This is a genomic window from Anaerobacillus sp. ABD4_527 (assembly GCF_056160805.1).
Window position 1 is genome coordinate 55,933 of the sequence record NZ_JBSWXZ010000002.1, and the last position, 57,671, is coordinate 113,603.

General features: G+C 40.9%; 58 protein-coding genes (2 of these 58 only partly in view). 49 read left to right on the forward strand and 9 right to left on the reverse strand.

The annotated features are described in order from the left end of the window. Window positions 1-39, reverse strand: partial view of a FixH family protein gene (locus ACXAHI_RS12480; protein WP_474848279.1) — the 5' portion only. Its footprint begins 717 nt before the window's first position; the window shows 39 of its 756 coding nt (coding positions 1-39); its start codon is at window positions 37-39; its stop codon lies beyond the left edge, outside the window. Window positions 40-293: 254 nt separating this feature from the next. Here ACXAHI_RS12480 and ACXAHI_RS12485 point away from each other — a divergent pair, with 254 nt between their 5' ends. Beyond that, entirely contained in the window at window positions 294-887 is a 594-nt protein-coding gene (locus ACXAHI_RS12485; protein ID WP_474849867.1) for a YczE/YyaS/YitT family protein, read from the forward strand. A gap of 339 nt (window positions 888-1,226) precedes the next feature. On the opposite strand, the gene ACXAHI_RS12490 is transcribed toward ACXAHI_RS12485, so the two are convergent. Continuing rightward, window positions 1,227-2,036, reverse strand: coding sequence for a GNAT family N-acetyltransferase (locus tag ACXAHI_RS12490; RefSeq protein WP_474848281.1), 810 nt, complete (start codon window positions 2,034-2,036; stop codon window positions 1,227-1,229). 140 nt (window positions 2,037-2,176) lie between these two features. Between ACXAHI_RS12490 and ACXAHI_RS12495 the strand changes: the two genes are divergently transcribed. The 4 genes from ACXAHI_RS12495 to ACXAHI_RS12510 all read left to right on the forward strand — a co-directional run bounded on the left by ACXAHI_RS12495 (window position 2,177) and on the right by ACXAHI_RS12510 (window position 5,595). Then, window positions 2,177-2,596, forward strand: a complete 420-nt coding sequence (locus ACXAHI_RS12495; protein WP_474848283.1) for an organic hydroperoxide resistance protein — start codon at window positions 2,177-2,179, stop codon at window positions 2,594-2,596. 180 nt (window positions 2,597-2,776) lie between these two features. Further along, window positions 2,777-3,010: a hypothetical protein gene (locus ACXAHI_RS12500; protein ID WP_474848284.1), complete on the forward strand. Its 234-nt coding sequence runs from the start codon at window positions 2,777-2,779 to the stop codon at window positions 3,008-3,010. Between the two features lie 149 nt (window positions 3,011-3,159). Further along, window positions 3,160-3,870 (forward strand): class I SAM-dependent methyltransferase, encoded by a 711-nt coding sequence (locus tag ACXAHI_RS12505; RefSeq protein WP_474848286.1) that lies wholly within the window; start codon window positions 3,160-3,162, stop codon window positions 3,868-3,870. 117 nt (window positions 3,871-3,987) lie between these two features. Beyond that, entirely contained in the window at window positions 3,988-5,595 is a 1,608-nt protein-coding gene (locus tag ACXAHI_RS12510; RefSeq protein WP_474848288.1) for a BCCT family transporter, read from the forward strand. Window positions 5,596-5,638: 43 nt separating this feature from the next. On the opposite strand, the gene ACXAHI_RS12515 is transcribed toward ACXAHI_RS12510, so the two are convergent. After that, window positions 5,639-6,448 (reverse strand): ZIP family metal transporter, encoded by an 810-nt coding sequence (locus ACXAHI_RS12515; RefSeq protein WP_474848290.1) that lies wholly within the window; start codon window positions 6,446-6,448, stop codon window positions 5,639-5,641. A gap of 238 nt (window positions 6,449-6,686) precedes the next feature. Here ACXAHI_RS12515 and nei point away from each other — a divergent pair, with 238 nt between their 5' ends. The 4 genes from nei (at window position 6,687) to ACXAHI_RS12535 (ending at window position 9,839) form a co-directional block, all read left to right on the forward strand. Next, the gene (gene nei, locus ACXAHI_RS12520; RefSeq protein WP_474848292.1) at window positions 6,687-7,523 is read left to right on the forward strand and encodes an endonuclease VIII; all 837 of its coding nucleotides are present in this window, start codon (window positions 6,687-6,689) and stop codon (window positions 7,521-7,523) included. 81 nt (window positions 7,524-7,604) lie between these two features. Next, window positions 7,605-8,621, forward strand: a complete 1,017-nt coding sequence (locus tag ACXAHI_RS12525) for a phosphotransferase enzyme family protein (RefSeq protein ID WP_474848293.1) — start codon at window positions 7,605-7,607, stop codon at window positions 8,619-8,621. Between the two features lie 165 nt (window positions 8,622-8,786). Further along, window positions 8,787-9,482, forward strand: a complete 696-nt coding sequence (locus ACXAHI_RS12530; protein WP_474848295.1) for a Na-translocating system protein MpsC family protein — start codon at window positions 8,787-8,789, stop codon at window positions 9,480-9,482. Window positions 9,483-9,647: 165 nt separating this feature from the next. After that, window positions 9,648-9,839 (forward strand): hypothetical protein, encoded by a 192-nt coding sequence (locus tag ACXAHI_RS12535; RefSeq protein ID WP_474848297.1) that lies wholly within the window; start codon window positions 9,648-9,650, stop codon window positions 9,837-9,839. Between the two features lie 228 nt (window positions 9,840-10,067). Here ACXAHI_RS12535 and ACXAHI_RS12540 read toward each other — a convergent pair whose 3' ends face one another. Continuing rightward, complete coding sequence (locus ACXAHI_RS12540; protein WP_098442444.1) at window positions 10,068-10,268, reverse strand: cold-shock protein; 201 nt, start codon at window positions 10,266-10,268, stop codon at window positions 10,068-10,070. Between the two features lie 329 nt (window positions 10,269-10,597). Here ACXAHI_RS12540 and ACXAHI_RS12545 point away from each other — a divergent pair, with 329 nt between their 5' ends. The 5 genes from ACXAHI_RS12545 to ACXAHI_RS12565 all read left to right on the forward strand — a co-directional run bounded on the left by ACXAHI_RS12545 (window position 10,598) and on the right by ACXAHI_RS12565 (window position 15,287). Continuing rightward, on the forward strand, window positions 10,598-11,410 hold the full coding sequence (locus ACXAHI_RS12545; RefSeq protein ID WP_474848299.1) for an STAS domain-containing protein: 813 nt from the start codon (window positions 10,598-10,600) through the stop codon (window positions 11,408-11,410). A gap of 169 nt (window positions 11,411-11,579) precedes the next feature. Next, on the forward strand, window positions 11,580-12,215 hold the full coding sequence (locus tag ACXAHI_RS12550; RefSeq protein WP_474848301.1) for a YczE/YyaS/YitT family protein: 636 nt from the start codon (window positions 11,580-11,582) through the stop codon (window positions 12,213-12,215). Between the two features lie 80 nt (window positions 12,216-12,295). Next, complete coding sequence (locus ACXAHI_RS12555) at window positions 12,296-12,853, forward strand: class I SAM-dependent methyltransferase (RefSeq protein ID WP_474848303.1); 558 nt, start codon at window positions 12,296-12,298, stop codon at window positions 12,851-12,853. Between the two features lie 226 nt (window positions 12,854-13,079). Then, window positions 13,080-14,411, forward strand: coding sequence for a S8 family serine peptidase (locus ACXAHI_RS12560; protein WP_474848305.1), 1,332 nt, complete (start codon window positions 13,080-13,082; stop codon window positions 14,409-14,411). Window positions 14,412-14,543: 132 nt separating this feature from the next. After that, window positions 14,544-15,287 carry an SDR family NAD(P)-dependent oxidoreductase gene (locus ACXAHI_RS12565; protein WP_474848307.1) on the forward strand — a complete coding sequence of 248 codons (744 nt, stop codon included), beginning with the start codon at window positions 14,544-14,546 and terminating at the stop codon, window positions 15,285-15,287. 39 nt (window positions 15,288-15,326) lie between these two features. Here the strand turns inward: ACXAHI_RS12565 and ACXAHI_RS12570 are convergent, their stop codons facing one another. Continuing rightward, window positions 15,327-16,427: a M24 family metallopeptidase gene (locus ACXAHI_RS12570; RefSeq protein WP_474848309.1), complete on the reverse strand. Its 1,101-nt coding sequence runs from the start codon at window positions 16,425-16,427 to the stop codon at window positions 15,327-15,329. Window positions 16,428-16,451: 24 nt separating this feature from the next. Then, window positions 16,452-17,840 (reverse strand): sodium:solute symporter family protein, encoded by a 1,389-nt coding sequence (locus ACXAHI_RS12575; protein WP_474848311.1) that lies wholly within the window; start codon window positions 17,838-17,840, stop codon window positions 16,452-16,454. 549 nt (window positions 17,841-18,389) lie between these two features. On the opposite strand from ACXAHI_RS12575, the gene ACXAHI_RS12580 reads away from it, so the two are divergent. From ACXAHI_RS12580 to ACXAHI_RS12610, 7 genes are all read left to right on the forward strand, one after another. Beyond that, window positions 18,390-19,799: a rhodanese-like domain-containing protein gene (locus ACXAHI_RS12580; protein ID WP_474848313.1), complete on the forward strand. Its 1,410-nt coding sequence runs from the start codon at window positions 18,390-18,392 to the stop codon at window positions 19,797-19,799. Window positions 19,800-20,096: 297 nt separating this feature from the next. Next, complete coding sequence (gene glaH / locus ACXAHI_RS12585; RefSeq protein ID WP_474848315.1) at window positions 20,097-21,020, forward strand: glutarate dioxygenase GlaH; 924 nt, start codon at window positions 20,097-20,099, stop codon at window positions 21,018-21,020. Between the two features lie 17 nt (window positions 21,021-21,037). Further along, on the forward strand, window positions 21,038-22,246 hold the full coding sequence (gene lhgO / locus ACXAHI_RS12590) for an L-2-hydroxyglutarate oxidase (RefSeq protein WP_474848317.1): 1,209 nt from the start codon (window positions 21,038-21,040) through the stop codon (window positions 22,244-22,246). Between the two features lie 114 nt (window positions 22,247-22,360). Continuing rightward, window positions 22,361-23,113 carry an alpha/beta hydrolase gene (locus ACXAHI_RS12595; RefSeq protein WP_474848319.1) on the forward strand — a complete coding sequence of 251 codons (753 nt, stop codon included), beginning with the start codon at window positions 22,361-22,363 and terminating at the stop codon, window positions 23,111-23,113. A gap of 20 nt (window positions 23,114-23,133) precedes the next feature. Continuing rightward, on the forward strand, window positions 23,134-23,688 hold the full coding sequence (locus ACXAHI_RS12600) for a cysteine hydrolase family protein (protein WP_474848321.1): 555 nt from the start codon (window positions 23,134-23,136) through the stop codon (window positions 23,686-23,688). Window positions 23,689-23,781: 93 nt separating this feature from the next. Then, the gene (locus ACXAHI_RS12605) at window positions 23,782-24,354 is read left to right on the forward strand and encodes a M15 family metallopeptidase (RefSeq protein ID WP_474848322.1); all 573 of its coding nucleotides are present in this window, start codon (window positions 23,782-23,784) and stop codon (window positions 24,352-24,354) included. A gap of 15 nt (window positions 24,355-24,369) precedes the next feature. Next, entirely contained in the window at window positions 24,370-24,780 is a 411-nt protein-coding gene (locus ACXAHI_RS12610; protein WP_474848324.1) for an NUDIX hydrolase, read from the forward strand. A 21-nt stretch (window positions 24,781-24,801) separates the two neighbouring features. Here ACXAHI_RS12610 and ACXAHI_RS12615 read toward each other — a convergent pair whose 3' ends face one another. Next, on the reverse strand, window positions 24,802-25,122 hold the full coding sequence (locus ACXAHI_RS12615; protein ID WP_474848326.1) for a DUF3870 domain-containing protein: 321 nt from the start codon (window positions 25,120-25,122) through the stop codon (window positions 24,802-24,804). Between the two features lie 12 nt (window positions 25,123-25,134). Next, complete coding sequence (locus tag ACXAHI_RS12620) at window positions 25,135-26,196, reverse strand: DctP family TRAP transporter solute-binding subunit (RefSeq protein ID WP_474848327.1); 1,062 nt, start codon at window positions 26,194-26,196, stop codon at window positions 25,135-25,137. Between the two features lie 106 nt (window positions 26,197-26,302). Between ACXAHI_RS12620 and ACXAHI_RS12625 the strand changes: the two genes are divergently transcribed. The 24 genes from ACXAHI_RS12625 (at window position 26,303) to ACXAHI_RS12740 (ending at window position 49,627) form a co-directional block, all read left to right on the forward strand. Continuing rightward, complete coding sequence (locus ACXAHI_RS12625; RefSeq protein WP_474848329.1) at window positions 26,303-27,907, forward strand: ATP-binding protein; 1,605 nt, start codon at window positions 26,303-26,305, stop codon at window positions 27,905-27,907. Continuing rightward, window positions 27,897-28,592, forward strand: a complete 696-nt coding sequence (locus ACXAHI_RS12630; RefSeq protein WP_474848331.1) for a response regulator — start codon at window positions 27,897-27,899, stop codon at window positions 28,590-28,592. Before ACXAHI_RS12625 ends, ACXAHI_RS12630 begins: the two co-directional genes overlap by 11 nt. A 183-nt stretch (window positions 28,593-28,775) precedes the next feature. Further along, window positions 28,776-30,137: an ethanolamine ammonia-lyase subunit EutB gene (locus tag ACXAHI_RS12635; RefSeq protein WP_474848333.1), complete on the forward strand. Its 1,362-nt coding sequence runs from the start codon at window positions 28,776-28,778 to the stop codon at window positions 30,135-30,137. 50 nt (window positions 30,138-30,187) lie between these two features. Next, a complete protein-coding gene (gene eutC, locus ACXAHI_RS12640) occupies window positions 30,188-31,033 on the forward strand; it encodes an ethanolamine ammonia-lyase subunit EutC (protein ID WP_474848335.1) in 846 nt (281 codons plus the stop codon). Window positions 31,034-31,146: 113 nt separating this feature from the next. After that, on the forward strand, window positions 31,147-32,571 hold the full coding sequence (locus tag ACXAHI_RS12645; RefSeq protein ID WP_474848337.1) for a histidine kinase N-terminal domain-containing protein: 1,425 nt from the start codon (window positions 31,147-31,149) through the stop codon (window positions 32,569-32,571). Continuing rightward, window positions 32,572-33,171 carry an ANTAR domain-containing response regulator gene (locus ACXAHI_RS12650; protein WP_474848339.1) on the forward strand — a complete coding sequence of 200 codons (600 nt, stop codon included), beginning with the start codon at window positions 32,572-32,574 and terminating at the stop codon, window positions 33,169-33,171. A gap of 101 nt (window positions 33,172-33,272) precedes the next feature. Then, on the forward strand, window positions 33,273-34,547 hold the full coding sequence (eutH, locus tag ACXAHI_RS12655; protein ID WP_474848341.1) for an ethanolamine utilization protein EutH: 1,275 nt from the start codon (window positions 33,273-33,275) through the stop codon (window positions 34,545-34,547). Between the two features lies 1 nt (window position 34,548). After that, complete coding sequence (gene eutS / locus ACXAHI_RS12660) at window positions 34,549-34,890, forward strand: ethanolamine utilization microcompartment protein EutS (RefSeq protein WP_474848343.1); 342 nt, start codon at window positions 34,549-34,551, stop codon at window positions 34,888-34,890. 26 nt (window positions 34,891-34,916) lie between these two features. Further along, window positions 34,917-35,432, forward strand: a complete 516-nt coding sequence (locus ACXAHI_RS12665) for a EutP/PduV family microcompartment system protein (protein WP_474848345.1) — start codon at window positions 34,917-34,919, stop codon at window positions 35,430-35,432. A gap of 132 nt (window positions 35,433-35,564) precedes the next feature. Next, window positions 35,565-36,995 carry an ethanolamine ammonia-lyase reactivating factor EutA gene (locus ACXAHI_RS12670; protein WP_474848347.1) on the forward strand — a complete coding sequence of 477 codons (1,431 nt, stop codon included), beginning with the start codon at window positions 35,565-35,567 and terminating at the stop codon, window positions 36,993-36,995. 12 nt (window positions 36,996-37,007) lie between these two features. After that, window positions 37,008-38,375: an ethanolamine ammonia-lyase subunit EutB gene (locus tag ACXAHI_RS12675; RefSeq protein WP_474848349.1), complete on the forward strand. Its 1,368-nt coding sequence runs from the start codon at window positions 37,008-37,010 to the stop codon at window positions 38,373-38,375. Window positions 38,376-38,385: 10 nt separating this feature from the next. Next, a complete protein-coding gene (gene eutC, locus ACXAHI_RS12680) occupies window positions 38,386-39,465 on the forward strand; it encodes an ethanolamine ammonia-lyase subunit EutC (protein WP_474848351.1) in 1,080 nt (359 codons plus the stop codon). A 9-nt stretch (window positions 39,466-39,474) separates the two neighbouring features. After that, window positions 39,475-40,128: an ethanolamine utilization microcompartment protein EutL gene (eutL, locus tag ACXAHI_RS12685; protein WP_474849869.1), complete on the forward strand. Its 654-nt coding sequence runs from the start codon at window positions 39,475-39,477 to the stop codon at window positions 40,126-40,128. Between the two features lie 26 nt (window positions 40,129-40,154). Further along, window positions 40,155-41,681 (forward strand): aldehyde dehydrogenase family protein, encoded by a 1,527-nt coding sequence (locus ACXAHI_RS12690; RefSeq protein WP_474848353.1) that lies wholly within the window; start codon window positions 40,155-40,157, stop codon window positions 41,679-41,681. Window positions 41,682-41,700: 19 nt separating this feature from the next. After that, complete coding sequence (locus ACXAHI_RS12695; RefSeq protein ID WP_224883658.1) at window positions 41,701-41,994, forward strand: BMC domain-containing protein; 294 nt, start codon at window positions 41,701-41,703, stop codon at window positions 41,992-41,994. Window positions 41,995-42,054: 60 nt separating this feature from the next. After that, complete coding sequence (locus tag ACXAHI_RS12700) at window positions 42,055-42,693, forward strand: phosphate propanoyltransferase (RefSeq protein ID WP_474848355.1); 639 nt, start codon at window positions 42,055-42,057, stop codon at window positions 42,691-42,693. Beyond that, complete coding sequence (locus ACXAHI_RS12705) at window positions 42,686-43,348, forward strand: hypothetical protein (RefSeq protein WP_474848357.1); 663 nt, start codon at window positions 42,686-42,688, stop codon at window positions 43,346-43,348. Before ACXAHI_RS12700 ends, ACXAHI_RS12705 begins: the two co-directional genes overlap by 8 nt. Next, the gene (locus ACXAHI_RS12710) at window positions 43,348-43,632 is read left to right on the forward strand and encodes a EutN/CcmL family microcompartment protein (RefSeq protein WP_474813859.1); all 285 of its coding nucleotides are present in this window, start codon (window positions 43,348-43,350) and stop codon (window positions 43,630-43,632) included. The genes ACXAHI_RS12705 and ACXAHI_RS12710 overlap by 1 nt, the downstream gene beginning before the upstream one ends. Further along, entirely contained in the window at window positions 43,625-44,029 is a 405-nt protein-coding gene (locus ACXAHI_RS12715) for a BMC domain-containing protein (protein WP_474848359.1), read from the forward strand. Before ACXAHI_RS12710 ends, ACXAHI_RS12715 begins: the two co-directional genes overlap by 8 nt. A gap of 30 nt (window positions 44,030-44,059) precedes the next feature. Then, the gene (mdh, locus tag ACXAHI_RS12720; protein WP_474848361.1) at window positions 44,060-44,995 is read left to right on the forward strand and encodes a malate dehydrogenase; all 936 of its coding nucleotides are present in this window, start codon (window positions 44,060-44,062) and stop codon (window positions 44,993-44,995) included. A 176-nt stretch (window positions 44,996-45,171) separates the two neighbouring features. Then, window positions 45,172-46,170, forward strand: coding sequence for a TAXI family TRAP transporter solute-binding subunit (locus ACXAHI_RS12725; RefSeq protein WP_474848363.1), 999 nt, complete (start codon window positions 45,172-45,174; stop codon window positions 46,168-46,170). Continuing rightward, on the forward strand, window positions 46,163-46,660 hold the full coding sequence (locus ACXAHI_RS12730; RefSeq protein WP_474848365.1) for a DUF1850 domain-containing protein: 498 nt from the start codon (window positions 46,163-46,165) through the stop codon (window positions 46,658-46,660). The genes ACXAHI_RS12725 and ACXAHI_RS12730 overlap by 8 nt, the downstream gene beginning before the upstream one ends. 15 nt (window positions 46,661-46,675) lie before the next feature. Beyond that, the gene (locus ACXAHI_RS12735) at window positions 46,676-48,820 is read left to right on the forward strand and encodes a TRAP transporter permease (protein ID WP_474848367.1); all 2,145 of its coding nucleotides are present in this window, start codon (window positions 46,676-46,678) and stop codon (window positions 48,818-48,820) included. Window positions 48,821-48,835: 15 nt separating this feature from the next. Then, a complete protein-coding gene (locus ACXAHI_RS12740) occupies window positions 48,836-49,627 on the forward strand; it encodes an SDR family oxidoreductase (RefSeq protein ID WP_474848369.1) in 792 nt (263 codons plus the stop codon). 13 nt (window positions 49,628-49,640) lie between these two features. Here the strand turns inward: ACXAHI_RS12740 and ACXAHI_RS12745 are convergent, their stop codons facing one another. Then, window positions 49,641-51,239: an ATP-binding protein gene (locus tag ACXAHI_RS12745; protein ID WP_474848371.1), complete on the reverse strand. Its 1,599-nt coding sequence runs from the start codon at window positions 51,237-51,239 to the stop codon at window positions 49,641-49,643. 347 nt (window positions 51,240-51,586) lie between these two features. Here ACXAHI_RS12745 and ACXAHI_RS12750 point away from each other — a divergent pair, with 347 nt between their 5' ends. The 4 genes from ACXAHI_RS12750 to ACXAHI_RS12765 all read left to right on the forward strand — a co-directional run. Further along, window positions 51,587-53,434 (forward strand): GAF domain-containing sensor histidine kinase, encoded by a 1,848-nt coding sequence (locus tag ACXAHI_RS12750; protein ID WP_474848373.1) that lies wholly within the window; start codon window positions 51,587-51,589, stop codon window positions 53,432-53,434. Beyond that, a complete protein-coding gene (locus tag ACXAHI_RS12755; protein ID WP_474813842.1) occupies window positions 53,409-54,047 on the forward strand; it encodes a response regulator in 639 nt (212 codons plus the stop codon). The genes ACXAHI_RS12750 and ACXAHI_RS12755 overlap by 26 nt, the downstream gene beginning before the upstream one ends. A gap of 177 nt (window positions 54,048-54,224) precedes the next feature. Continuing rightward, window positions 54,225-56,684, forward strand: a complete 2,460-nt coding sequence (locus tag ACXAHI_RS12760; protein ID WP_474848375.1) for a S8 family serine peptidase — start codon at window positions 54,225-54,227, stop codon at window positions 56,682-56,684. A 148-nt stretch (window positions 56,685-56,832) separates the two neighbouring features. After that, window positions 56,833-57,671: the 5' portion of a DUF2254 domain-containing protein gene (locus ACXAHI_RS12765; protein WP_474848377.1), read on the forward strand. It continues 577 nt past the right edge of the window; 839 of the gene's 1,416 nt are visible here — the first part of the coding sequence; its start codon is at window positions 56,833-56,835; its stop codon lies beyond the right edge, outside the window.

Consider the following 57,671-nt stretch of genomic DNA (forward strand, 5'->3'; position numbering starts at 1 on the left):
GAGAATGAGTAACAGCATGAGCATACTTACTTTTTTCATATGAGACATCCTTTCATTAAAAACCTATGTAAAGCTTCATTATTGCCAAACAGGGGGTTAGGCAAACGAGCTTCTCACTATTAATAGTAGAAAAGATGGTAGAGGTTCTCAAGTGTTTGTGAGTTTGAGTTGTGTCGACTTGATGACAAAAAGTGATAAGGTATGAATAAGTTGAAAGTAGAAATAGAGGTTGATAGGATATAAGGAATTAAAATACACGAAGTGGAGGGGCTAGTATGTGAAAACGTTTTGCTATTTATGTGACAGGATTAGGGTTACTTACTTTAGGGATCTCGCTCTCAGTCATCTCAAAGCTTGGAACATCCCCATTCGATGCACTTCTTGTCGGGTTATATAAAACGGTAGGCTTATCGATTGGAAGCTGGGAAGTAATCATCGGTGGATGCATGGTACTCTTTAATGCCATTGCAGAGCGAAGAAAGCCAGAGCTTCTTGCGTTATTGACCTCCTTAGTCACTGGGATAGGGATCGACGTATGGATGCATCTATTAGGAGATAACGTGATGCCGACAAGTATCGTGGAACAAAGTCTCCTTCTACTTTTAGGTTTGCTGCTGAGTGGTCTCGGTATCGCGGTTTATCTACAATCGAATTTTGCTCCGATCCCCATCGATCGGATGATGTTTGTTGTGAAAGATTTAACTGGAGTTACCTTACCGTATTCAAGAGCATTGATCAGTATCTTGCTCGTTATCCTAGCGTTCTTTTTCAATGGACCTATTGGGGTGGGCACAATGTTGAATGCCCTTTTCATGGGTGTTTTGATACACCTCTTTACTCCAGTAAGTGCAAAAGCCATTCGCAAATTGAGGTTCACTCCATCATAAAAGCGGTCTCTAGGGACCGCTTTAGCTTGTTGAAAAACCTATGTCGTTATACGGTGCTCCCGATGCCGTAGTCGATGACGATCGCACGCTTTCCGCGGACGAACGGCCGAGCCCGAGGTGAAACCCACACCCCGGTCTCGGCCGCCCGTTCAACCGCAGGAGTCCGCGATCGTCTCTCCTACTGTTATGAGAATAAGTCCAAACGAACATTCCGTCCAAATGGTTTAACAGACGAATATGGACCTGAGGCCGTTTATCCATCATCGACCACTCAAACTCAAATCTATCACTGAACTTCTTTCTCTACATTCTAAAAGCGGTCTCTAAGGACCGCTTTATTTATAGTTTCATTGCAAAGTTTGTTTCAAAGGTAGACATCGTCCACTTTTCAATCTCACGAAATCCGATTCGTTTGTAGATGTTACCAGCTTCAGGATTATCATAAAAGAGGCAGAGGTCTTTGCCTTCTGTTAAAACGTCATAGCACAGCTTCATCATGCATTTCGTAGCATACCCTTTACGTTTAAAGCCAGGGCGCGTACATACTCCTACGATCATGGCAGATTGAGAGTTTTCTGCAGCAGTGGAGGCAGCTGTAACGACTTGTCCATCAATCGTCATATAATAGGTTCTAGAAATTCCTTTGTCTAGATTTCTCTGTTTTTCTTCTACCGTTTCAGAAGAATTAAACTCATCGATCGCGTTATGAAGGTCGTGAATGCTAGGGATATCTTCTGTAGTAGCGATTCTTACATCTTCTAAGTTTGTAAGTGAGAGCTTTTCAACATTATCACATTTAGCATAATACATTTTTCTTTTTGATTTAGCAGGATGCGTAATGTGTGCCTCCACCTGTTCTGTAACCCGCTCTAAACCAGATACCATAAGAAAGTCTTGATCTTCTGAAATGATGGATGCGAAACCGGCAGCATCAAACTCGTTCGAAGCAAAAGGAATGTAGTTTTTCTCATACTTTAAGAGAACAGCCCGCAATTCTCCTTCACTAGAAAAATCGCCCCATAATTTTTGAAAGGGTTGGTCGTAACCGAATGCTTCGATATCTCCAAGAATAAATAAGTTTTCAGCGGCATACGGCGTTAACAATGAAATACACGCTGCATGATCCGCTTCTGTTAGTCTTCTAATCATCACTGCGGCCTCCTTTTCCTTCTTTAAGGAACTATTTTACAGAAGATTTGAAAAATGTAAATCTTTTTCTCATGATAGTTTAAGAGTTCCTTCAGAGAGGTAAATAGGGGATGTATACTTATATAAGGAGATGATGTTCGATGAGTAAAGTAATATTCACTTCAAAGGCAACTGCTGAAGGCGGCCGAAAAGGAACTGTAAAATCTTCTGATGGTTTAATCGATATGAATCTTGTGATGCCGACAGAGAACTCTGATGAAAAGGGTACGAATCCAGAGCAGCTGTTTGCAGCAACATACTCTGCTTGCTATGATGGCGCGTTGAATCTTGTTGCATCGAATAATAAGAAAGAAATCGAATCGAAAACAACAGCTGAAGTTAGTTTCTTAAAAGATGAATCAGATGGCGGTTTCAAAATTGGGGTTACACTGAACGTAGAAGTGAAAGGTGTTAGCCAGGAAGATGCTGATATGCTTACGAAGGAAGCCCACAAAGTTTGCCCTTATTCAAAAGCGACTCGTGGAAACATCGATGTAGAAATTAACGCAAAAGCGGTCTAACCATCTGATAGCAGGCTATCGAGTGTACTCGGTAGCCTTTCTTCTTTTGGTTAAGGCATTAGCTAAAAACGAGAAACAGACATAATTACCCAGTTTAGTTTGTATTCTAAAGGGTAAGCAAACGGTAAGCCCTGCTCCCTCCAGGGGTACAGGTTATTTTAGTTGAAAGGGGAAAGAGCCGTGAAGCAATCCGTGGGTACGTTTAACCACAGGTATTCAGTGGTGCTTTATCAAACCGAAACAGCTGTGAAGAAGTCTAAAAGCTTGGCACAGAAGAATGTCGATATTCGGAAGCTTTCACAAATGACAGGATTCTCAGAAGAGCAAATCCTAGAAGCAATGGAGTTCGGAGACCCTTCATTCAAACTAAACCGGCCATCTCTTCCAAAGCAAAATATCCATTTGCAAGTTTGAAAGACAAACTTTTGGAGGGACAGGTCATAAGAAGAATATAGGTGTTTATAAAAATCGGCCACTGGTCGATTTTTTTATTCTCCAAAAAGGGGTAGTGCGGAAGTTTGTCGAAGGAGGTTTACCAAGGAAATGTAAATGGAGGCGTGTTTATGAAGGTTACGAATACGACAAGAGATATCTACACGAATGAGGATCTTATGAATCTACTGGATTCTTTGTTAAGGGAACCAACATCATTTTGGGACAAGTTTTATGAAGATAGAGATAAACCGATTCCTTTCTTTAAACAAGTTCCTGATGAGAATCTTGTTTCATGGCATATTCCGAAAGGGCGTGCGCTTGAAATTGGTAGCGGTCCAGGACGCAATGCGATTTATCTTGCTAAGCATGGCTTTGAAGTAGATGCGGTCGATTTATCACAAACAGCGATTCAGTGGGGTAAGGAGAGGGCGAAAGAAGAAAATGTGGATGTAAACTTCATACATAGTAGTTTATTTGAACTTAAGGTAGAACCTGAAAGCTATGACTTCATCTATGATTCTGGGTGTTTTCATCATCTTCCACCTCATCGTCGGATAAGTTACGTAACGTTCATTAAGAAAGCTCTGAAAGTTAATGGATTATTCGGTTTAACATGTTTCACGCCTGACGGGCCACTAGGTGGATCGACTATGAGTGATCGGGAGGTTTATGAAGAGCGGTCGTTACGAGGTGGACTCGGTTATTCAAAGGAAAGGCTTCAATCTATTTTCGAAGTCTTTAGTGAGGTTGAAATCAGAGAGATGAAGGAATCATGTGATCCGACTCTATTTGGTGTGAATGGTTTGATGGTTGCACTGTTTAAAAAACAGAATAAGTAGAAGTATTCTAAAACAGTGGTTAAGAAACTGTAGTAAAAGGGTACTAATATTTAGGAGATAGATGCTACATAATTTGGAAATGAACTGAAAGGTTACCTTTCAGTTGGAAAGGACGGGATGATGAAAAGAGAAAAAGCACAGCGAAAAGGGCCAGTCTTCTGGGTTTCAGCAGTTGTCATCTTACTACTCGTAATATGGGGTGCGGTCGTTCCTGAGTCGTTCGCGTCTGTTGCAAACAGCGTCTATTCATTCACAACAGATGCGTTCGGATGGTTTTATTTACTTTCTGTCGTGTTTTTTGTTTTGTTCTGTGTATATCTAGCAATTAGTAAGTATGGTAAGATCCGTCTAGGAAAAGATGGAGAGCGTCCGGAATATCCATTCTTTACATGGATCGGGATGTTGTTCAGTGCAGGTTTCGGTGTTGGACTCGTATTCTGGGGTGTCGCAGAACCGATGACGCATTTTGCGAATCCTCCCGCAGGCTTTGGCGTTGAAGGAGAGACTGAGCAAGCTGCTAAGCTAGCGATGAGGTACTCCTTTTTTCATTGGGGAGTTCATCAATGGTCTGTCTTTACAGTAGTCGGCCTCGTTATGGCATACTTTCAATATCGCAAAGATCGAAAAAGCTTAATAAGTGAAACGATCTCAACAGGGACACCTGCTAAAAGGAAGAAATCCTGGAGAGGCGTCATCAACATCCTCGCTGTTATCGCAACGGTGATGGGTGTCGCAACGTCACTCGGGTTCGGAATTCTTCAAATTAATGGTGGATTAAACTATATGTATGATCTACCGCAAAATGCGACAGTTCAGATCACCATCACTGCTTTACTGCTCGTTTTGTATATGACTTCGTCTACAACAGGCTTGAACAAAGGAATCAAGTACTTGAGTAATCTGAACTTAGCCCTTGCATTAGGTTTGATGCTATTTGTTTTATTCTTAGGACCGACAGTATTTATTCTTGAAAGCTTTACAGTTGCAGCTGGTGGTTACATTCAGAAGTTTATCGAGATGAGTTTTTATATGACCCCATATGAAGGCGGCACCTGGGTAAAGGATTGGACAGTGTTTTATTGGGCTTGGGTGATCGCTTGGTCTCCATTTATCGGATCATTCGTAGCAAGAGTGTCGAGGGGTCGCTCCATTCGAGAAATGATCTTTGGTGTGTTGATCGTTCCACCGTTCATTGCGATGGTGTGGATCGCTGTATTTGGTGGAGCAGCGTTTCACCTTGACCTGTTTCAAGGAACAGCAATTGCAGATGCGGTAAATGAGGATGTGACGAGTGCATTGTTCGTTACACTAGAAGAATTCCCATTAACGACAATTCTTTCAGCGCTCTCGATCTTCTTAATCTGTATTTTCCTAGTAACATCAGCTGACTCAGCTACTTTCGTTCTTGGTATGATGACGTCAGACGGTAATTTAAATCCTTCTCTTTTCTCAAAACTTGTTTGGGGAACACTCATCGCAGCGATTTCAGCGGTATTGATCATCAGCAGTGGCTTACAAGGGTTACAGACAGCATCACTTGTGTCCGCTCTCCCGTTTACTGTTATTCTGATCATCATGTGTATCAACCTCTTTAAAGCAGTGAGGCGAGATTTGAAGTCTTATGAGGTACAAAAAGAAAGAAACTTATTAAACAAACTCAATTCGACATCGAATAAGCAAAAGACAAAAATAAGCAGGCAGAACGATGATACTCATCATATGTGATGAACAATAACGAACCCCCGCGTGAAATTACGCGGGGGTTTTATTATCCTAGTGCAACGTCGAGGACCATCATGACAGAAAAGCCAACTAACAGTGACATTGCAGCTAGTTGAACATGCCCTCTTTCTTGAGAACCAGGGATCACTTCTTTTGCTACTACGAAGATCATTGCTCCAGCCGCAAAGCTTAGTGCATAAGGAAGGAGCGGGTGAATGATCATGACAGCAAGAGCACCGATTACAGCAGAGATTGGCTCGACCATTCCTGAAAATTGACCGTAGAAAAAGCTTTTCCCCTTCGACATGCCGTCACGTCTTAAAGGTAAGGAGACGGCAGTACCTTCAGGAATGTTTTGGATGCCGATACCGATGGCAAGGGCGATAGCACCGGAAAGTGATGCTGTTGAGAAATCTGCAGCAAGAGCACCGAACGCGACACCGATCGCAAGTCCTTCAGGAATATTGTGCAAGGTTAATGAGAATACGAGCATAGCGGTACGGTGCTTCGCCTTTTTGTCTTTAATGTCTTTAAAGTATAAATTCTCATCGATCATCGGTAGGAGTCGATCAACTAATAGTAGAAATGCGCCTCCGAGTAAAAATCCAACTACAGCGGGAATATAACCAGGAACTCCTTGTTCTTCTGCCATTTCAATTCCTGGACTTAGAAGTGACCAGAAACTAGCTGCAATCATGACGCCGCCTGCAAAAGCAAGCATTGAATCGAACAGCTTCTGGTTCACTGATTTTGTTAAAAAGACTACAGAAGCACCGAGAGCTGTCGATCCCCAAGTAAATAACGTGAAAATTAACGCTTGGAAAACTGGGCTTAAATCCATAAACCAGTTAATCATCGTTAAGCCCTCCTTCAATAGGTTTATTTTCATATCCACATATTTTTTGCGTATAGGAAAAATCTATACATCACAGTGTAAAGGGCTCATTTCGGCGTTGTCAATTTAAAGGGTTCGTACTTCGCATATCGAGTCAAAGAGCGTTAGTTTCTTTACTATTGCTTAACCGCTGCCGTTTTATAAGCAGTGATTTAGGGAAGATTTTACAACATGATCGTAGAAAGAAGGGAACGACGTTATGCCAGAAGGGCCTGAGATTAGACGAGCGGCTGATGAAGTTGAAAAAGCGCTGAAGAATAGAACAATAATGGAAGTGAAGTTTGCATTTGAGCACCTTAAAGGATACGAATCTTTGCTAGAAGGAGCAGAAGTGTTGAGGGTAGACACGAAAGGCAAGGCAATGCTCATCCGTTTCAACAATGACTTTACGATTTACTCACATAATCAGCTATATGGAAAATGGTATATACGAAATGTATATAACTATCCTAAAACAAATCGGCAGTTACGGCTTGCAATCCATAATGAAAAAAAGTCTGCGTTGTTATACAGTGCGTCAGATATTGAAGTATTGCGTAATGAAGAAGTGCCTCATCACCCATTCATATCGAAAGTTGGACCAGATCTATTAAGTGAAGAAGTGACGGTAGAAGAACTGAAAGAACGATTTAGCTCAAAGCGGTTTTATCGGAAGAAGTGGTCTTCTTTATTACTAGATCAATCTTTCGTTGCTGGTATAGGAAACTACTTAAGAAGCGAAATCATGTATGTGGCTGGAATCCACCCTGATTTAAGACCAGTGGATTGCACGGAAGATATGATTACAAAAGCAGCAGAAGCAACGGTAACATTAGTTGAACGCTCTTATGTGCATAAAGGGATTACGAATGATATTGAGCTTGCTAAAAAGCTTAAGGAAAGTGGCGAAAAACGTCGGCAATATAGACACTGGGTATTTAATCGCGAAGGTGCGCCGTGCAGGATTGATGGTACCGAAATTAAGAAAGTGATCGCAGGGTCTAGAAGGCTCTACTATTGCCCTACATGTCAGTCAAAGAGTCATGCTCATCTCTAATGCAGAAAACAACTTAGAGGGAGGAATAAAGTTGTTTTTTGGTGAATGTACAAGAGGGAACGAGATAAATGAGGTGAGCAAATGGAAGCACGTGTGGAAAAATGTTTTAATGAAGCGGTTCTAGAGAAAGCTCTAAATAAATTTGGAGCGGACCGTCATCGGTATAAGAAGTTGGGTGATTTTGAGAACTATGTATTCGAAGTAGATGTTAATGGTCCATCAATCTTAAGGTTAACGCATAGTTCACATCGTTCTATGGAAGATGTTAAAGCTGAGTTGCACTGGGTGAACTTTTTACATGACCATGAAATAAATGTATCGAAAGCACTTCCTTCTAATGATGGTCATTTTGTTGAAGAGATCGAAGTTGAAGATGGTTCTTTCTTTGTATCCTTATTTGAAAAAGCACCAGGTCGACAATTGAAGAAGAACGATGAGGTATATGGACAAGAATTATATGAAGTGTGGGGGAGAACGATTGGGAAGATGCATCACGCGACAAAAGATTATCATCCTGCAGGTGCTCATCGAGAGCATTGGGATGAAGAAGACTTGTTGCAGTTCGAGAAATACCTTTCTGAAGAAGATAGGGATATCATCTCTCAAGGGAAAGCTTTAGTAAGGGAGATACAAGCGCTTCCGAAAGAGAGAGATACGTATGGACTCCTCCATTCTGACATACATGCAGGAAATTTCTTTTATTATCAAGGAGATATTCATGTATTTGACTTTGATGATAGCTCATATCACTACTTTGTTAGTGATATTGCTATCCCGCTCTATTATACGGTATGGGGAGGCTTGCAGGGTGAAGATCGAGAAACAAGAGCCCAATTTGCTGAAACGTTTCTTTACTCATTCTTGAAAGGCTATTTAAAAGAAAATACGGTGGAAGCTGAATGGATTAAGAAGATCCCTTTATTCTTAAAATTAAGAGACTACATTTTATACTCAGTGCTACATAAGAAATTTGATGTGATGAATATGAGTGAAGGTGACAAACTAATGCTGAAGCAAGTCAAAGATAGGCTGGATGAAGGCGAACCAATCGCTCAGCCATCTTATGAACGACTTCTCGAACGATTGTCTAAAAAATAACGATAGGATTAATTTTATCGTTAAAGGGAAATGAGACAGAAGTACTGCTTTTTCAAGCAGAGTCTATAGATTTGAGCATACCCTTTCATTCTTACGGAAAGAATACTATAATGAAAATTGGACTAGGAATATAATGTTCTGGTCTCAAAAAAGAGGATGAACGTAATGGAACCCAAATCAAAAGAAGCTGAGATTTCAAGCTATGTAGGTAAACTTTTGCGGGATAATTTCGGAAAAGGACCCTCATCTGTTTATGTATCGATTGAAAAACCGTACATTACTATTTACTTTAGAGATTTTTTAGCACCGATGGAGCGGGTTCTCGTCGATCAAAAAGAAGAAAAAAGAGTCGAGGAAACGAGAGATCTATTGATGATCAAATTGTTTCCTGAAATAAAAGCCGCGCTAAGTGTTATGGCTGATTTCACCATTGAATCTTTCTATCATGACTGGTCCCTTCCTAACCGAACCGGTTTGTTCCTTGGAATTATGGATCAAAGCGAATGTGAAGAAAACCATGTACCAGGTGGGTTTGAGCAGAAACAAGAACTGCATGATGAAATAGCACGGATCAGTAAGCAAGCAGAAAAGGTTCCAGAACTAATCGATTCTTGCTACTTAAATGATCGAACGATCGTTGTAATACGTGAAGGAATATTGGTGCGTATTGAAAAAGAACTTATTCGTGATGGGCATGAAGAAAGCCTTAAATTAACGAAACGTCGACTTGAAAAGAGTCTGATGCATAATAATAATTTTGAATCGATCTTATCAACTGAGATTCAGGACATCTTCGTTGACTGGGATTTCAAGCTAGATAAGAGTTATATTGTGTTTATTGTAAAACCAAATAAATCGTAGGTGGAAATGAACTGGGCGATAGAACCAGACATAAGCTGAAAGGACCCTTGTGGGATCTTTCGGCTTTTTTTTGTTTTACAGTGAGGCTTTTTCTAATCCTTGAGCACAAACAGCCAACAGACGTAGCCATAGACGAAAAACAGTTATCAAAGGAGGAGAAAAATAGTGAAATATTTAATAGACCATTCAAAAAAGGTGATTCATCGAACGACATTTGCTGGTGATCGTTGCGAATTTCATACAACTCCTATCGATCGACGCGAAGGAACGATGGATGCTCCTTATCTGGATAAGCTTGTAAAAGAAAGCTCTTATGTTATTTGTGAGATGTGTAGCGGTAGTATGAAAGAAGAGTAAAAATACGCCTTGATACAAGGCGTTACCATTCCGTAATGCTACCCGTCTAAGTAAAACAAACCATGGGGAAGTTTACGAAATAGATAAAAGGTCGAATAGGACGGCAGCTAATGAAAAATCATTGGCTGCTAGGATTCAATTCCTGTTTCAAATCATAGGGTGCCGTAAAGAATTTAAGATAAATAAAAAAAGCTTTCCCAAATGGGAAAGCTTTCTTGTGACTACTAGTTACGCTTTAACAACGTTAGTAGCTTGAGGTCCGCGGTTACCTTGCTCTGTGTCGAAAGTAACTGTTTGACCTTCTTCTAGAGTTTTGAAACCTTCACCTTGAATTGCAGAGAAGTGTACGAATACGTCGTCTCCACCTTCAACTTCGATGAAACCGAAGCCTTTTTCTGCGTTAAACCATTTAACTGTACCTTTGTTCATGTGTAATTCCTCCAGTGCTGTTCGCACAAATATTACTATTACTGCTCTACATAATGATTCAAGATGTAAGGTCGCTTAAGGAGCTTATTCTAAACTAATCATACGTTCCGAACAACAATAATTAACCCTAGTATAACATGTGAAAATAATAATGCAAGTCACAAAGAGATGATAACGTGAATGCAAAACCTCATGTGGTACGTACACCCCTATTCGAGGTTCGCCCTCGAATAGATTTATAGTGCTATCTTTTCATAAACCTGGTAATGTAAACTTATGTCATCTATTCGTTTATTTATTTATTAATTAATATCCGGAGGTATCATCACATGCCTATAAACGAAACGATTTTAAAAGAAGAAATAGTTTTGATAGGGAAAAAGATAGAAGCTTCAAAACAAGAGTTGGCGAAGAAACTTTCTTTAAACGAAGGTGAAGCAGAAGAGGCCTTACAGGTTCGGATGGAGTTGTTTCAATTAATTGCGGACGCTTTTTTAAATGGTTATGATGAAACAATTTCTCGTATTGAGAAGTGGGGCAAGGAAATTGGAGAACTAGCAGTTCATATGGAAGTGGAGCTAGATGAATCATTAAAAAATACATCTGATTTCCGAAATACGATTTGGAATAAAATCGAAGAAATCAGTACGGATGAAGGAATTTCGTTGAAAACGATTTTTGAAGTAGCTCGTATTATCGATCCCTTGTTAGACCGAGTGGTGTATGCATATAGTACAGCGTACGTCGAGGCTTATAAAAGTAACATCGATAAGGCTCGAGAATCATTTCTTGAGTTATCGACTCCAATCGTACCTATATTAGAGGGCGTTGCGATTCTACCGATCATCGGAGATATAGATACGTATCGTGCGAGTCTACTGTTAGAAAAGTCTCTTGAGGGAGCAACATCCATGAACTTGACTCACCTGTTTATCGACCTATCGGGAGTAAACATCGTTGATACGATGGTTGCAAACAACATTTTTAAGATCATCGATTCGCTAAAAATGATCGGAGTAAAAGGCATTCTAGCAGGCATAAGGCCTGAAGTTGCGATGACGATGGTATCACTAGGAATCGAATTTAAAGGCGTTCAAACTCATAGCACGCTTAAACAGGCTTTAGCAAAACATATTTTATAATTTAGTCTAGAGAAGCTACCTCAACGGGTAGCTTCTTTTTATTACCATATTTTATTTTGGTTAAATTGATTGACGTGTAACTCAATCGCTAATAAAATGGGTTTCGAAAAATTTGAAGAACAGCCTCTGTTATCAAGTTTTTAAACTTAGAGGAAGGGAGGGGATCGTAATGGCTTATCGTATTACGGTTTACCTTCTAGGTATGTTCATAAACTTCTTTGGTGTAGCGTTAATCATTCACGCTTCCATCGGAGCAGGGTTCTGGACATCCTTTTTTATTGGTGTCTCAGACCTTTTTGGTTTAACAGTCGGTTTTTGGTATGGAGTTTTCCAATTTTTAATTATCTTTTTAAACGGTTGGTTAATGAAGCAAAACCCTGAATTTAAGGCGCTTTTGCCGGTTTTTCTAGAAAGCTTCATTCTTGATTTTTGGTTAGAAATCGTATTTGCATCTGTTGATCTGTCAGCAGCACCAGTTGTAGTAAAAGCTTTAACACTTGGAGCTGGGATGTTCACAATTGGACTTGGTGTAGCAATTTACATCTTGCCACAGTTTCCAAGAGCACCAGTCGATCAACTATTCTTAGCAGTCAGTGCACGGTTTAATGTGAGTCTGCGCATGGGACAAACATTAGTTGCTGTCGCTGTCGCATCTTTAGCTGTATTGATTGGCGGTCCAGTAGGAATTGGGACAGCGGTACTCGTTTTATTCCTTGGACCAGTTATCCAACTATGGTATACGAGAGCTTATCCAATGTATTACATGCTTAAACCAGAAAATGCTCCGCAAGAAGAGTATTTATAAATCGAAATTCAACAAGCGTTCCTGCCTCGTAGCAGTGAGCGCTTTTATTAATGTATACTAATTCTGAGGAGGTTGATGTTATGGTTGGAAAACGATTTAAACCTGGTAAGGCAGATAAGCTTCTTGACCCAAAACGAAATGAAATCATATCTCCAGAGCAAGTTATCTCGCTTCTGAAAGTGAAGGAAACAGACCATGTAGCCGATTTAGGAGCGGGTAATGGGTACTTTACGTTACCGCTAGCTCAAGTAGCTGATACAGTATATGCCGTGGATATTGAGAAGCAGATGCTAGAGCTTCTAAAAGATCGTGGCTCACATATGAACAACATTCAATACATTGTAAGTGATTTAGAGGAAATTAAGCTGCGGGATCGAGTAGTGGATCATGCCCTAGTCGCTTTTGTTCTTCACGAAGTTCCTGATTTAACGAAAGCATTTACGGAATTAAAGCGCATCTTAAAGCAGGGGCAAAGATTGCTCGTTCTAGAGTGGGAAAAAATAGAGATGGATATGGGTCCTCCTATTCACGAACGAATGTCTTCTGAGCAAATGAAAGAAGTTTTCATCGATAACGGTCTGGAACCAGAAGTTCATTCCTTCCATGAAGCGGTGTACGGAATATCAGCAGTGGTGTAGTTAAATTATAGTGCGCCATCTATGAGTGAATACCCCTAGGTAGAAAAGGGGTATTTTTCATGTGTAAAAGGAAAAGTTTAGGTTGTTGGGAAATAAAAGCTTTATATGAACGATAATTAGAGGGTAAAAGTCTGAACTTTCCCAATACAAAGAATGGCTGGACTCCTTTATCATATTAGGTAGGCACTCAAGGGGAGTGCAAAAAACTTTTTGATGGAGGTATTCAATGAAATTCTTGAACAAGATAGCACTCGTTGTGTTATTGGTTGCAGCAACATTAATACCCGGACAGATGAAGCAAGCGGAAGCTAGCTCGTTAAAAGTGGATCAAGCATTAACAAATTTATTAGCTAATATTACGAACTTTAGTGAAGTCGAAGCGATCATTACATATGACAGCATGCCGACTGTTGAGCAGTTGGATAAATTGAAGTCATTTGGACTATCGGTTAAAACGTTTAGTGAAATACCTGTAGTTGGTGTTTCTGGTACAGCTCTAGAAATTAACTCTCTGTTAGACAATGGTTTGAATGCGCTTGGAATCTATAAAAACAAAGAACTAGATTATCTCATGAAAGATAGCCGCAAACTTATCGGTGCTGAAAAAGTTTGGAATGACCTTGGTTATACAGGAAAAGGTACGACCGTGGCAGTCATCGATAGCGGAATCGATGCAACGCATCCTGATCTTCCGATGGGAGATAAGGTTGTCCAGAACGTGAAGATGTTAGTTGGAGGAAGCATTTTCGGTGGAGAATCTCTCTATCTTGAAAATGTACCGAATACAGATACGACTTCTGGTCATGGGACGCACGTAGCAGGAACGATTGCTGGTAATGGCACAGCTAGTGACGGTCTGTACAGTGGCGTTGCTCCTGATGCGAAACTTGTAGGAATCGGTGCTGGTGAAGCAATCAGTATTCTATGGGCTCTTGAAAGCTTTAACTATGTAATCGAGCATCAAGAAGAGTATGGCATCGATGTTGTAAGTAATAGCTGGGGTACGACAGGTGAGTATGACCCGAATGCTCCGATCAACGTAGCAAGTAAAACGGCTCATGATAATGGGATCACAGTCACTTTTGCAGCAGGAAATGAAGGGCCAGAAAATGATACGCTAAATCCTTACTCAGCAGCACCTTGGGTGATTTCAGTAGCCGCTGGTACGAAAGACAAACAGCTGGCTGATTTCTCTTCAAGAGGGGTACCTGGTGACAACCTTTTACACCCTGATATTACTGCCCCAGGCGTTGATATCGTAGCTACGAAATCTTCTACAGGTGTTGTGATCAACGCACTTGGTACTACGAAAGACGTTAATTATATCGATCCTGAATACATTCCGTTCTACACGACGTCTAGTGGTACGAGCATGGCAACACCACACATTTCTGGAATTATTGCGCTTATGGAAGAAGCTGCAACAGATCTATCACCAGATGAAGCACTTAGTCTTCTCGAACAAACGGCAGAGCCAATGTCTGGTTATGAATACCATGAAGTTGGTGCCGGTTATGTGGATGCATACAAAGCAGTACAGCAGGCTGCAACAAAATAATTAATAATGATGAAGGCACGACTCGTTGATGAGTCGTGCCCTTTCTAGTTTTTAGCACATCGAAAAACGCTTTAAACTAGTAACCCTTCACTTCACTCTCTATGATTGATGTAAAGTGAAAGGGATGATCATATGAATAAAGTCGTTATCGTAACTGGAGCTACATCTGGCATTGGGAGAGCAACCGCACTCCACTTTGCAGAAAAAGGAGCTAGAGTAGTAGGGATAGGCCGTTCAGATGAACGCGGAAATTCGTTAGAACAAGAAGCAGAATCACTTTCAGGCTCCATCGATTACTATCAAGTTGATGTTGGTGCCGAGTCGGAGGTTAAAGCGTTTTTTGATGACTTTAAATCGACGTATGAGAAGGTAGATGTGTTAGTAAACAATGCTGGTGTAGCGGACGTTGCTATCGGTCCACTCAGTCGTGTGTCAGCTGAAGACTGGGATCGTCTTTTTCACATTAATTTAAAATCGATTTACTATATGGTGAACAATGCTGAACGGTTGTTTGAAAAAGAATCGAGCATAATCAACAACGCTGCAATCGTAGGAAGTGTGAAATACCCTTCAGCTCTACCAGCTTATAGTGCAGCTAAAGCAGGGGTTGTCGCGTTAACAAAATCAATGGCTAGCAGGTATGCCAGACGGAAAATAAGAGTAAATGCGATCTCACCAGGTCCAATCGATACACCACTTGCGAGAAAGCTTTATGGATCAGAAGAGGCGTTTCAAAAGGCTTATAAGCAGCACCCAAGAGGAGCTTTCGGAACACCGAAAGAGATTGCAGAAGCAATCTACTTTCTTTCAAGTGATGCGTCAAGCTATATTAACGGTCACAACTTAGTGATCGATGGTGGATATACACTTTCATAAGAAAATCCCGTGCTATTTTTAGCACGGGATTTAGTGTAATCAACCTACGATCTGAAGTTCTTTCGGGAATTTCGTTAATGTTTCATAACCATTCGGTGTAACGAGAACATCATCCTCGATCCGTACTCCGCCGATTTCTGGTACATAGATACCTGGTTCGATCGTGTACGTCATGCCTTCTTGTAGAACATTATCGTTGTTCTCACTCATTGAAGGATACTCGTGTACTTCAATCCCGATTCCATGTCCAATTCGGTGAGGGAAGTGATCGCCATATCCACCGTTCGTGATAATTTCGCGAGCCTTTTTATCAAGGTCACCAAGGCGAGTGCCTGGTTTTGAAATGTTTAGCGTTTCAAGCTGAGCATTAAGCACGATATCATAGATTTCTTTTTGCTTTTCATTCACTTCCTGGAAAGCGACTGTTCGAGTGATGTCAGAGCAATAGCCGTTATGAACAACACCAAGATCAAATAAAACGAGGTCGCCTTTTTTAAGCTTCCGATCTCCAGGGTTACCATGTGGTTGTCCAGCTTTTTCACCGAATAGAACCATTGTGGAGAATGACATTTCGCGAATGCCTTTCTTCTTTAATTCATATTCGATCGTAGCGAGGACTTCCATCTCCGTCACGCCTTCACGAAGTGCTTTAATCCCGGTTTCAACACCAAAGTCAGCAAGTTCTGCAGCTTCACGGAGCACTTTAAGCTCTTGATCGTCTTTAATGAGACGAAGCTCATTTAGCTTCTCTTCAGCACTTGTGAACGTTACGCCAGAGTAGCGCTGCATGATTTGCTCAGCACGCTCATACGCAAGCGTCACTTTTTCAATCGCGACCTGATCAGCTTCTTCTATTCCGCGCTCTTTAAGTGCAGTATGGATGAGCTCCCAAGGGTTGTCAGCATCTCCATGTCCAATAATGTCATGTTTCCAACCTGCATCTCGTGCTTGGGAAACTTCCATACCTGGTGTAACAAGGAACGGATCTTGATCTGGGAACACAAACAGACCTAATAGGCGTTCATGTGGGTCTGTATGGAAACCAGATAGATAGAAGACGTTTGATGGCGTATGAACAAATGCGAAAGTTTGTCCTGTTTCTTTCAGCCAGTTCGAGAAATTTTCTAGACGTTGATTCATTCGGACCACAACCTTTTCTAATTCTTACTTAGTCTTTTTCGTAGTCGCAAGTGTAACGACGATGAGTACGATTACTGCGACCGGTACGGCGAAAAGAACGCTGTTCAGATCAAATGGTTTTGCTAATGGGATCTCCCATACAAGCGTTGTCACAACACCAGCGATCATGGAAGAAATACCACCGTAATAATTTACTCGTTTCCAGAAGAACACCGCTAGTACAGCAGGCGTGATTCCGGCTCCGTATACTGTGTAAGCGTACATTTGAACGGAAAGCACTGTTGGGAAAAAGCTGATGATAACATAAGCAAGAGCACCCAGAATAACGATGAACCACTTCGTCATGTTTAACAGCTGACGATCTGTTGCGTCCTTTTTCACGTACTTCCCAACAATATCATAAGTCACGTTTGTTGCAGCTGACAATAGATACGAGTTCCCAGTTGTAATGATAAAGGCTGTAGCTGCAGTTAGAAGAATTCCCCCTACTACAGTAGGCATGGCAACCGTTGTGGCCATAAGTGCCATTCCCGGATCGATATCAGGGAAGATCGATCGAGAAGCGAATGCAATTAATGCAATTGTAGGTGAAATGAGTAACATCGCAACAAGCCAACCGATTTGTGCTCGTTTAGACGATTTATCTCCACTTGAAGAAGCCAGACGCTGATACATGTTCTGGTCTGCAAGCAATAAGAATAGGGACGGAAGCAAATATCCAAGCAGTTGAATATTCGATAGTTGTCCACTAAACGTTAGGTGGTCACTCGGTACATTTGCAATAATTTCATCCCAACCACCAGCGATAACAAAGATGGTCGGTAACGTAACACCAAGACCGACTACCATTAAGATTGCGCTGATTGCGTCTGTTGGAGCGACGGAACGAAGTCCACCGATCGTAGCAAGAAATATGATAAGTGCAGCTCCGATGATTGTTCCAAGTTCAACTGAAATACCAGTCGTTAAATTAAGGATAAATCCAAAGCCTTTCATTTGATAAGAAACGATACCTACATAGGCAAGAATAATTATGATACCTGCAAGCATACGAGCGAATTGGCCGTATTTTTCTTCAAGAATAGAAGAAACCGTATATTTACCAAATTCTCGAATACGTGGTGCAATTAGATAAAGCGTTCCGATACCGATAAGGGTTGGGACCGCCATCAAGAAGGCTGGAATGATTCCATAGCTATACGCCATAGACGTTTCCCCACCGGAAATACTTCCACTACCTGTCCATGTTGCTAATAGAGTACCTGTTAGTACGAGAGCACCGAGTCCTTTTCCTGCAAGAATAAAGTCCTCACTACTCGAAACTTTCTTAGAGAAATAAATTCCTAAACCGACCATCAGGATGCCATACGCGATGACAAACCAGAGGAGATTTGGATTGTGTGTAATTTCCATTACGTAAACGTCACTTCCTTGTTGTGTAATTTTTCTAGGGTGCGCACCGATTCGTATCCTATCATAAGAAGAGTCGATTATAAAAAAAGCGCCTTATCTAGGTTGGAAACGATTTCTAACTTTTATTAGAATGCGCCAAGAAAGCAATACTTATATCACCTTTTTATGGGAAAATAACCTTCATTATTCTTTTATATGGTATTTAAGTAAGTCTAAAGTACTAATTTGAGATTTGTTTCCACGGTGAAAAAAGAGCTATTATTGCGAATTTTACCTTTGTTTTGACGATGGTGAGAAAAAATATTTTAAAATTACATTAAAATCGTGATGAATTTACTTTGTATTCGCGATTATTTAGTAGGGTTTCGTGATCCAATTCAGTTATGCGCGGATAGATAGAGAATGAGTAGTTCTTGAAGGATATAGACACGTTATAGAGAATGGTGTAGGGGGTATAAAACAATATAGTTGATAAAAAGATAAAGAGTAGATATGATGGTCTTACATACCCATAGGGGTAATATATATTGGTTTATGGAGGGTTACGAAATGTATCTACGCACATTCTTTGATGAAAAGCTAGCACAATACTCTTATTTAATCGGTTGTCAACGAACAGGCGAAGCGCTGGTGATCGATCCGGCTCGAGATGTGACCCCTTATATAGAAGTTGCAAAAAAAGAAGGTTTCCATTTAGCCGCTGCAGCCGAAACACACATTCATGCTGATTTTGTATCTGGTGCACGTCAGCTTGCAGAGAAGCATGATGTGAAATTGTATTTATCTGATGAAGGTGATCAAAACGCAAAGTATGAGTACCTCGAAGGATTAAATGTGGATTTAGTGAAAGATGGATCCATCATTAATGTAGGAAATATCGAACTTAAGGTAATGCATACCCCAGGACATACTCCTGAAAGTATTTCGTTCATGCTGACAGATCGTGGCGGTGGTTCAGATGTACCGATGGGTGTATTTACAGGGGACTTTGTCTTTGTTGGTGATATTGGACGCCCTGACTTGCTTGAGAAATCAGCTGGGCAAGAAGGAACAGCTGAAAAAGGTGCGAAGGAGATGTTCAAATCACTTCAAATTTTTAAGGAGCTACCAGAGTTTCTTATGGTATGGCCAGGACACGGTGCTGGAAGTGCATGCGGGAAATCACTCGGTGCGGTTCCTCAATCAACAGTTGGCTATGAGCTTCGAAATAACTGGGCATTGAAGGAAGAGGATGAAGAAACTTTCCGAAAAGAACTGTTGAACGAACAGCCAGAACCACCGACGTATTTTTCTGTCATGAAGAAAGTAAATAAAGAAGGCCCAGCAGTGTTATCAGGTGAGGAGCTTCAGAAGGTTAACAATGCCGAAGAATTTAAAGCATTTGCTGAGCAAGAAAAGACAACGATTGTGGATACTCGCCCTGCAAAAGACTTTGCAGAAGGTCATATAGAAGGTGCAATCAATTTACCTTACAATAAAGCATTTACGAACTGGTCCGGCTGGGTGCTCGACTACGATAAAGACCTCGTATTGATCGCTAACGATGATACGAAAGAAGACGTTGTTACATCGCTTCATTCGATCGGAATCGATAAGATCAAAGCGTATGCAAGTCCTGACATTCTATCTCAATGGAATGATCTTGAAGGATACACGTTCATCTCAACTGAAGAGTTGAAGGATGTATATGAAAAAGAAGATGTCTATGTGGTCGATATCCGAAAAGAAAACGAGTATAACCAAGGCCATATTCCTGGAGCAGGCCATCATATGCTTGGTTATATCGAAGATGAAGTTGAAGACATTCCTGAAGATAAAACGCTCGTCGTACATTGTCAATCAGGTACACGTTCTGCGATTGGAACGAGCTTATTACAATCACTTGGGTTTAAGGATATCTTGAACTTCAGCGGTGGTTTTGCTGCATGGGAGAAAGAAGGAGACAGAGTAGAGAAATAATCATGTTAAAAACGCAAAGCGAGAAGCTTTGCGTTTTTAGCTTGTTGTAAAACCACCCTTAATACTTTTTCATTGACGGAAAATTCTAACTGTTGTAATCTGAAAGAGAAGCCTCCATTTAGAAAGGTATCCCCTTTCAAAATCCGGAGGAAAGCGAATGTGAAAAAAGAACAATACTGCGTAAATTACTAAAGCTCCTACATGAGCTATCTCGTGATTACAGGCCAGTGTATCGATCTCGAATTATCGGGAGACGTATGCTGGCTTTTTTAATTTCTAAAAAGGGAGAGGTTCGAAATGATTGAGACGAAATTGGAACGAAAGACGATCAAAGGGAATGGGTATGAAATTAAGCCCTCTTTAGATCATGGGCGTATGTACGAGATCGAACTCGATCGAGAGGTGCTGGCGCGGTTCTTTGAAGAAGTCAAAACGATCAGTAGTCAACAGCTCGATTATATTCCTTATATGCGGTTTATTATGACGGATAAGCTCGTAAAGCTGCTTGATGAAAACTTCCAGAAAACAGTGAGAGGCATTCTTCACGATCGATCCACGGGTGGCTTTACGGTTGGCGTCGGTGGGTATACGGAAGACACGGAAGAGTATGTGAAGTTCTCTACTGCTTTTTCTCACCTCGTCGGAATTCCGAATTTCGACGCGATGTCTGGAAATTACTATGCTCGCTTTTCAGTGAAGCATACGGATGATAGCGATTCTTACCTGCGTCAGGCGTACCGTCTGTTCACGCTTCATACGGATGGCACGTATGTTGATGAAGCGACAGACTGGCTTCTGATGATGAAGTTTGGAGAAGAACATGCAGTCGGAGGGAGATCCCGTTTACTACACCTTGATGACTGGGAAGATCTTGACCATTTCTACAATCATCCACTTGCGACTCAGAAGCTCGTTTACAAGGCACCACCTAGTAAGAACGTTGTTAAAGAGGTATTTCGAACAACGTTTTATGAAAGGAACAATGAGCCTTGCATGTGCTTTATCGACCAATTTGTCCATCCTTCAAGCATTGAAGAAGCAACGTATTTGAAGGACCTTTCTTCTTCGATGGAGAATTCTTCGGAAACAAAAGGCGTCGATCTACCTGAAGGAAAACTCGTGATGTTGAACAATCATTTCTGGCTTCACGGAAGAGAAGCGTTTGAGGAGAATTCTAACCTTCATCGTGAACTTCTGCGCCAGCGAGGTCGATTTGCATAGAAGAAGGGGACATGAGGATGTATGATTATCTCGTTATAGGAGGGGGCATCGTCGGATTATCGACAGCTCTCTCTCTTCATCAAAAGTATCCACAAGCCAGGATGGCAGTTGTAGAGAAGGAAGAACAGTGGGCTAGCCATCAGACGGGCAGGAACAGTGGTGTGATTCATTCAGGAATCTATTATAAGCCGGGTAGTTTGAAAGCAGAGCTTGCGAGAAAAGGCAGCCAGTCGATGGTTCATTTTTGCCAGGAGTATGGGATTCCACATGAGGTTTGCGGTAAAGTGATCGTCGCAGTAGATGATACTGAGAAAGAAAACTTAACCAACCTTTACAAGCGTGGTCTTGAGAATGATTTAGCTGTTACGAAACTATCGAAAAGTGAATTACTAGAAATAGAACCTCACGTTAACGGTGTAGAAGGAATCCGGGTTCCTTCTACGGGGATCGTTGATTATCAAAAGGTGACAGAAAAGCTAGCAAACCTATTAGGAGATCGAGGTGTCGATCTCCTCTCAAGTACGAAGGTAACAAACATTGAAGAAAATGAAAACGAAGCAGTGGTAGATACTACTCGAGGTACCTTAAAAACTCGTTATCTTGTGAACTGCGCGGGACTTCATAGTGACCGAATGGCGAAACTCGCAGGCATGTATACGGATGTTAAGATTGTGCCGTTCAGAGGAGAATACTACGAAGTTAAAAAAGAGAAAAGCTATCTCGTGAAAAATTTGATCTACCCTGTGCCAAATCCAGAGTTTCCATTTCTCGGTGTTCATCTGACAAGAATGATGGGCGGTGGCATTCACGCAGGTCCGAACGCGGTTCTTAGCTTAAAGAGAGAAGGCTATCACAAATTGGCTTTCGATATGAAAGATACGGTTGATGTCCTGTCGTTCGAAGGGTTCTGGAGGATGGCAGCTAGTAATCTTAAAGAAGGAATGAAAGAGATGAAGCGCTCCTTTCATAAGAAATCATTTGTGAAGAGTCTACAGCGACTCGTTCCAGAAATCGAGGAAGATGATGTGGTGCCGACCCATTCTGGCGTTCGAGCTCAAGCCCTCTTAAAAGATGGAAAACTTGTTGATGACTTTTTCGTTTTTCCAGGCAAGCGCTCGATTCATGTGTGCAATGCCCCATCACCTGCTGCGACCGCGTCACTTGAGATTGGTAAAGTGATTGCGAACAAAGTTCCGAGTGTCGTAACTACAAAAATGTATATGTAAGAATGATGCTGCTGAGAGAGACTCAGCAGTTTTTCTTTTTGAAAAAGGAAATACGGATGACTTACCGAACAGCTATAGAGAGTAACAATAATTGGAAGCGAGTGGTAAAGATTGATGAGGGAATTCAGCCTATTCATCCCCGTGTTCAACGAAAAAAGAAGGATAAGACTTTACATACCAAATGACTACGATGAGACAGATATTCGTTACCCTGTCATCTATATGCATGATGGTCAGAACGTGTTTCATGATCATGACGCAGTGGGAGGGAGGTCGCTACGATTAAGGGAGTATCTCGATAAGGAACAGCTACCTATTATCGTCGTTGCGATCGATTCTGGTGAAGAGCGTATGAGAGAATATTGTCCGTTTCCTACTGGAGAGTTGAGTAGGCAGGTGACTGCTAGAGAGCCTATCTCGGATGTTAAAGGCAGTGAGTATATTGATTTTATCGTAAATGAGTTGAAGCCATATATCGATCGAACGTATCGAACGCTCGACCGTTCCGCCATGGCAGGGATATCTCTTGGAGGGTTGTTGACAGTGTATGCCGTTTGTCGATATCCACATGTTTTCTCTAGAGGTGCAGCGATCTCTTCTGCTTTCTTTCGGAATCAGGAGGAGATCGAACGATTCATCGCAACGACAGACTTATCGAAGGTAGAGAAACTATACCTCGATTGTGGGACGGATGAGTCGAGTGATGAGCTGATCAATTCTGTATTTTTTGAGACTAATCAAAAGGTGTGTACGCTGCTAAAGGAGAAGGGAATACAAGTTGAATTCCATCCAGTCGAGGGTGGGGCACATACATATGAAGCTTTTAGTAAGAGGGTCGGTCGTGTCATTTCATTTTTAGTAAATTAGGGTATAAGGAGGCGTTCGTGATGAAAGCATTACTAGTCGTAGATGTTCAGAAAGCATTTTTTAACGAAAAATGGGGAGAACGAAACAATCATGATGCAGAGGAAAAGATGGGTACGATCATCGATCATTGGCGAAAGCAAGGGGAGGAGGTCGTCTTCATCCAACATTTATCCAATGACCCGCAGTCTGTTTTTTATCACAAACAAGAAGGGTTCGAGATAAAAGAATCTGTTAAACCGATAAGAGGAGAACAAATCTTTACGAAGACAGTGAACAGTGCTTTTATAGGAACAGGTTTAGAAGAGTACCTTCATGATAGGAAGATTAGTGAAGTGGTAATCGTTGGATTAACGACACCTCACTGCGTTTCAACAACAGCACGTATGAGCGGTAATCTAGGATTCCACACGTCGGTTGTTTCAGATGCAACGGCTGCATATGGAATCTATGATCATAATGAAAACTATGTTGATCCAGAAACCGTTCATTCTGTTTCCCTTGCAACGATTTATGAAGAATTTGCAACGGTGATGACGACTGATCAGTTGCTTACACAAATTGTAGAAAAGAAGTGACGAATGTGGTACATGTGAGCAAACGCTCCTCTACTTATGCGCTTTCCTGCTAAAATAGAGATACGAGGCTTTAAAAGAGGAGCGGGTGTATGAGTGAAACTATTATCGAAATTTACGAGCACGTTTCTCGTGTTGTTATGTATAGGATTAGTCGGTAACTATCTACTATCTAATTATGTTGATACTAGTAGAGTACTAGTTAATAAGGATGTTCCACTTCCAGAGGAACTGCATCCAGAAGTCGAGAAAGCGAAAAATGAGCTGATTGCGAGGTCTGCTAAAAAGGGAATCGAAGTTGTCATTACAGACGGTCATCGTTCGAGTGAAGAGCAAAATAAACTGTACGAGAAAGGTAGATCCACCGAAGGTAACATTGTAACGAATGTGGCTGGTGGAGGATCATACCACAATTACGGTTTAGCGATCGATTTTGCCCTGAAGCTTGATAATGGTGATGTGGTTTGGGATATGAAGCGAGATGATAATGACAATGGAGAGTCTGATTGGATGGAAGTTGTAGCAATCGGGAAAGACCTTGGCTTCGAATGGGGTGGAGACTGGTCGTCCTTCAAAGATTATCCTCATTTACAAATGGATTTTGGTCTCACGATCCGAGAATTGAAGAGAGGTCATAGACCTGAGAAATCGTATGCGAAAAACGAATGATCGTGAGGGAAGAATATGAGAACGAGGTCTGCTGCTATCATGATCGAGAACGATCGGGTAGCGTTAATTAAAAGGGTGAGGAATGAGGACGTCTATTACGTGTTTCCTGGTGGAGGAGTAGAAAAAGGAGAATCGAAGGAACAAGCTGCTATTCGAGAGGTTTATGAAGAGTTAGGTGTTTCCGTATCGTTAACCGACCTTTATGCAGAGGTTGATTTTAATGGGAAGCAATACTATTATCTTGCTCAGCTTGTTGGTGGAGAGTTTGGAACAGGCATGGGCGAAGAATATCAGCTCAAAGAAATGGATCGAGGTACGTATGAACCGGTGTGGATCGAACTTAATGAGCTCAATGGTCTCGATGTAAAGCCGGCTGAAGTTGCAAGATCCCTTTATTCTCTCAGAAAAACGGCAGATAGTCGTTAGACTGATCTGCCGTATCATCCATCATTTATTTAACGCTTCAGGATACAATTCGTACTGTTTATGTGCATCCTTCAATGCTGCTGAAAGGGCATTTCCCGCTTTGCCAAGGTAACCTTCTCTCAACTGAGTTAATGGTTCTTCGATGCCATCTTTTAAACTGAAGCCTTTTAACAGCTGCCTTACAAATTGTTTGCTGTGTTCGGTCATCAGCGTACAGGAAGCATCTACGATCACTCCGTAATGTTTATCCACTTCGAGTGTGAGCGTTAACGTATCTGAGATATTGTTAGCGGCCATTCCCCCCGGAAGCTTCGAATGACCTGCGACGAAAATCGTATTCATTAAGTTCCCTCCTTACTGTTGTGAATAGTTGCTTTGAATGCGCTCGAGCTCTTCTATTATGTTGCTCGAGATTTCTTGTTCAGCCTCGTTATAAACGGGTTTAAATACGTCCCGCCACCTTTTTACTTCCTCTGTCGTCAAAACATCGAGTTCTATGTCTGACGTGCGCTTGATTTCTCGAATATGCGCGTCATTGATTTCGATCGAATGTCTTCTAACCCAGTCAGTCGTTTCTTCCATAGCTTCTTCAAAAGATAGCTGCTGACTTTTCGATAGCTTTTTCCAGAAATCTTCATGGATGATGACAGCATAGCCGAGATAAGCATGGTTACTGAGTGTCATGTATGCTTGTTTCTTATAAAATTTCTTAGAATAGATGTTCGAAATGGTATTTTCCTGGCCATCTACAAAACCGACTTCGAGGTTTCGGTACGTTTTATTAAAAGAAAGTTCACTCGTACTTGCGTTCAATGCTTCAAACTGAGATTTGATAACAGGTCCTGGCATCACTCTGAAGTGAAGCTGATCCATATCACTCGGTAAACGAATCGGGTGCTTGTTGTTTGTAAACTGTTTGAAGCCGTTATACCAGAAGCCTAGTCCCTTCACATTCGTTCCCTTTAGGTCGTCTAGTAGTGCTTGCCCAATCTTACCTTCGTAGGCATCTTCGACAGCATCATACCCTCTGAAAGCATAGGGTAAGTCGAGCACTTGCCAGTTTGGAAAACGAGTTGAGAGTTTAGAAGTGGCTGGGGCGATCATTTCTACATTCCCATTCGTAACAGCTTCCCACTCATTTTGATCTTGATAGAGTTCTCCATTTGAGTAGATTTCAACTTTTATCTCATTATTTGTTTTGGCTTGAATGCGGTTGGCAAAATCACGTGCTGCCATCCCTTTTGGCGTGTTCTCGGCAGCTACATGGCTAAATCGAATAACCAACTGTTCTTCTAACCCTTCTTGTTCATCATCGTACTCTAGTATTCTTGTCGATTCACCCGGACTAAATCCAAGGTAAAACGCAGTGAGTATGCCAGCCAAAACAAATGTTGTGATGATTACAACTGTCTTCATAGTATCCCCTGTTTCGCAAGCGTTTCCAATAGTTTATCATAGATAGCGAGAATGAAACGAGGTGTAACTAGCATTTGAGCTAAAGACTTTGGAAGGACGTTCAATTATGAGAAGGGTACTATCGATAAAGTGGAAAATCATGATCTTTTCGTTTGGGGTTGTTTTCTTTTCGATCATTATTGCAGGAGTGATTGCAGCTGGAAAGTTGTACGACCAGACAGAAGAGCGACTGGGAGAAAGAGGTCTGATTACAGGACGTACGGTTGCGAATCTTCCAGAAGTGCAGCAATCTCTCGTACAAAGTGAAGGATGGGAAACACTCAACCCGATCGTGAATAGAGTCAGGACGATCAATGGCTCAGACTATATCGTGGTGCTTAATTTGAACCGTATCCGATATTCCCATCCAGTTGAAGAAAAGCTTGGAACCGTATCTTCAGGAAAAGATGAAGGTGCGGCGTTTGCTGAACACAGCTATGTTTCAAAAGCAAAAGGTGAACTCGGCGTTTCCATCCGATCGTTCGTACCGATCATGAATGCCGAACATGAACAGATCGGTGTTGTGATTGTCGGTAACATCATGCCGAATCTCGTAACGGTCCTTTCTAGTATAAAATCTGAACTTGCACTGATCGCTTTACTAGCACTTGGGTTTGGAAGTGTCGGTTCTTGGCTTTTGGCAAGAAGAATTAAGCAAGAAACCTTTCAGCTTGAGCCACATGAGATATCGAGGCTTCTCGTTGAGCGGACGGCAACGTTTGAGGCGATGAACGAAGGCGTCATCGCGATCGATTTAAGTGGCAAGATTATGATCTTCAATGATAAAGCAAAGAGGATTTTAGACATCGCTGAGGAAGTGACTGACCTGCCAGTGGAGGAAGTTATAAAGGGAAAACTCCTATCGATTTTAAAAAGCAAGGATCGCTTTGAAAATGAAGAGACGACGGTTGGTCAGAAAGTATTGTTGATCAGTAAGGTACCGATCATTGTAGAGGGTATTGAAGTTGGTGGCGTAGCCGTTTTTCAAGATCGAACTGAAGTGGCGGCGATGGCAGAAGAGTTAACGGGTGTTAAGAATTTCGTTGAGGCATTGCGCGTGCAAAATCACGAGTCCCTGAACCGTCTCCATACGATTGCAGGTTTGATTCAGCTTGATGAAAAGGAAAAAGCACTCGACTATGTTTTTGATGTGTCACAGCAAGATGAAGATCTTTCAAACTTTCTAAGCAAGAGAATCAACGACTTTCGTATTTCAGGGTTAATTCTTAGCAAAGTTAGAAGAGGGAAAGAGCTCGGTGTCAACGTCACAATCGACCGTGATAGTGTGTATAAGAAGAATCCAATTTTATTAGATAGTCATGATCTCGTCCTGATTTTAGGTAACTTGATCGAAAATGCCTTTTATTCGTTTCATGAAGTGAGTCGGGAGGATAAGCTGATCCATCTTAGTATCATCGGTGATGATGATAGTCTTTATCTATCAGTAGAAGATAATGGGTGTGGCATGAAGGACGATATACAAGCAAGAGTTTTGGAAAAAGGGTTCACAACGAAAGGAAAAGACGGAAGTGGACTTGGCCTATACCTTATTAATCGAACAATTGAGAGGGCAAATGGGACAATGAAGCTCGTTTCTTATGAGTATGAAGGAACGAGTATCGAAATTGTTATTCCAATGAGCACTGAGGGGAGTGAGCATGATGACGATTAGCGTTTTATTGATAGAAGACGATCCGATGGTGCAAGAGGTGAATAAGCAATTTATCAAAAGGATCGAAGGTTTCACAATCATAGGAGTTGCAAGCACGGGTGAGGAAGGCCTGAAGCTTGTTAAGGACTTGAAACCGGATCTCATCCTGCTCGATGTTTACATGCCTGAGCAAAATGGACTCGATATGTTAAATGCGCTAAGAAACGAAGGAAGCCGAGTCGACGTGATCGCCATCACAGCAGCGAACGACAGGGATACGATTCGAACCATGCTTCATAATGGTGCTAGGGACTATTTGATCAAGCCTTTTAAATTTGAGAGGTTTCAGCAAGCGTTAAAAGATTATAAGATCTATTACGACGGCTTAAGTGGTGAAGGCACAATATCACAAAATGAGCTGGACTTCATCAAAAGAAGTTCTAAAAGGAGTAATTCCATAGAATCTTCATTACCTAAAGGCCTAAACCGGCAAACTCTTGAACAGATTATTAAATTCCTAAGCAAACAAACTGAACCGATTACAGCTGAAGAAACAGCTGATGGTATCGGTCTTGCAAGAGTAACAGCTAGAAGGTATTTGGATTATCTTCAAAAGTCTGGGCAAGTGAATATTGAAATTCAATACGGCGGGGTTGGAAGACCACTCAATAGATACTCGTTTGAAAAAGAATATAATAGATATTGATGAGAAAAAAGTCCTGTTTATAAAATATCAAAAAAGAAAAATCTTTATTTTCTGATAAATGATTGTTATTATTGCTATAAGTAAATAAGTCTGTAGGTAATGGTGCCTAATACATTGGAGAGAGTCTGATGTTTTAGGCACCTTTTTGTATGTAAAAGTATTTTAGAAAAGTAGGTGAGTGGAGTGGATTTTTCTTGCAAGTTAAAGAATGAGGTGTATCAATTCGATTCAGTAAAGGAGGTTTTAGCAAAAGCAAGTGAAGAAAAATCGGGAGACAACATGAGTGGTATTGGAGCGAGCTCTTCCTTACAACGGATGGCTGCAAAGTATGTATTAAGTGAACTTCAATTAAAAGATATTTATGAGAATCCAGTAATTCCATATGAGACGGATGAAATAACCAAGTTGACTTATGATGACATGAGTCAATCAATCTACCGTGAAATTTCAAGCTGGACTGTAGGAGAATTAAGGGAATACATACTTTCCCATAATACTAGCAGTACAGCTCTGAAACGATTAAGCAGAGGGTTAACAAGTGAAATGATTTCAGGAGTAGCAAAGCTGATGTCAAGTATCGACTTAGTTCTTGCATCACAAAAAATGAAACATCAAGCACACTGCAATACGACGATTGGCGAGCCTGGAAGACTAGCGTTTCGATGCCAGCCAAATCATCCGATCGATAACCCTGCGGGTATCTTAGCATCAATGAAAGAAGGCTTATCCTATGGATCGGGAGACGCTGTTATCGGAATAAACCCAAACAACGAATCGGTTGAATCTGTTCGTGAAATTCTTTCTATGAGTCATGAGTTCATTCAGAAATGGGGTGTCCCCACCCAAAATTGTGTTCTTGCACATATAACGACACAAATGAATGCTCTAGAAAAAAATGCTCCTATCGATTTAATGTTTCAGAGTTTAGCTGGAACGCAATTAGCCAACGAAGACTTCGGTGTGTCAAAGAAGATATTAGATGAAGCATATATCCTTATGAAGGAACAAGGTACATCGGCAGGACCTAACTTTTTTTATTTTGAAACAGGACAAGGATCAGAAGTCTCTTTGGACGCACATTTGGGTGTGGACATGCAGACATTGGAAGCACGCACATATGGATATGCGAGACATTGGAATCCCTTTATGGTTAATAATGTGTCAGGTTTTATTGGTCCAGAAACTCTTTATGATGGGAAACAAATGATTCGTTGCGATTTGGAAGATTTATTTATGGGAAAACTTCATAACCTTCCTATGGGGATTGCTCCAACCTATACGAACCACATGAACTCAGACCAAAATGATCAAGAAATTGCAGGGATGTTGACAACCGTAGCAGGAGCTAATTTTTATATGGGTGTTCCAGGTGGAGACGATGTCATGCTAAGTTACCAGGATACAAGTTACCATGATGATGCAAGCTTAAGAGAAATGTTAGGATTGCGACCACTCCGAGATTTTGAAAAATGGTTGGAAGAAATGGGTATTATGGAAAATGGTCGCTTGACTAAAGCAGCAGGAGACCTTTCTATCTTTGACTGAATCATCCATAGGGGTGATGTGAAGCGTTAAAAAAGAAGGGAAGTGAGCATGTGAATATTGAACAAATCGTAAAAGAAGTTATGAAAGAAATGGAAGTAGAAGCGAAAAGTGAAACAAAAAAACGTTTCAATAATGATACAAGAGAGTTTGTCTATAGTTCCGAGAAACGTGTAACAGTTGATTCTCCAGTAAATAAGGATTCTATAGAACTAGCACAGAGTCAAACGCCAGCTAGGATTGGTATAGGACATAGTGGTACTAGAATGAAGACGAAAAATTATTTAGACTTTAGAATCGATCATGCAGCTGCACAAGATGCCGTTGTTAAAGATGTGTCTACTTCTGTTCTAGAGGAAATGAGGCTTCCAATTTTACATTCTAAGGCGAAAAGTATGGAAGAATACTTGATGAATTTAGATGTCGGAAGATCATTAGATGAAGATTCGGTCAAGTGGCTGAAGGAGAATGGGGACAAAGGTAAACAAGTACAAATCATCATTTCAGATGGTCTAAGTTCTACAGGAATCGAAGAGACGGTACCCGATTTACTTCCAGCTCTAATACAAGGGCTTGAAGGTAAAGGCATTACTTTGGGTGATCCAGTTTTTATTCGGAAAAGTAGAGTATGGATTCAAGATGAAGTAGCAGCATTAGTAGATTGTGACATAGTGGTTTCGTTGATTGGTGAGAGACCTGGACTGGCAACATCTAAAAGTATAAGTGCTTATGTAATTTATAGACCTAATGAGAATAGCGTAGAAGCTGATCGAACAGTCTTTTCCAACATCCATAGTGGAGGTGTCCCACCAATTGAGGCTGGAGCGTACCTTTCAGATGTTATCGAAGAGATGCTAAATTACCAAGCGAGCGGAGTAAAATATTCGCACCTCAAGTAATTCGACGGAATATATGTAAAATTGACAAAATTAATATTGCTCATTATAATGTCAGGTAGTTTCTAGGCTAAACATACCATTTAATAAATGGAAAAGTTGGTGATTTATACCTAATGAATGATGCAGTATCGATTAAGTCAATCTGTGAGGAACACACGAGTCTCTCACCTGAAGAGATTCAAACGATTATTGATTTAAGTAACACGCTACAATACACAGCAGATTTATCAAAAGCGAATATTTTTATCGACTGTCTGATGAAAGATAACAAACATGCAATTGTTGTTGCGGAAGCTGCTCCAACTACAACTAGACCAATCTATGAAAACACTGTCGTAGGAAAGAAAGCATACGAAACGTTCGAGCCAGGAGTTTATTATTGTCTTCGGTCTGGAAATGCTATGACTTCAAATAGAGCAATAACACAAGAGAGAACCCAAGTTGAACAAAGTGTTGTTCCTATCCACAGTTCAAAGAACCGAGTTATTGGAGCTTTGGTAATGGAGAAAGATATAAGCGATCAGCTTCAAGAACGAGCGGAATTGAAAGCGTTGTCAAAAACGGCTGAGTCGTTAAGTGATGTTTTATTGGGAGTTTCAGAGAAACAACCTATGATTCCGGATTTAATAGAAGAAGCATTTTTCTTTGTAGAAGAGGAAGGGAATCTGCTGTATTCGAATCCTGCAGCGATAAATTTAGTTCATAGTTTAACTGGGAAAGAATGCAAGAGCGGTGAGAACCTAATTCACTGTTTACCTTTTTTAGAAGAAATTATAGTACACCCTGATGACTTATTTGTGACTGAAATTGAAATTTCAAATAAAATCTTTAAAGTGAAGAAAATACTATTATCTCAAAATGAAAAATACAACGGTAAGTTTATTGTATTAAGGGATTTAACAGATTTAAGGGATAAAGAAAAAGAATTAATTATGAAATCTGTGGCAATACAAGAGATTCATCATAGGGTGAAAAACAACTTGCAAACTGTCGCCAGTCTATTGCGTTTACAGATGCGTCGGGGAATTCCAGAAGAAAGTAAAGTATACTTTCTGGAAAGTTTGAATCGCATACTCAGTATAGCTTCAGTGTATGAGGTGATTCTTTCCAACAGTAGTATCGATGAAGTAGACATATTTGAACTAATTGAAAAAATCGGTACGATGCTCGTATACATGGAATCATCAGCTGAAACGAAAGTCGAAATCTCATTTGAGGGAAATAACCTCACTATTGAATCAAAAAGAGCGGTGTCTGTCGCACTAGTAATCAATGAATTAATTCAAAATTGTATGAATCACGCGTTTAAAGGGCGGAAATCAGGTAAGATCTTAGTGTCATTTCGACATGAGGATGACGACATAAAGATTAGCGTGAAAGATGACGGTATAGGTTATATTCCTCATACAAAAGCTTCTTTAGGATTAGAAATTGTTAATATGATGGTTGAGAACGATCTTTCAGGTGAATTTCAATTACAAAAAGTCGATCAGGGGACAGAGGCAAGTATTGCATTTCCATTTAAGGGGATGATTTAGGTGAGTAAAAGAATCGTACTCGTAGAAGATGAATCCATTGTACGGATGGACGTTAAAATGATACTAAAAGATGCAGGATACGATGTGGTGGGAGAAGCAGGCAATGGCGAAAAAGCAATTGAGGTTGTCGACCAAGTAAAACCAGATCTTATTATCATGGACATCAAAATGCCAAAGATGAATGGGTTAAAAGCTAGTAAAATAATCTCTCAAAAGTTTAAGACTCCAATATTGTTACTCACTGCTTATAGCCAGAAAGACTTTATTGATAAAGCAAAAGAAGCTAACATTGTCGGTTACATCGTTAAACCAGTCTCGAGTGATCGATTGATACCAGCTATCGAAATTGCTTTACATCAGGCAGAAGTTTCAAAACAATATGAACAGAAAGTAGTCGAGGCAGATAGGCGATTACAAGAGAGGAAATTAATAGAAAAAGCAAAAGGGATATTGATGGAGCGATTTGGATATAGTGAAGAGGTTTCTTTTAAGAAAATGAGAAATACAAGTATGAATAAGCAGGTTACTCTTGAGAAAGTTGCGAAGTATATCATTAAGAAATATTCTAGCGCAACAGAAGTACAAGTTATAAGTGAATAAATGGAGCAAAGGTGCTAAAGGAAGGGATAACAAGCCTTCTTTGGCACCTTTTTGTCTTTTTCTGCCTAGGTTAGAAAATATATTGGAAGCGGGGAAGAAATATGGTTCTAATCGGTAACATTGTTATATACATCATAATGATTTGTGCGATAGCGGGAGCGATTGCTTCGATAAAAAATAGTGAGGAAGGTATCGGAGGCCAATTCATGGAAGGAATCCATTCTATTGGGCATATTTTCGTACCAGCTGCTGGTATCATGGCTTCAATCCCTTACCTTTCTTGGTTAGTTAATACATTTGTTGGCCCTTTTTTCGAAAGAATAGGTGCTGATCCTGCAATTGCTGCAACGGCAATCTTAGCTTCAGATATGGGAGGATACCAGTTAGCAGAAGCGCTTCAGCAATCTTATGAAGGGTGGATCATGGCCTTAATCGTCGGTTTTATGGCAGGGGCAACAATAGTGTTCTCGATACCAATGGGATTAGCAATGCTTGATAAACGAGATCACAAATATATGGCTCTTGGAATTATGTCGGGAGTACTGACGATTCCAATTGGTGTATTCATATCTAGTGTCATCATAACGATGACGAATTCCAAAGTAAGAGATGTGATTTCGACGAACACTGAATCAACCTATGAATTCACAATAAGTTATCTTAAAATATTTGCGAATCTTACCCCACTACTTATTTTTGTTATAGCGATTGCGGTAGGATTATATTTCCTTCCAGATTTAATGATCAAAGGATTTATGTGGTTCGGTAGAATATTAGATGCGGCTATTAAGCTAGTACTTGTATTTTCTATCGTAGAGATATTTACAGGTGTTTTCACAAATGTTTTTGGAGGATGGGGTTTCGATCCAATCATGGCGGATGCAGATGATCAATTTAGAGCTTTGGAAACCGCTGGATATATTGGAATTATGTTAGCAGGTGCGTTCCCAATGGTTTATTTATTGAGGAAATTTGCAGCGAAACCACTAGAATCCTTGGGAAGAAAACTTGGATTGAGTACTGTAGGAAGTGCAGGGCTTGTCGCAACAATTGCGAATATACTTGCTATGTTTAAGCTGATTCGCTCTATGCCTCCTAAAGATAAAGTAATTAACATTTCCTTTGGTGTTTGTGCGGCATTTTTATTAGGTGATCACCTTTCGTTCACTGCAAACTTTCAGCCGACATTAATTCTACCAATAATTGTTGGTAAACTTTCTGCAGGTATCATTGCAATTGCCATAGCAAATTGGATATCGGTTCCAAAAGCAAGGGAACTTGAACGTCTGGACAGGGAAAAAGGCATCATTGGAGAAGATGAATATTTAGAAAAAGAAATGGAAAATGAAGTTGCAGTTGCATCGGAGGGAAAATAACATGAATGAAGAAAAAAAGAGATTTATCCAAGAGTTCGTTCCAGGAAAACAAATTACGTTAAGTCACTTGATTGCGAACCCAGATCAAGACATGTTCGAGAAATTAGGGATTGAAGAGTCTGGTGCCCTTGGCATACTTACTTTAACACCGAGTGAAACAGCCATTATAGCAGGGGATTATGCGACAAAAGCGGCTCACGTCAAGATAGGCTTTCTTGACCGTTTCACTGGCAGCCTGGTATTGCTAGGAAGTGTTTCAGAAGTGGATATGGCTATGCAAGAGGTGAACAGATTTTTATCAGAAACCCTTGGTTACACTCCTTCTAATATAACGAAATCATAGTGAATGGTAGAAGGGAGAGGGAAAGAATGACTAAACAAAATCGTTGCATGATTTTAGGATCTATTGGAGCTGGGAAGTCTACTCTAACAAAAGCACTATTAGGAAAAGAGGGAAGAGCTTTAAAGACGCAAAGTCTTAATTATGATGATTGGATTGTTGATACGCCAGGTGAGTATACTGAAAATCCAATGTACTATAAAAATATAATGGCTACTTCACTAGAAGTCACACATGTGATGTATATCCAGGATGCCACGAAGAAGAAAACGATTTTTCCACCAGGGTTCAGCACAGGAATTAATAAGCTACCTATAGGTGTTGTGACCAAAGCTGACTCCGAGAAGGCAGATATCAATAAGGCGATCGAACAACTTAAACGTGTGATACCGAAAGGGCCGATTGTCATTACTTCTGCTGAGCAAGGGACAGGGGTGAAGTTCTTACGCGAATTAGTTCATTTAAATAACAACGAGGAAATGAGAAGGTATGTAGAAAGTCAGGGCAGCAATCATCTGATTTTTAATGAAACCCTTTACAAGTAGCGTGATTTAATTTAATATTCAGAATAGATGAAGTCAAAAAATGAATGAAACTCAGGCAAAGGCGCCTTATACTTCTATCCCATCCGGATAGCATGTATGAGGTGTCTTTTTTTGTTGCAACGGAGGAATCGTATGGACCGTAAAAAAAGAGAAGAACTGCTGAGTGCAGGAATCGATATTGGAACAAGCACAACGAAGCTCGTAATAAGTAAGTTCTCTTTAACGAATACAGCGGGAAGTACACACATGCCCCGTATTGAAATAACCGATACTGAAGTCATTTACAGAAGTCCGATTTTCAGAACTCCTCTAAAGTCAGGGAATGAAATCGACATGGATGAAGTAGAACGTATCGTTTTATCTCAATATCAAGAGGCAGGAGTTTCTGTAGATGATATTCAGACTGGAGCAGTTATCATTACCGGTGAAACGGCTACAAAAACAAATGCTGAAGAGATGATCAATCATCTATCCAACCATGCTGGTGAATTTCTGGTCGCAACCGCTGGTCCTGATTTAGAAAGTATTATAGCTGGAAAAGGATCAGGGGCACATGCATATTCAAAACAAACGAATCGAACGATTGCCAATATCGACATTGGTGGTGGAACAGCGAATGTAGCGGTATACAAATACGGAAAGCTCCTTGGCACTTGTACGCTTCATATTGGTGGCAAGTTAATTGAATTCAAGAATGGAGTAGTTAACTATATTGCACCGCCTGTAAAAAGGATTGGAGATCAACTGAACCTGCAGGTAGAAGTGGGTAAGAGCTATTCTGAAAAAGAGCTTAAAAAGCTGACAGATTATATGGCTCAAACAATCGTGAACATGCTGGAACAGAAGTTGAATGAATCTGATGAATTGCTAGTGGGGGATAAACCGAATTGGGAAGGCAAAGTCGATGCCATCATGTTCTCGGGAGGCGTTTCTGAATGCATCTATCATCCTGATATATGTAGCACAACAGGGATATATGATGACATTGGTGTCTTACTAGCTAAATCATTAACAAGTCACTCTGAACTTTCATCATGGGAATGGTTAGAACCGAACGAAACAGTCAGAGCAACGGTTTTAGGAGCCGGAACACAAACTACAGAGATTAGCGGTGCAACAATTCAGGTTGATAATGACGCGTTACCCATTAGAAATCTTCCGGTATACAGGATTTCATTTAGTGGGGACTTTCAATCAAATTTATCACTTCTCCCTCAATTGATAGAAGAAGGCATTCAAATCTTTGATCCTAAAAAGGAAGGGCAAAATTTTGCTTTATATTTAACGGAATTACCTCTATTAGGATTTAAGGACATGCAGCATTTATCAGACGCACTCATAAAAGCTGTTAAAAAGAAAGTTTCAACACAACCCCTGATCATCGTTTTAGAGCGTGATCTTGCGAAATCTCTAGGTCAAACCTTACGAACCATAAATGCTGAGCAACCAACAGTATGTATCGATCAAATAAATATCGAGCATGGTGACTATTTGGATATAGGAAGATTACTAGAATCTGGCGTCGTTCCAGTAGTAATCAAAACATTGACGTTTCAGAAATAGGAAGGAGGCAGAATGTTGAATTTAGCAACCACTTATTTAGGACATACCTATCAGTTCTCATCCTTAAAAAGCCTTCTTGCGAAAGCAAATGAGGAGAAATCAGGTGACCGGTTAGCAGGTATAGGAGCAGAATCGGTGCAGGAGCGTATTGCAGCTAAGGAAATTCTCAGTGAATTAACGCTCCAAGATATTCGTAATCACCCTCTTCTTTCTCCAGAGGAGGATGAAGTATCTAGAATAATAGAATCAGAAGTCAATGAAAAGATCTATAACTCTATCAAAAATTGGTCAGTAGCCGAACTGAGAGAATATATACTAGCCACTGAAACATCAGGTGAGGATCTTAAAAGAATTAGTCGAGGTATGAACAGTGAAATGATTGCTGCTGTTGGCAAAATCATGTCTAATTTAGACCTGATCCATGCTGCGAATAAGCTCGAAGTTCAAACGAAATGTAACACTACAATCGGGCAAAAGGGTGTGTTGTCTTCACGGTTACAACCCAACCATCCGACTGATAACGTTGATGGCATGCTTGCATCGCTCAAGGAAGGCTTATCATATGGAATTGGGGATGCGGTGATTGGGATAAACCCAGTTGAAGAATCAGTAGAGAGTGTGAAACGTCTTCTCCATGCCACACATGACTTTATAAAAGAATGGAAGATACCGACTCAGAATTGTGTATTAGCTCATGTAACCGCACAAATGAAAGCGATTCAACAAGGAGCTCCTGCTGATATGATTTTCCAAAGTATAGCCGGAACTGAAACCGCAAATCGGTCCTTCGGTATCGATGCGAAGCTTTTAGAAGAAGCGAATGAATTAGCGAAGGTTGAAGGGACTGGAACGGGGCCGCAACGGTTGTATTTTGAGACAGGACAAGGATCTGAGCTGTCGGCAGAAGCTCATCATGGAATTGACCAGATGACGCTAGAGTCAAGAAATTATGGTTTTGCGCGTTACTATGATCCGTTCATTGTAAATACCGTTGTCGGTTTTATAGGTCCTGAGTATCTTTATAACAACAAACAGGTGATAAGGGCAGGACTTGAAGATCATTTTATGGGTAAGATGCACCTCATTCCGATGGGCGTTGATATTTGTTATACAAACCATACGAAAGCGGATCAAAACGATATAGAAGATCTAGGTGTTCTTCTCACTACGTCTGGTGTGAATTTTATAATTGCTACTCCGATGGGAGATGACTGTATGTTGAACTATCAGTCTATGAGTTTCCATGACGTTGCAACGTTACGACAAACATTTAATAAACGCCCTTCTCCTTTATTTGAAGAATGGCTTGAGAAGATGGAAATAGTAAAAAATGGGGAACTTACGCATTTAGCTGGTGACCCTACGATCTTTACAAGATAGGAGGGTCTAAATGGATTCAAAAATGGTAGAGAAGGTCACAAAACTAGTTCTATCCAGAATGCAGGAAGAGTCTCATTCAAAAGTTGACGAAGAACGAGTGAATATTTGGGACCATACGACTAAGCAACCAAAAGCCGAATCAATTATATCTTCTCCTCGTTCATCTGAAGAAGTAGGAGTTGGAAGAGTAACGTTTTCCCCTTTTCCTTCAACAAAAAAGGAAGAAGGTAAAGGTATGAAGTCAGTTTTGAATGCATCGCCTATACCTGAAAAAACACAAGAAAGAACACAAGAAAGAACACAAGAAAGAACACAAGAAAGAACACAAGAAAGAACACAAGAAAGAACACAAGAAAGAACACAAGAAAGAACTAATAATGGAAACAGCGATGATCTCAAACATTTGACGAATAGTACACCTGCGCGTATTGGGGTAGGACGGGCTGGCGTGAGACCAAAGACAGATGCTTGGTTACGATTTAGGTATGACCACGCAGCCGCAGTTGATGCTGTCTATGGAAATGTGGATAAAAATCTCTTAGATGCTCTAGATCTATTTTCAGTGAATACGAAAGTAACGGATAAAGAGACGTATATCAGGCGGCCAGATTACGGCAGAAAATTATCAGATGAAGCAAAAAAGACGATTAAAAGTAAGTGTATGCATTCTCCACAAGTTCAGATCATTGTTTCTGATGGATTAAGTTCGAAAGCAATCAATGAAAATCTTGAGGACGTTTACCTTTCCCTGCAGCAATCTTTGGATAATCTAGGTTTTGATGTTGGGACACCATTTTTCATTGAAAAAGGCAGAGTTGCAGTGATGGACGATGTTGGAGAGGCGTTAGAGCCAGAAGTTGCAATTTTACTTATAGGGGAACGACCGGGATTGATAAGTGCAGAATCACTCAGCGCTTATTTATGTTATAAGCCTAGACTAAACACAATTGAATCAGATCGAATGGTGATTTCCAATATTCACAGTGGTGGTATTCCTCCAGTTGAAGCGGGCGCTTATCTAGGAAGTGTGATTGAGAAGGTATTGAAATATGAAGCAAGTGGTGTCGCCCTTGTGAAAAAGGAAGGGTAGGTGAACCTCATTAAATTAGTACCTATTTTTGCGAATGTCTTGTCAGTACGAATTATTCCAAATGTTGAGCCTCTTTTAGCTAGAAAATTGAAGGTCAAAGATCGTCATCGAAGTCTTGGTATTTTTACAGTGGATATGGATGACATAGGTGTAACCGCTTTGGATGAAGCAACGAAACGGGCTGACGTGGAGGTTGTATACGCTCAATCATTCTACGCAGGTGCAGACCATGCATCTGGTCCGCTTTCAGGTGAATTCATTGGTATTCTTTCAGGTCCCAATCCAGACGAAGTGAAAAGCGGAATACAAGCTGTTGAACATGTGGTGGAAAGCGGGGCACATTTCGAAGCGCTCAACGAAGAAAAAACACATGCTTTATATGCTCATGTTATCTCAAGAACTGGATCGTTTTTGTCAAAGGAAGCTGACATAGAGCCAGGACAATCACTCGCTTATCTTATTGCTCCACCTTTGGAATCAACATATGGAATAGATGCTGCTTTGAAGTCGTCTGATGTTAAGCTTTCAACCTATTATGGTCCGCCAACTGAGACTAATTTTGGCGGGGGGTTAGTAACGGGTTCTCAAGCGTCCTGCCAAGCAGCAGCTGATGCTTTTCGAGAAGCTGTGATAGAGGTGGCCAATGCACCTAAGCACTATTAGATATACCAAGAAGGGAGAGTACAGTATTGAACTTTGATCATGACTTGCAATCGATTCAAGAGATGAGAAATGCAGTTAAGCGAGCAAACGAAGCACAGAAGAAGTTTGAAGAATTTACGCAAGAACAAGTTGACCATATCGTGAAAAAAGTTGCGGATGCTGCATTTCAACAATCCTATAGACTTGCTGAATTGGCGGTTTCCGAAACTGATATGGGGGTTGTAGAACATAAGGAGATTAAAAATCAAGTTGGTTCTAGAGATGTATATGAGTCGATAAAAGACGAAAAAACAGTCGGAATCATCCATGAAGATAAAGTGAATCAAGTGACTGAGTTTGCTTATCCATTCGGAGTGGTAGCAGCGATTATACCAACTACCAATCCCACATCTACAGCTTTTTTTAAAACGTTAATCTCGTTAAAATCACGAAATGGAATTGTAGTCAGTCCTCATCCTTCTGCAGTCAACTGTACAGTTGAAGCGCTTAAGGTTTGTTATGAGGCAGCTATTGAAGCAGGGGCTCCAGAGGGAATTATTGGTTGGATTTCAAAGCCTTCAATGGCTGCAACCACAGAATTAATGAGCCATAAAGGGATTAACGTGATTCTGGCTACGGGGGGAGGTGGTCTTGTAAAAGCGGCCTATAGTTCTGGAAAACCAGCCTATGGTGTTGGTCCGGGAAATGTTCCGGTTTATCTAGAAAAATCTTGCGATGTGAAGAAAGCTGCAGATATGGTGGTAACTAGTAAAACGTTTGATAATGGCACGATCTGTGCTACAGAACAGGCAATCGTAGTCGACCAAAATGTTAAAGAAATGACCATCCGTGAGCTTAAGAATAACAGAGCATACTTTTTGAATAGTGAAGAAAAACAAAAATTAGAAAATACAATTTCTCCTATCAAAGGAAAATTGAATCCAAAAATTGTAGGTCGTTCTGCTTCAAGGATTGCGAAAATGGCAGGTATTGATGTTCCTTCGGATACTAGTGTCCTTATAGCAGAGGAAGATAAGGTTGGAAAAGATATACCTTTCTCAATAGAGAAGCTTTCTCCTATCTTTCCTCTATACACATCCAAAGACGAAGATGATGCAAAGCGGATTTGTTTAGAATTGCTGAATTTAGGAGGTAGAGGGCACACCCTTTCATTGCATACAACAGATGATCGTGTAGCAAAAAGGTTCGGAAGAGAAATGCCTGTATCAAGGTTGGTCGTTAATACATTATCAAGTATCGGTGCGGTTGGTGGAACAACAGGCTTAAAACCTTCTTTAACGTTGGGTTGTGGGTCGTATGGAGGGAACATTACCTCTGATAATATTACCGCTCGTCACTTGATGAATACGAAGCGTTTAGCGTATGGAATAAAAGACGTTACTGTCCCAAAACCATCTTCAAATAGATCAGTAAAAGAAAAAGATTCAATGAAACCAAAAGATGAAGACCTTGAAAAGATTGTCGAGAGAGTACTTAAGAATATTGATACTCAAGAGGTAGATGCAGAACAAGTATCTTCCATTGTAAATAGAGTTGTAAGTCAATACCAATAAAAATTAGGAGGAATTTATAATGGCAATTAATGGCGCGCTAGGAATGATCGAGACTAAAGGGTTAGTAGCATCAGTGGAGGCGGCAGATGCAATGGTAAAGGCTGCAAATGTTAATTTGGTTGGTAAAGTACATGTTGGTGGAGGAATTGTAACGATCTTAGTGAGTGGAGACGTTGGGGCGGTAAAAGCAGCTACGGAATCAGGTAGTGCTGCAGCTCAAAGAGTAGGAGAGTTGCTTTCTGTACACGTAATCCCACGCCCTCACAATGAATTAGATGGTATTCTACCAAAACTTGAAGGAATCAATCAATAAACTTATTAGGTTGCAATTACTTTCTGAGAAAGGGCTTTAATGGAAAGTGAGGAAAGCGGTATGGATGTACAGAACATAGATAAAATTGTAGATGAAGTGATCACTCAACTTCGCAAAAAACAAAGTTCAGAAATTCCTATGGCGGTGTCAGCGAGACACTGCCATTTGGATAAAAACGCAATGAATGCTTTGTTTGGAAAGGGAAGTGAGTTGACCAAGAAAGCAGATTTATCTCAACCGGGTCAATTCGCAGCGAATGAAACCATCACTATTGTTGGACCATCAGGAAGTATTGAAAGAGTGAGAGTATTAGGTCCGCAAAGAAGAGCTACTCAGGTAGAAGTAAGTCAAACTGATGCAGTCAAATTAGGTTTAGCCCCACCTATCCGTGAGTCTGGTAATATCGAAGGTTCTTGCCCCATAACACTCGTAGGACCAAGTGGGAGCATTTATTTGAATGAAGGACTTATCATCGCCCAATCCCATATTCATATGGGCACTGAAGATGCAGAAGATATGGGATTACAGGATGGGGATTATGTGAAAGTCCGTGTAGATGAAGGAAAAAGGCCGATACAGTTTGAGAATGTATTAATTAGAGTCTCGTCGAAATATCGATTGGAAATGCATATCGATACCGATGAAGCAAATGCAGGTTCTATCAAATCAGGTCAAAAAGGGATCTTGATAAATGATTGATAGAACTACTATAGAAAAAATCGTTGTTGATATCTTAAAGGAAAAGGGATTCACGAGTAGGGAGGCCAAACCGACCTTACTCGTGATTTGTTCAAAAGAACCAGAAGCAAAAACTCTCGCTACACTCCAGGATTATTGGGAACCGATCGTCATTAATCCAAATACGGATGATCTACCTAATAAAGTAGAGGAAGCAGTTTTTCTAAATGTGAATCAAGACCTTTTAGTTAAGAGCGCAATAGGAATTACAGATACAAATGTGAGTCTTATTTTTTCAGAGTTGATGATGAAAGGGAGTAAAATCTACTTTGAATCAGAAACGTTATTAGATCGTTTCATTAATGATAGAAACGTTGGAACAGTAAATTCATCTTACAGAGAGCAACTGAAACAATACTACGAAAAAGTAGTGAAATATGGCGTTTCTTTTACAAAGCTAGAGGACATTAAACCAATGAATTCACCATATCACTCACCTGCTCATGAGGATATGAGACGATATAATGAAAAACTTTTAACACAATCGATAATAGAATCCTGGGATAATGAAGAAATCATCATTTCCAGTGATACGATCGTTACTCCTATGGCCCGAGACGCAGCAAGAGAACGAAGTATATTGATTCGAAAACAAGTGTCACAGGGGGGCGAATAATGATCTTAGGCGAAGTTATAGGGAATCTATGGGCAACGCGAAAAGAAGAGGGACTTACTGGGCTGAAGTTTTTAGTTGTTCGGCCAGTTTCATCTATACAGAATTCTAGTCAATCAAACCTAGTTGCTGTTGACCGAATTGGTGCAGGTGTAGGAGATAAGGTCATGGTTACAAGAGGGAGTTCGGCCTCCAATATAGAGGTAGACAATCCGATACCGATAGACGCTATCATCATTGGCATTGTAGATGCTGTAGAAGTTGAAAGAGGTGAAGAGAATGGCTAAAGCTTTAGGCATGATTGAAACAAGAGGTCTGATTGGCTCAATTGAAGCTGCAGATGTCATGGTTAAAGTAGCAGATGTTAAGCTGGTCAATCAAGAAAAGATCGATGCTGCATTAGTCACCGTTTTTGTAGAAGGTGATGTTAGTGCAGTTCAAGCAGCTGTAGATGCAGGAAAAGAAGCTGCTCAACGGGTGGGAGAGCTTGTTGCTCATTATGTGATTCCTCATCCTGATGAGGGAACAAGTAACATACTTAAGAAAACTGATGAAAACAAAAAAGAGAATCGAGAAAAAGAAGATGATATCGAAGAACAAGCTACGAAAGCTAAATCTAAATCTTCTGGTCGAACTTCAAAAGCAACCCAAGAACCAAAAAAGGAAACAAGTAAAACGTCATAGTAATTCTATTCGTTGTATGGAGGTGATTAAATGACTTTTAATAGAAAAAAATTTGCAGTTATTGGAGCGGGATTCACAGGAACAACAACAGCACTAATGCTTGCACAAAAGGAGCTTGGTGATGTCGTTCTAGTAGACATTCCTTCAATGGACAACCCTACAAAAGGCAAGGCATTAGATATGCTAGAAGCGAGTCCTGTTCAGAAATTCAATTCTACTATAACGGGTACGTCAGATTATAAAGATATTAAAGACGCAGATATGGTAATCATAACTGCAGGTATACCTAGAAAACCAGGTATGAGTAGAGATGACTTGATCGCTACTAACTCAAAGATAATGAAGGATGTTTCTGAGAAAATCGTTCAGTATGCACCTGAAAGTTATATTTTAGTATTAAGTAACCCAGTCGATGCGATGACTTATGTTTGTTATAAAACGACTGGATTCCCAAAAAATCGTGTGATTGGACAATCTGGTGTGTTAGATACGGCGCGATTTAATACGTTTGTAGCACAAGAACTAGGTATCTCGGTTGAAGATGTTACAGGATTTGTCTTAGGAGGACATGGTGACAGTATGGTGCCATTGGTTCGTTATTCTCATGCAGGTGGTATTCCTTTAGAAAAGCTGCTAGCTGAAGATAAAATAGATGCCATCGTAGAAAGAACACGAAAAGGAGGAGGAGAAATAGTATCCTTGCTGGGTCAAGGAAGTGCCTATTACGCTCCAGCAGCCTCTCTCGTGGAAATGGCCGAAGCAATTGTAAAAGACAAGAAGAGAATTTTACCATCTATCGCTTATCTCGAAGGTGAGTATGGATATGAGAACATCTATCTTGGTGTTCCAACAATACTTGGCGGAAATGGAATAGAAAGTGTCATTGAACTTCCTCTACATTCTAGCGAAAAAGAGGCACTTGATCGCTCTGCTGAGACTGTAAAACAAACCTTAACATTGGTATAAAGTTAACAGAGAGCGTGATAGTAACTTAAAGGGAGCTTCCAAAAGTGGAAGTTCCCTTTTTTAGTCGTAAAGCTTGTGACCAAAAAGACCAAAATGTCCAATATGTTCTAAATATTCAAAATTAATAATGTAACCGTTACCATAAATGAAGAATATAAGAAGCGGAGGGGTTAATGGTGAAAACAAAAGTTTTAGGGATTGTGTTACTTGCACTCGCGATGATTATTTCTGCTTGTGGCGGTGGCAGTAATTCAGCAGGTGGAGATAATGGTGAAAGTTCTGGTTCATCTCAATCTCTCGTATTTGGTACAGGAGGCACGTCTGGTACATATTATCCGATTGGTGGAGCGCTCAAGCCAATTTTTGAACAAAGTGATTCGATCGGGAACATTACCGTGGAATCGACTGGAGCTTCAGTAGCAAACATTCAGAACATCCAGGATGGATTGAACCAGATGGCGATCGTAATGAGTGACGTAGCATATGACGCTGTTGAAGGAAAAGGGCAGTTTGAAGGCAATAAAGTAGATGTACAAGCACTAGCAGGCATGTACCAGAACGTCGTACAAATCGTAGCGACAGAAGATAGCGGTATCGAATCTGTCGAAGATTTGAAAGGGAAAAAAGTTGGTGTAGGTAAGGTTGGTTCAGGCGTTGAACAGAGTGCAAAGAAAGTACTTGAAGCAGTGAACTTAACGTATGACGATATGTCGAAAGTAACGCATACGGGATATGCGGATAGTGTTCAAGAAATGAAGAATGGAAATTTAGATGCAGCATTCTTTACTTCTGGGGTTCCTAACAGTAATATCACGGATCTTATGCAGCAAAACGATATCACGTTCGTTGAGATCAAAGGTGAAACTGCAGAAGCGCTGAAAGAAAAATATCCGTTCTACAAAGACTACACGATCCCGGCTGGTGACGAAGCAAAATATAACCTTGATAATGAAGTTGTCACTGTTGGAATTCAAAATATGATCGTCGTTTCAAAAGACCTCGATGAAGAGACAGTGAAAGATCTAACAAAACGTTACTATGACTACCTTGGTACCGATGAAGTCGCTGTAGGAGCGCTAAAGCAGCTCGACCGTGACGAAATCGCGAAAGGTCTTATCGCACCGCTTCATCCAGGCGCGAAAGCATTCTATGAGGAACAAGGCATACTTGAATAGAACGAAACGGGGGCATCGTCAAGGTGCTCCCCTTTTTCTAACGTTGTTCTTCCTTTTAACTCTCGTTTTGTTACTCGCTATTCAAAAAAATGTGCTGTTAGTAGAGGAAGAGAACGAGGTGATCGATGTGTTTCTCACTGCAGATACCTTTTCTGTGAGGTGGGAGCATTCTGTTGAGAAGGAAGAATGGGAGGAGTTTTTTAAAGTCGAAGGATCTGAACTTATAGTGACTCATACTCGGTTTAAAACGTTTGGAGCTGGTGTACCCAGTCATGCTGGTAAAAAGACGTATATCAAAGATGGCTGGGTGTACATGACAGGACTCGATCAGTCGGTCGGTGATAGCCTGTTTATTCGAACCGGTGATAAGACGAAACACCGATTAACAGTAGCTGGACAAGGCGAAAAGCTTAAGGCAAACAGTTCTTATCATATAACTGTTAAAAAACTTAATCTACTAAGAGCTTTGCTAGTAAAACTTACATGTTAGGTGAGGTGCATGATCGTGAAAAAGAAAAATGTAGAAGAATACGACCGCGAGAGCAACGTCCGGTCGACTGATAACGGAATACTAAAAGTCGTGATTACCGTGTTAGCAGCTGGTTTAGCATTGTTTCACCTCTATACCGCTTATGCAGGATCGCTCGTTGATATTCAACAGCGAAGCATTCATTTATATACGTTGATGGCACTTGGGTTCCTCATGTATCCATTCCTTAAGAAAAAGGCCGGCAAAGGTACACCGATCTATGATTACATATTGTTTGGACTCGCGATGGCTGCTGGTGTGTACATGTTGTTCACCGCGGAAAGAATCATTCAATCTGGAGGACAGATCAACACGACTGATTTCATCGTAGGGAGCGTGATCATCGTTCTTTTATTCGATATTACGAGAAGGGTGACAGGATGGGGGCTTACTTTACTAGGTGCCGCGTTTCTTGTGTACGGGTTTTATGTAAAGCTATCAATCTATCCACAGTTGACTGAGCAGGTCGTTTTCAGTGTATCAAAGCAAATCATCTCCCAGATTGTATTTATTACAGAAGGAATACTAGGGACAGCGATCGGCGTATCAGCGAGCTACATCATTCTTTTCATTCTTTTCGGCGCATTCCTAAGTCGATCAGGGATGGGACAACTTTTCAATGATCTTGCGCTAGCTGTAGCAGGACACACGAAGGGTGGACCAGCAAAAGTTGCTGTTATTGCGAGTGGATTTTTAGGTTCGATCAATGGTTCAGCGATCGCAAACGTCGTAACGACAGGTGCTTTCACCATTCCGTTGATGAAAAAGATCGGCTATCACCGGAACTTTGCTGGAGCTGTTGAGTCTGCAGCGAGTGTTGGTGGGCAAATCTTACCTCCGATCATGGGAGCGGCAGCGTTCATCATGGCGGAAAACTTGAATGTTCCTTATACGAAAATCATTCTTGCAGGGATTATCCCCGCGCTTCTTTTCTATATCGGGATACTGCTTCAAGTTCATTTCCGCGCAGCAAAACGCGGCTTAAAAGGGTTACCGAAGACAGAATTACCTACTGTTAAGGAAGTGCTCGCAGAACGTGGGCATCTGATCATTCCAATGCTAATCTTGCTTTACTTGCTTTTCTCAGGGAAAACACCGTTCTTTGCAGCATTTTGGGCAATCATTGCGACAGTCGTGATTTCGGCATCAAAGCGGATGCTTCCGGTCATTTCGTTACTAGGGTTATTCTTGATCTTCCAACCACAGATTACAGCGCTTCTTTCAGGAAATGCTAGCCCTAATTTACGAGGCGACTGGTGGGAGCTGTTGTTAATCATTGCAGTTCCATTCGTCATCAATGTGTGGAGACGAATGCTGAACTTGCAAGCAGAAGAGATTGGCATTGTAGACAGTGTTCAGGCGTTAGAAGAAGGTGCGAAAACGACCGTTCCTGTCGCAATTGCATGTGGTGCTGTAGGAATCGTCGTTGGGATCGCATCCCTTACAGGAGTTGCGCTTGAAATCGCCAATAGTATCGTAAGTATCGGTTCGATGGTTAATAGTCCATTGATTCAGCTCGTGATTACGCTTCTTCTTGCGATGGTGACGTCGATTATACTAGGTATGGGACTACCAAGTATTCCGACCTATATCATTACAAGTACGATGGCCGCACCGATCTTATTGCAGCTACCGCTCTTCAGAGAGCTAGCTGGATCACCAGAAACGGCAATTTTTGTTGCGCATATGTTTGTGTTTTACTTTGGAATCTTCGCAAACATCACCCCTCCTGTTGCGCTCGCAGCATTTGCAGGGGCTGGTATAAGTGGAGGAGATCCGAACAGGACTGGTTTCCAAGCGATGAAGCTAGCGATCGCAGGATTTATCGTTCCGTTTATGTTTGTTTTCTCTCATGAAATGTTGATGGTCGATGCAACTGTGATGAACATCTTGTTGATCGCGATCACATCACTGATCGGTGTGTTTTTATTATCGGTTACAGCAGAAGGGTATTTCCTCACATCACTTTCTGGCTGGATGAGACTCATCACAGGAATCGGAGCCATCCTTTTGATCTATCCTGGTCTGATTACGGATGCGGTTGGAGCGATCGTCTTTATTTTAGTCATGGTCACGAATATTAGTAGAAACAAAGCGAATGAAGAAACGATATCGGCTTAAGAAAGGACTGATTCGATGGATTTAGGATTAAAGGGAAAATCGGTTGTCGTTACGGCTGCTAGTAAAGGACTTGGAAAAGCAACTGCACTAGCTTTTGCGAGAGAAGGTGCTTCTGTCATCATATCGAGTCGGAACAGCGAAGAACTACAAAAAGCATGCGAAGATATCATTGAAGTGACTCAAAATGAAAATGTTTCTTATCACGTGTGTGATGTGAAAAATGCAGAAGACATTAAGGACCTCATGAACGTGGCTGTTGAGAAGAACGGCTCGATCGATGTTCTGATCAACAATGCTGGCGGCCCTCCAGCTGGTGGGTTCGAGCAGTTTTCGGATGAGGACTGGCAGAGTGCATTCGAATTGAATCTATTGAGTTTCGTAAGAACATCTCGAGCGGCAATCCCACACATGAAGAAGGCAGGAGGAGGGCGCATCGTGAACATCGCGTCTTCATCTATCAAACAATCATTGGATAATTTGATTCTATCAAACACGTTTCGAGCAGGCATTGTAGGATTAGCGAAAAGCTTATCACAGGAATATGCAGAGGATAACATCCTTGTAAACACTGTTGGTCCTGGAAGGATTGCGACTGAACGTGTCGAGCAGCTTGATGACATTCGTGCTGACAAACTAGGTGTAGCGGTGGAAGATTTAAAAGCACAAACAGAACAGTCGATTCCGATCAAGCGTTACGGAGAGCCTGATGAATTTGCCAAGATGCTCGTCTTTCTTGGGTCAGGAGCCAATACCTATGTAACGGGGCAATCGTTCGTTGTCGATGGCGGACTCGTAAAAGCTCTATAAAGAGAAAGAAGACTCAACTGATGTTGGGTCTTCTTTTTGCATCGTATGGGAATGAAATGTGAATCGATGTGCCGGTTTCATCAGAAGAACCGACCGAAATGGTCCCGTTGTGAGATTTTACGATATCAGAACAGATTGAAAGACCAATTCCTAGGCCTTTGTCCTTTGTGCTATAAAATGGGACACCGAAGTTTTTAATTTCTTCTTTAGACATGCCACATCCTTCGTCATTGATCGTGATCACAACTTCCGAGTCATGGATTGTCAGGCCGATCTCAATATCTCCGCCTTCAGACATCGCATCGATGGCGTTATTGATGAGATTGATCAACACCTGTTTGAATTGTGATTGATCAATATAAAGAGGTACATGGTCACCTGGATCTTTAAAGTAGAGATTCACCTTTTGTTTCTTGGCAGTACACTTCATTAACTTAACAGTGTCACTAATGATCGTGACAAGGTCACAATTCTTCTTTTGACTAACGCTTGGCTTTCCATATAGAACGAACTCGTTGACGAGATCATCGATTCGTTCTAGCTCAGATTTAATGATCTCCATATGTTTCGTTTGTCGTTTGTCAACATCAAGAATCTTTGTAAGGCCGATGATAGAGGTCAGCGGGTTTCGTATTTCGTGTGCGAATCCTGCACTCAGTTTTCCAATCGCTGAAAGCTTTTCAGATTGAACGACCTGGTTTTGAAGTTCGATATAAGAAGTGACGTCTTTGAACTGTCCGAATGCACCAATTAACATCCCATCATTAAAGAGAGGGAGGATATCAAATAGTACGGTTTTATGATGCTCTGAAAATGTGATTTCGACATTTTCAACGGGTACTTGTTCTCTTAATACATACAAGAAGCAAGGCGAAATATCTGGTAAGATCGTAATCATTTCGCCTACTGCAGAAGCACGGTCGTGTCCAGTGATTGTCTCTGCGCTCTTATTAAAGCTGCTGATCACGCCGTCTTTGTTTGTAATTACGATACCAAGCGGAGTGGTTTCCATCAGCACTTGGTTATTGATATGTAGTTCCTGATTTTGTTTCTGTGTGTTGATTTCTCTTTCGATCGAATCAACGGCTGATGAGAGAAGCCCTAAGTGAAATTCGGACGCATGATCTTTACTTGTCATCAACGAGACCGTTCCAGCTGTTTCGCCCTTGTTAATCGTAAAAGGAACAGAAAAACAAGCAACGTTTTCGAAACAATCATGGTAATGATCATCACCGATCAACTGGATGGGTTCACCATACTTCAGTGCGAGAATGATAGAGTTGGTTCCTGCTTCTTCCTCATGAAACTGTATTCCATTCCTTATTCCGAGAGTAGTGACCATCCTTTGAATGCTATCATCTCCATATGAATCCAACACGTGCCCCTCTGCATCTGTCGTTACGATATAAGTCGGTGTTCCCGATAAGAAACTGATCAGCTTCTGCATGAATTCTCGTATCGTTGACAGTGACTGTCCGTACTCTAGTTGTCTTTCTTTAAGTTGTTCTGAAGAAAGAGAGTTTGTTAGAACAGGAATTGTTGTAGGATCTAGTGCGTATACATGCCTGCATTTATATTTAGATGTCTCGATGTAGTGTATAGGATGACTCATTATAATCCTCTTTCCTTGCGAACTGTATTACCCTTATTGTAAAGGAATCTGCGATGAAAGAAAAATCCTGCAAAAAAAGTCCTCTATACTACTTAAGTACTAACACATTTATATCCTTTGTGGAATAGGTTGGTTTGCCTCATTCTGACATAATGGAAATTAACAAACCCGTTCTGTACGGGTTGGCCCGGGATTGGTTAGTGGTGTCTCTCCATTTGACCAGTTCCGGGTTTATTTATGCTCCTGTTCTTTTCTGAAGTAAAGCAAGGTTTCCTTTCTTTAATTATGAGAATCGTGTAAAATCATAATATGATAGAAAATTCAGATTAAAGAGTGAGGAGAATGGTATGGGTCAGACGTCTCATCTTCAGAAAAAGGAAAAATACGCGAAGTGGTTCATGTACTTTGTATCAGTTGTTGGATTAGCAGCGTTTGGTTGGATGGTGTTTCAACTGTCACCTCCAAGTAATTGGTGGGTGTTTTTCCTACTTGCTAGTTTCATAGTTGTTACAGAGTATTTTCCAATTGCGATATGGAAGGGGTTTACGTCCCTTAGTTTTCCACTCCTCTATACCCTCTTTCTTCTTGAAGGTCTTCACCTTGCGGTCGTTACATACGCTTTAAGTATTATCGTGGTCAACATCATCCAACGAAGACCTCTACGTATCATATTTTTTAACCCTTCACAATTGATCATCAGCTTAATAGGAGCGGTGTTTCTTGCTCAGGTCGCATTGGAACAGTTTCAGTTTGAGCCTTTTTCTTTTAGCTATATTTTAGCGTTAACATTGTTCTTCTACTTCATCAATAACGTTCTTGTTGATCTTGTCTTGCTTATCCGTCCTCAGCCTTATACCGTGCAACTATGGCGAAAAAAATTCACATCTGAAGCCATCAGTAGCGGAATTTCAATTGTTTATATTGCGATCATGTTTTATATCGGGAACCAAAACCGGGGTGTAATCGATGTTTTTTCTTACTTTTTCTTTTTCTCTCCGTTAGTTGGATTAGCACTACTAAGCTCGATCATCGTAAGACTTCAGACGGAACGAAATCGAATGACTGCGCTTTTCGCAATCTCTACGGAATTAAATAAATGGTTGCCAACAAAGGATTGGGTTCATTCTATTAAAACGAGTTTAAATGAATTCATTGAAGTCGATGCAAGTGTTCTTTGGGTAAAGGAAGAAGGAGAGTGGATCGTTCGATTTAAAAACGGACAAGTTCAACATGATCATCCTCTAACTGCTCAGGAAGTAGCCGAATTCGAATCGATTGAAGATCTTGTCGTCTACCAAAATAAAAAACACGAATCAGGGTTGCTACCGTCCTGTTTTAATAGTGGATTGAATGCATTCGTTTTTGCTCCGATTATTCTTGAAGGGAACTCCCTCGGGATGTTTGCAGTAGCACGAAGCAGAACGAAAAGTTTCAGGCAAGAAGACATCCAATCTGTCGCAACGCTTGCGAACCAGCTTGCTGTTGTCATCAAAACGAGGATGCTGATCTTTGAACAAGAGAAGCGAACGGTGCTCGAAGAACGAAACCGGATTGCGCGTGATATCCATGATGGCGTAGCACAGTCACTAGCAGGAGCCGTGATGAAGCTTGAGACAGCACACCGAAAGTTTTATCAGAAGCCAGCTGAAGCGCATTCAATCATTCTCGATAGCCTTGATAAATTGCGATTTAGCTTAAGGGATATCCGGGAATCGATCTATGCCTTAAGACCTTACGAGACAGAGAGAGTCGGTTTGAAACAGGCAATTATTAAAAGGATCGACGTAATTAAGAGGGACTTTAAGCTCGATATTTCGTTTGAAGAGAGAGGGAAACCGATCTCACTTAGTCCTATGGTGGAAAAGGTTATGTTCGATACGTTTCAGGAAAGTGTCCAGAATACGATCAAACATGCCGCTGCTACAAAAGTAACGATTCTTCTAAGCTACCAAAAAGAACATGTATTGCTGAAGATGACAGACAACGGTGTAGGCTTTTCTCTTCTAGATGCGATGATCAAAGCAAAGAAGGATCCACATTTCGGTATACTCAGCATGAATGAACAAGCAGAGAAGATCGAGGCTTCGTTACAGATCGATAGTAAAGAGAATGAAGGAACGGAAATTACATTAACGATACCGAAGCTAGGTCTTGAGGGGGGAATGGAAGATGATCAACGTGTTGTTAGTGGATGATCACGCTGTATTAAGGGATGGTATGAAAAACATTCTCGAAATGGAAGATGATATCAAAGTAGTCGGTGAAGCGGTGAACGGAAACGAAGTGATGACTCAACTCTCGGCGTGCAATCCTGATGTCGTGCTTATGGATATCAACATCCCAGACAAAAATGGCATCGAACTGACTGCCATTTTAAAAAAGGATTACCCAGATGTTAAAGTACTCGTCTTAACGATGCATAGTCATGACGAATACTTTATGGCAGCCATTCGAGAAGGAGCGGATGGGTATCTGCTTAAGGATCTGCCTTCTGAACAAGTAGTAGAAGCAATACGAACGGTTGCAAAAGGCGAATCGATCATCGACCCTTCTTTAACCAAAAAACTACTAGGGTACTATAATCAAAAGCAAGAATCCAAAAGTCAAACGGAGCTAACCGAGCGTGAAAAAGAAGTATTGATTTGTCTAGTAAGTGGGATGAGCAATAAAGAAATAGGTGAAAAGCTTTTTATCAGTGATAAAACGGTCAAAATCCATGTTAGTAAAATTTATAAGAAGCTCAATGTGAAAAGTCGTTCTCAAGCGATTATCCATGCGGTGCAAAATCAACTCGTGCCATTACCATAATAACGGTCATGAAAGCCAGGTTTTCTTAATGAGAACCTGGCTTTTTATGACTACGCCATTGGTACTATGGGGATATAGTCCTTATAGGTCGGAAATTACATCTTAAGTGGAATAGCTAATTTGTCCCCCATTCAGGATAATAAAAGAAAGAGAATATTCTGAATGGGAGGAAACAAAATGAAAATAAAGTCACTATTACTAGCGATCCTATTAGTAGTTTCTACGCTTTTTGGCACGACGCTACAAACGTCTGCGACAGGAACGGATTCTAACGCAACAATTGGCTCAAAGCTTCAAGAGATGATGAAGAAGCAGCTTACAGGATTGGAGGTAATCATCACCTTTCACGGCGACGGGGGACCCACATCATCACAGTTAGATGTCCTTACCCAATTGGGTATTGCAAAAGGGTTATCGTTTAAAAGCTTACCGATTGCAGGGGTAATCGCAACTGCAGATCAAATTACTGAACTAGCGAAACAACCTGAAGTGCGTTCGATCTATTTTAATGAAAAACTAGAATATGAGAATGCTGATTCAACTGCACTTACAGGAGTCGATCGTGTCCGAGTCGACGATGCGATGAGGCAAGCGAATGGCGGGTTGCCTGTATCAGGTAAGGACATTGGCGTCGTCGTAAACGATAGTGGCGTTGATGGTACGCATAGTGACATTAAGTTCGGTGATCATCTTGTACAAAATGTACTAGCTTCAACGAATTTACATTCTCTAAATGAACTAGCTCCCGTTACATACGTTGAAGATGTACCAAACACAGATAATAATTCTGGGCATGGGACTCACGTAGCAGGTATCGTAGGAGGAAACGGAGCAAAATCAGCAGGTAAGCATGAAGGAGTGGCACCTGGGGCGAACTTGATCGGGTATGGCTCTGGAGCTGGTTTAGCAATCCTAGATACGATTGGTGGTTTTGACTACGCGTTGACCCATCAAGCACAATACAACATTCGAGTGATTACGAATTCATGGGGAGCGACGAGTGATTCAGGAACAGATTTTGACCCTGAAGATCCAATCAATATTGCAACGAAAAAGTTATATGACCGTGGTATCGTAACAGTCTTTTCTGCTGGTAACTCAGGTCCCGCTGAGTCAACGATCACTGGAAATTACAAAAAAGCACCATGGGTGATCACAGTCGCAGCTGGGGATAAGCAGGGTAATTTGGCTGACTTTTCATCAAGAGGTGTGAAGGGTAAAGGCGGTACAGTTACAGTAGATGGCGAGACGTTCGAATGGGTGGATGAGCCAACGATCACGACGCCAGGAAAAGACATCATTTCGACTCGAGTGATTTCACCAACGACTGGACTATCAGCCGATAAAGATGCAGAAATGATCGAACCAGCATACCTCCCATATTATACGACGATGAGCGGAACATCGATGGCTGCACCACATATGGCAGGAATTGTAGCACTAATCTTGGACGCAAATCCTGAACTATCTCCACTCGAAGTAAAACAAATCGTTCAAGATACAGCAACGAATATGCCAGGATATGAAGCTTGGGAAGTTGGCGCAGGCTACGCGAATGCTTATGCAGCTGTAGATAAGGCGTTTCATCAATCGAAAGAATATGGCCAAACTCTAAATGCTACGAATACATTTAATGCATCAGTAGATATGGAAGTGAAACGAGAGCTTTTCACAATCGATTACAGTGCAGCAAATGACAATACGTATGAGTTCGAAGTTGAAGAAGGAACAACAGAAGTTGTGGCTCGTGCAAATGCAAAGGGCTTACTCGGTGAAACAGGAAATACAATCAATCTTGTGCTCACGTCTCCAGACGGAACAGAGTATAGCTCAGGGATTTCAGCTTTGTTCACGCTCTACACAAATCGTACTGTTCAAGTAACGGCACCTGAAGCTGGGACGTGGACAGTTGAACTGCAAGGATTAAATGGGTTAGCAATTCCGGAATCGATCGATGGAGAATTAACCTTTAAGAAAGCGAATGGATTTAAAGGGTTGAATGATGTTAGTGGACACCCTGCAGAAGCAGCGATCAAATCGGGTGTATCTGAAAGACTGTTAGACACTGATAAGAGAGGGAACTACAATCCAGACAGTAAGCTTAAGAGAATTGACCTTGCGAAATTCTTAATGATGGGCGCTGGCGTAGTGCAATCACTGCCTGCTTCAGGAGATAATTTCAGCGATGTGAAATCAACAGACCTTGCTTATGTAGAAGCTGTGACTGCGACAGGTGCGGCACTGAAGGATATTAATCAAGATGACGCAGGTATCATGCTTGGAGCGGATGGAGCTTTTAATCCTAAAGGGACGGTTTCAAGAGCAGAGCTTGCTTATTCTCTCGTACAAAGCCTTGGTCTGGAAAAAGAAGCGGCATCAGTAAACGAGCCGATAACTGTTCAGTATAACGGTGAGAGCATTCAGGTTGAAGATGCTTCAGAAGTACCAACTGAATTAAAAGGCTATGTTCAGCTAGCGCTCGATCTAAACATCCTTAACGCATACTTTGATGTGACTCAAGGTCCATATGATTTAGAGCCAACTGTAACGGCTTCCTTTGCACCAGCGAAGGATGTCACGAAAGGTGACTTTGCAGTAGGAATGACCCGTTTCTATGCAACTTATCTCATGCCATAACATACAGAAGCCACGACTCCGGATAACGGGGGCGTGGTTTTTGTTTTACTCTTTTTTCATAAAGAAAAATGAAAAAATCAGGTTAATTCACTTTTGTCCCGGGTAGAAATAGAAGTATTTAAAACTTGAAGGGCAGATTGGTGATTCTATGGGATTGTTATACTATATTAAAAAATATTTTAAGATGTCGAGGCGTCAACGGAAGATCGAGTTGAAATCGACGCTATGGTTTATGCCCCTTTGGTATATCCTCGGAGCGATCGGTTTATCTATCTTTACCTTTTATCTAGATTATGTAATTGATATTAGCTTATATCTGCCACCCGCAATCGGTTTTAGCGGACAGACCTTGCAAGTGCTTCTAAGTGCGCTAGTAGGCGGCGTACTGACCTTAAGTGCGTTTACAATCAACTCCTTACTTGTCGCACTGACGACGTTCAGCGGACAGTTTTCTTCCAAAATGCTTGTAAACTTTGTTAGCGATCGAGCGACACAACACGTGCTAGGTATTTTTAATGGAAGCTTTATCTATGTCCTGTTAAACTTCTTATACGTTACACATGGAGAAGAGGAGTTTATTGTTGCAACACCGGTTCTGTCTATTTTAACTGCGATTACGGCTGCAGTGACATTTATTTACTTTATTAACCATACAACAACTTGGATGCAGGTTCATAACATTAGCTTTAATATGAATGCCAAGTCAAAGTCCGTTCAGGCTTCTCTTGAGAAAGAGTTACGTTCATACCATTTGGAGAAGGAACCAGAATCTCTTCCATCTGAAACAGACGGCAAGATAATCAAAGCGAATCAATCTGGCTACCTTCAAGTTGCAGACTTTTCAAGACTGATCAAACACACGAAAAAAGATAATGTGTTATTAAAGTTCAACGTAAGAATTGGGGAGTTCGTATTAGAAGGTACACCGCTCTTTACTTATTGGGAATATGGACAAAGGATTCATCCAGAGCGATATTTAAAGTATGT

Bases quoted from the DNA above. Each gene is read 5' to 3' on its own strand.
- ACXAHI_RS12675 (WP_474848349.1), top strand. From the start codon at position 37,008: ATGTTGAATTTAGCAACCACTTATTTAGGACATACCTATCAGTTCTCA.
- nei (WP_474848292.1), top strand. From the start codon at position 6,687: ATGCCAGAAGGGCCTGAGATTAGACGAGCGGCTGATGAAGTTGAAAAA.
- ACXAHI_RS12755 (WP_474813842.1), top strand. From the start codon at position 53,409: ATGATCAACGTGTTGTTAGTGGATGATCACGCTGTATTAAGGGATGGT.
- ACXAHI_RS12525 (WP_474848293.1), top strand. From the start codon at position 7,605: ATGGAAGCACGTGTGGAAAAATGTTTTAATGAAGCGGTTCTAGAGAAA.
- eutC (WP_474848351.1), top strand. From the start codon at position 38,386: ATGGATTCAAAAATGGTAGAGAAGGTCACAAAACTAGTTCTATCCAGA.
- ACXAHI_RS12545 (WP_474848299.1), top strand. From the start codon at position 10,598: ATGCCTATAAACGAAACGATTTTAAAAGAAGAAATAGTTTTGATAGGG.
- ACXAHI_RS12620 (WP_474848327.1), bottom strand. From the start codon at position 26,196: ATGAAGACAGTTGTAATCATCACAACATTTGTTTTGGCTGGCATACTC.
- ACXAHI_RS12510 (WP_474848288.1), top strand. From the start codon at position 3,988: ATGATGAAAAGAGAAAAAGCACAGCGAAAAGGGCCAGTCTTCTGGGTT.
- ACXAHI_RS12595 (WP_474848319.1), top strand. From the start codon at position 22,361: ATGAGGGAATTCAGCCTATTCATCCCCGTGTTCAACGAAAAAAGAAGG.
- glaH (WP_474848315.1), top strand. From the start codon at position 20,097: ATGATTGAGACGAAATTGGAACGAAAGACGATCAAAGGGAATGGGTAT.
- ACXAHI_RS12490 (WP_474848281.1), bottom strand. From the start codon at position 2,036: ATGATTAGAAGACTAACAGAAGCGGATCATGCAGCGTGTATTTCATTG.
- ACXAHI_RS12740 (WP_474848369.1), top strand. From the start codon at position 48,836: ATGGATTTAGGATTAAAGGGAAAATCGGTTGTCGTTACGGCTGCTAGT.
- ACXAHI_RS12505 (WP_474848286.1), top strand. From the start codon at position 3,160: ATGAAGGTTACGAATACGACAAGAGATATCTACACGAATGAGGATCTT.
- ACXAHI_RS12670 (WP_474848347.1), top strand. From the start codon at position 35,565: ATGGACCGTAAAAAAAGAGAAGAACTGCTGAGTGCAGGAATCGATATT.
- ACXAHI_RS12760 (WP_474848375.1), top strand. From the start codon at position 54,225: ATGAAAATAAAGTCACTATTACTAGCGATCCTATTAGTAGTTTCTACG.
- ACXAHI_RS12695 (WP_224883658.1), top strand. From the start codon at position 41,701: ATGGCAATTAATGGCGCGCTAGGAATGATCGAGACTAAAGGGTTAGTA.
- ACXAHI_RS12540 (WP_098442444.1), bottom strand. From the start codon at position 10,268: ATGAACAAAGGTACAGTTAAATGGTTTAACGCAGAAAAAGGCTTCGGT.
- mdh (WP_474848361.1), top strand. From the start codon at position 44,060: ATGACTTTTAATAGAAAAAAATTTGCAGTTATTGGAGCGGGATTCACA.
- ACXAHI_RS12715 (WP_474848359.1), top strand. From the start codon at position 43,625: ATGGCTAAAGCTTTAGGCATGATTGAAACAAGAGGTCTGATTGGCTCA.
- ACXAHI_RS12610 (WP_474848324.1), top strand. From the start codon at position 24,370: ATGAGAACGAGGTCTGCTGCTATCATGATCGAGAACGATCGGGTAGCG.
- lhgO (WP_474848317.1), top strand. From the start codon at position 21,038: ATGTATGATTATCTCGTTATAGGAGGGGGCATCGTCGGATTATCGACA.
- ACXAHI_RS12710 (WP_474813859.1), top strand. From the start codon at position 43,348: ATGATCTTAGGCGAAGTTATAGGGAATCTATGGGCAACGCGAAAAGAA.
- ACXAHI_RS12530 (WP_474848295.1), top strand. From the start codon at position 8,787: ATGGAACCCAAATCAAAAGAAGCTGAGATTTCAAGCTATGTAGGTAAA.
- ACXAHI_RS12615 (WP_474848326.1), bottom strand. From the start codon at position 25,122: ATGAATACGATTTTCGTCGCAGGTCATTCGAAGCTTCCGGGGGGAATG.
- ACXAHI_RS12495 (WP_474848283.1), top strand. From the start codon at position 2,177: ATGAGTAAAGTAATATTCACTTCAAAGGCAACTGCTGAAGGCGGCCGA.
- ACXAHI_RS12575 (WP_474848311.1), bottom strand. From the start codon at position 17,840: ATGGAAATTACACACAATCCAAATCTCCTCTGGTTTGTCATCGCGTAT.
- ACXAHI_RS12705 (WP_474848357.1), top strand. From the start codon at position 42,686: ATGATTGATAGAACTACTATAGAAAAAATCGTTGTTGATATCTTAAAG.
- ACXAHI_RS12570 (WP_474848309.1), bottom strand. From the start codon at position 16,427: ATGAATCAACGTCTAGAAAATTTCTCGAACTGGCTGAAAGAAACAGGA.
- ACXAHI_RS12565 (WP_474848307.1), top strand. From the start codon at position 14,544: ATGAATAAAGTCGTTATCGTAACTGGAGCTACATCTGGCATTGGGAGA.
- ACXAHI_RS12665 (WP_474848345.1), top strand. From the start codon at position 34,917: ATGACTAAACAAAATCGTTGCATGATTTTAGGATCTATTGGAGCTGGG.
- ACXAHI_RS12555 (WP_474848303.1), top strand. From the start codon at position 12,296: ATGGTTGGAAAACGATTTAAACCTGGTAAGGCAGATAAGCTTCTTGAC.
- ACXAHI_RS12600 (WP_474848321.1), top strand. From the start codon at position 23,134: ATGAAAGCATTACTAGTCGTAGATGTTCAGAAAGCATTTTTTAACGAA.
- ACXAHI_RS12515 (WP_474848290.1), bottom strand. From the start codon at position 6,448: ATGATTAACTGGTTTATGGATTTAAGCCCAGTTTTCCAAGCGTTAATT.
- ACXAHI_RS12700 (WP_474848355.1), top strand. From the start codon at position 42,055: ATGGATGTACAGAACATAGATAAAATTGTAGATGAAGTGATCACTCAA.
- eutH (WP_474848341.1), top strand. From the start codon at position 33,273: ATGGTTCTAATCGGTAACATTGTTATATACATCATAATGATTTGTGCG.
- ACXAHI_RS12630 (WP_474848331.1), top strand. From the start codon at position 27,897: ATGACGATTAGCGTTTTATTGATAGAAGACGATCCGATGGTGCAAGAG.
- ACXAHI_RS12580 (WP_474848313.1), top strand. From the start codon at position 18,390: ATGTATCTACGCACATTCTTTGATGAAAAGCTAGCACAATACTCTTAT.
- ACXAHI_RS12550 (WP_474848301.1), top strand. From the start codon at position 11,580: ATGGCTTATCGTATTACGGTTTACCTTCTAGGTATGTTCATAAACTTC.
- ACXAHI_RS12645 (WP_474848337.1), top strand. From the start codon at position 31,147: ATGAATGATGCAGTATCGATTAAGTCAATCTGTGAGGAACACACGAGT.
- ACXAHI_RS12625 (WP_474848329.1), top strand. From the start codon at position 26,303: ATGAGAAGGGTACTATCGATAAAGTGGAAAATCATGATCTTTTCGTTT.
- eutS (WP_474848343.1), top strand. From the start codon at position 34,549: ATGAATGAAGAAAAAAAGAGATTTATCCAAGAGTTCGTTCCAGGAAAA.
- ACXAHI_RS12750 (WP_474848373.1), top strand. From the start codon at position 51,587: ATGGGTCAGACGTCTCATCTTCAGAAAAAGGAAAAATACGCGAAGTGG.
- ACXAHI_RS12745 (WP_474848371.1), bottom strand. From the start codon at position 51,239: ATGAGTCATCCTATACACTACATCGAGACATCTAAATATAAATGCAGG.
- ACXAHI_RS12560 (WP_474848305.1), top strand. From the start codon at position 13,080: ATGAAATTCTTGAACAAGATAGCACTCGTTGTGTTATTGGTTGCAGCA.